Origin of the sequence: Acinetobacter tjernbergiae DSM 14971 = CIP 107465 (assembly GCF_000374425.1) — a bacterium.
Lineage (GTDB): Bacteria > Pseudomonadota > Gammaproteobacteria > Pseudomonadales > Moraxellaceae > Acinetobacter > Acinetobacter tjernbergiae.
Window position 1 is genome coordinate 1 of sequence record NZ_KB894380.1, and the last position, 57,003, is coordinate 57,003.

General features: G+C 38.6%; 48 protein-coding genes, 1 tRNA gene, 6 pseudogenes and 2 CRISPR repeat arrays. Of the genes and pseudogenes, 26 read left to right on the top strand and 29 right to left on the bottom strand.

The window, feature by feature from the left end; all coding sequences use genetic code 11:
* Positions 1 to 1,496 (bottom strand): alkyl hydroperoxide reductase subunit F (ahpF, locus tag C502_RS0116800; protein ID WP_018678011.1); only part of this gene is annotated, 1,496 nt, incomplete at its 3' end.
* Between the two features lie 232 nt (positions 1,497 to 1,728).
* Here ahpF and C502_RS0116805 point away from each other — a divergent pair.
* Positions 1,729 to 1,947 (top strand): DUF1653 domain-containing protein, encoded by a 219-nt coding sequence (locus tag C502_RS0116805; RefSeq protein ID WP_018679950.1) that lies wholly within the window; start codon positions 1,729 to 1,731, stop codon positions 1,945 to 1,947.
* A gap of 38 nt (positions 1,948 to 1,985) precedes the next feature.
* The gene (locus C502_RS0116810; protein WP_018679951.1) at positions 1,986 to 2,573 is read left to right on the top strand and encodes an O-methyltransferase; all 588 of its coding nucleotides are present in this window, start codon (positions 1,986 to 1,988) and stop codon (positions 2,571 to 2,573) included.
* Here C502_RS0116810 and C502_RS0116815 read toward each other — a convergent pair.
* Positions 2,550 to 3,599 carry a helix-turn-helix domain-containing protein gene (locus C502_RS0116815; protein ID WP_018679952.1) on the bottom strand — a complete coding sequence of 350 codons (1,050 nt, stop codon included), beginning with the start codon at positions 3,597 to 3,599 and terminating at the stop codon, positions 2,550 to 2,552. The genes C502_RS0116810 and C502_RS0116815 overlap by 24 nt on opposite strands.
* A 122-nt stretch (positions 3,600 to 3,721) precedes the next feature.
* On the opposite strand from C502_RS0116815, the gene C502_RS0116820 reads away from it, so the two are divergent.
* Positions 3,722 to 4,927: an alkane 1-monooxygenase gene (locus C502_RS0116820; RefSeq protein WP_018679953.1), complete on the top strand. Its 1,206-nt coding sequence runs from the start codon at positions 3,722 to 3,724 to the stop codon at positions 4,925 to 4,927.
* 46 nt (positions 4,928 to 4,973) lie between these two features.
* On the opposite strand, the gene C502_RS0116825 is transcribed toward C502_RS0116820, so the two are convergent.
* Complete coding sequence (locus C502_RS0116825) at positions 4,974 to 5,186, bottom strand: KTSC domain-containing protein (RefSeq protein ID WP_018679954.1); 213 nt, start codon at positions 5,184 to 5,186, stop codon at positions 4,974 to 4,976.
* Between the two features lie 259 nt (positions 5,187 to 5,445).
* Positions 5,446 to 6,009 (bottom strand): alkyl hydroperoxide reductase subunit C, encoded by a 564-nt coding sequence (gene ahpC / locus C502_RS0116830; RefSeq protein ID WP_004662563.1) that lies wholly within the window; start codon positions 6,007 to 6,009, stop codon positions 5,446 to 5,448.
* A 516-nt stretch (positions 6,010 to 6,525) separates the two neighbouring features.
* On the opposite strand from ahpC, the gene C502_RS0116835 reads away from it, so the two are divergent.
* The 3 genes from C502_RS0116835 (at position 6,526) to C502_RS0116845 (ending at position 12,807) form a co-directional block, all read left to right on the top strand.
* Positions 6,526 to 7,686, top strand: coding sequence for a sterol desaturase family protein (locus tag C502_RS0116835; protein WP_023274768.1), 1,161 nt, complete (start codon positions 6,526 to 6,528; stop codon positions 7,684 to 7,686).
* A 113-nt stretch (positions 7,687 to 7,799) separates the two neighbouring features.
* Positions 7,800 to 11,654 carry an ATP-dependent RNA helicase HrpA gene (gene hrpA / locus C502_RS0116840; RefSeq protein ID WP_018679956.1) on the top strand — a complete coding sequence of 1,285 codons (3,855 nt, stop codon included), beginning with the start codon at positions 7,800 to 7,802 and terminating at the stop codon, positions 11,652 to 11,654.
* 46 nt (positions 11,655 to 11,700) lie between these two features.
* Positions 11,701 to 12,807 (top strand): beta-ketoacyl-ACP synthase III, encoded by a 1,107-nt coding sequence (locus tag C502_RS0116845; protein WP_018679957.1) that lies wholly within the window; start codon positions 11,701 to 11,703, stop codon positions 12,805 to 12,807.
* A 70-nt stretch (positions 12,808 to 12,877) separates the two neighbouring features.
* On the opposite strand, the gene C502_RS0116850 is transcribed toward C502_RS0116845, so the two are convergent.
* Together C502_RS0116850 and lipA are read right to left on the bottom strand one after the other, a co-directional pair.
* On the bottom strand, positions 12,878 to 14,581 hold the full coding sequence (locus C502_RS0116850) for a DUF4394 domain-containing protein (protein ID WP_018679958.1): 1,704 nt from the start codon (positions 14,579 to 14,581) through the stop codon (positions 12,878 to 12,880).
* A gap of 390 nt (positions 14,582 to 14,971) precedes the next feature.
* Complete coding sequence (lipA, locus tag C502_RS0116855; protein WP_018679959.1) at positions 14,972 to 15,985, bottom strand: lipoyl synthase; 1,014 nt, start codon at positions 15,983 to 15,985, stop codon at positions 14,972 to 14,974.
* A gap of 190 nt (positions 15,986 to 16,175) precedes the next feature.
* Between lipA and sthA the strand changes: the two genes are divergently transcribed.
* Positions 16,176 to 17,591 (top strand): Si-specific NAD(P)(+) transhydrogenase, encoded by a 1,416-nt coding sequence (gene sthA, locus C502_RS0116860; RefSeq protein WP_018679960.1) that lies wholly within the window; start codon positions 16,176 to 16,178, stop codon positions 17,589 to 17,591.
* 80 nt (positions 17,592 to 17,671) lie between these two features.
* Positions 17,672 to 18,148, top strand: a complete 477-nt coding sequence (locus C502_RS0116865; RefSeq protein WP_018679961.1) for a DUF3465 domain-containing protein — start codon at positions 17,672 to 17,674, stop codon at positions 18,146 to 18,148.
* 40 nt (positions 18,149 to 18,188) lie between these two features.
* On the opposite strand, the gene C502_RS0116870 is transcribed toward C502_RS0116865, so the two are convergent.
* The 8 genes from C502_RS0116870 to C502_RS0116905 form a co-directional block, all read right to left on the bottom strand.
* The gene (locus C502_RS0116870; RefSeq protein ID WP_018679962.1) at positions 18,189 to 18,641 is read right to left on the bottom strand and encodes an Mpo1 family 2-hydroxy fatty acid dioxygenase; all 453 of its coding nucleotides are present in this window, start codon (positions 18,639 to 18,641) and stop codon (positions 18,189 to 18,191) included.
* A gap of 151 nt (positions 18,642 to 18,792) precedes the next feature.
* Positions 18,793 to 19,404, bottom strand: a complete 612-nt coding sequence (locus C502_RS0116875) for a septal ring lytic transglycosylase RlpA family protein (protein WP_018679963.1) — start codon at positions 19,402 to 19,404, stop codon at positions 18,793 to 18,795.
* A gap of 286 nt (positions 19,405 to 19,690) precedes the next feature.
* Entirely contained in the window at positions 19,691 to 20,692 is a 1,002-nt protein-coding gene (gene mltB / locus C502_RS0116880) for a lytic murein transglycosylase B (protein WP_018679964.1), read from the bottom strand.
* A gap of 19 nt (positions 20,693 to 20,711) precedes the next feature.
* Positions 20,712 to 21,854 carry a rod shape-determining protein RodA gene (rodA, locus tag C502_RS0116885; RefSeq protein WP_018679965.1) on the bottom strand — a complete coding sequence of 381 codons (1,143 nt, stop codon included), beginning with the start codon at positions 21,852 to 21,854 and terminating at the stop codon, positions 20,712 to 20,714.
* A gap of 203 nt (positions 21,855 to 22,057) precedes the next feature.
* Positions 22,058 to 22,717, bottom strand: coding sequence for a hypothetical protein (locus C502_RS0116890; protein ID WP_018679966.1), 660 nt, complete (start codon positions 22,715 to 22,717; stop codon positions 22,058 to 22,060).
* A gap of 33 nt (positions 22,718 to 22,750) precedes the next feature.
* Positions 22,751 to 23,566, bottom strand: coding sequence for an NADPH-dependent 7-cyano-7-deazaguanine reductase QueF (queF, locus tag C502_RS0116895; RefSeq protein WP_018679967.1), 816 nt, complete (start codon positions 23,564 to 23,566; stop codon positions 22,751 to 22,753).
* On the bottom strand, positions 23,563 to 24,336 hold the full coding sequence (locus C502_RS0116900; RefSeq protein WP_018679968.1) for an ABC transporter permease: 774 nt from the start codon (positions 24,334 to 24,336) through the stop codon (positions 23,563 to 23,565). The genes queF and C502_RS0116900 overlap by 4 nt, the downstream gene beginning before the upstream one ends.
* Positions 24,333 to 25,268, bottom strand: a complete 936-nt coding sequence (locus C502_RS0116905) for an ABC transporter ATP-binding protein (RefSeq protein ID WP_018679969.1) — start codon at positions 25,266 to 25,268, stop codon at positions 24,333 to 24,335. Before C502_RS0116905 ends, C502_RS0116900 begins: the two co-directional genes overlap by 4 nt.
* A gap of 990 nt (positions 25,269 to 26,258) precedes the next feature.
* Between C502_RS0116905 and C502_RS19780 the strand changes: the two genes are divergently transcribed.
* Positions 26,259 to 26,486: a TIGR02594 family protein gene (locus C502_RS19780; RefSeq protein ID WP_018679970.1), complete on the top strand. Its 228-nt coding sequence runs from the start codon at positions 26,259 to 26,261 to the stop codon at positions 26,484 to 26,486.
* Positions 26,487 to 26,637: 151 nt separating this feature from the next.
* Here the strand turns inward: C502_RS19780 and C502_RS18490 are convergent, their stop codons facing one another.
* From C502_RS18490 to C502_RS0116930, 5 genes and pseudogenes are all read right to left on the bottom strand, one after another.
* Complete coding sequence (locus C502_RS18490; RefSeq protein WP_035308790.1) at positions 26,638 to 26,919, bottom strand: hypothetical protein; 282 nt, start codon at positions 26,917 to 26,919, stop codon at positions 26,638 to 26,640.
* Positions 26,920 to 27,306: 387 nt separating this feature from the next.
* A tRNA-Arg gene (locus C502_RS0116920) sits at positions 27,307 to 27,382 on the bottom strand.
* A gap of 121 nt (positions 27,383 to 27,503) precedes the next feature.
* A pseudogene (locus C502_RS19785) lies at positions 27,504 to 27,749 on the bottom strand (hypothetical protein); the annotation flags it as partial.
* A 140-nt stretch (positions 27,750 to 27,889) separates the two neighbouring features.
* Positions 27,890 to 28,088, bottom strand: a pseudogene (locus C502_RS19790) (hypothetical protein); the annotation flags it as partial.
* Positions 28,089 to 28,226: 138 nt separating this feature from the next.
* The gene (locus tag C502_RS0116930) at positions 28,227 to 28,910 is read right to left on the bottom strand and encodes a 3'-5' exonuclease (protein WP_018679973.1); all 684 of its coding nucleotides are present in this window, start codon (positions 28,908 to 28,910) and stop codon (positions 28,227 to 28,229) included.
* 265 nt (positions 28,911 to 29,175) lie between these two features.
* Between C502_RS0116930 and C502_RS0116935 the strand changes: the two genes are divergently transcribed.
* A complete protein-coding gene (locus C502_RS0116935) occupies positions 29,176 to 30,453 on the top strand; it encodes an alpha/beta fold hydrolase (protein ID WP_018679974.1) in 1,278 nt (425 codons plus the stop codon).
* A 241-nt stretch (positions 30,454 to 30,694) separates the two neighbouring features.
* Positions 30,695 to 31,951 carry a serine hydroxymethyltransferase gene (gene glyA, locus C502_RS0116940; RefSeq protein WP_018679975.1) on the top strand — a complete coding sequence of 419 codons (1,257 nt, stop codon included), beginning with the start codon at positions 30,695 to 30,697 and terminating at the stop codon, positions 31,949 to 31,951.
* Between the two features lie 56 nt (positions 31,952 to 32,007).
* Here glyA and C502_RS0116945 read toward each other — a convergent pair whose 3' ends face one another.
* The 4 genes from C502_RS0116945 to yiaA all read right to left on the bottom strand — a co-directional run bounded on the left by C502_RS0116945 (position 32,008) and on the right by yiaA (position 34,891).
* Entirely contained in the window at positions 32,008 to 32,256 is a 249-nt protein-coding gene (locus C502_RS0116945; protein WP_018679976.1) for a YfhL family 4Fe-4S dicluster ferredoxin, read from the bottom strand.
* Between the two features lies 1 nt (position 32,257).
* Complete coding sequence (trhP, locus tag C502_RS0116950) at positions 32,258 to 33,622, bottom strand: prephenate-dependent tRNA uridine(34) hydroxylase TrhP (RefSeq protein WP_018679977.1); 1,365 nt, start codon at positions 33,620 to 33,622, stop codon at positions 32,258 to 32,260.
* A gap of 135 nt (positions 33,623 to 33,757) precedes the next feature.
* Complete coding sequence (locus C502_RS0116955; protein ID WP_018679978.1) at positions 33,758 to 34,186, bottom strand: hypothetical protein; 429 nt, start codon at positions 34,184 to 34,186, stop codon at positions 33,758 to 33,760.
* A gap of 264 nt (positions 34,187 to 34,450) precedes the next feature.
* Entirely contained in the window at positions 34,451 to 34,891 is a 441-nt protein-coding gene (gene yiaA, locus C502_RS0116960; RefSeq protein ID WP_018679979.1) for an inner membrane protein YiaA, read from the bottom strand.
* Between the two features lie 248 nt (positions 34,892 to 35,139).
* Here yiaA and prfA point away from each other — a divergent pair, with 248 nt between their 5' ends.
* Both prfA and prmC read left to right on the top strand, forming a co-directional pair.
* The gene (gene prfA / locus C502_RS0116965; protein ID WP_018679980.1) at positions 35,140 to 36,228 is read left to right on the top strand and encodes a peptide chain release factor 1; all 1,089 of its coding nucleotides are present in this window, start codon (positions 35,140 to 35,142) and stop codon (positions 36,226 to 36,228) included.
* A complete protein-coding gene (prmC, locus tag C502_RS0116970) occupies positions 36,228 to 37,046 on the top strand; it encodes a peptide chain release factor N(5)-glutamine methyltransferase (RefSeq protein ID WP_018679981.1) in 819 nt (272 codons plus the stop codon). The genes prfA and prmC overlap by 1 nt, the downstream gene beginning before the upstream one ends.
* On the opposite strand, the pseudogene C502_RS18495 reads toward prmC, so the two are convergent.
* A pseudogene (locus C502_RS18495) lies at positions 37,043 to 37,676 on the bottom strand (FMN-binding negative transcriptional regulator). The gene prmC and the pseudogene C502_RS18495 sit on opposite strands and share 4 nt — an antisense overlap.
* Before the next feature lie 162 nt (positions 37,677 to 37,838).
* Entirely contained in the window at positions 37,839 to 38,714 is an 876-nt protein-coding gene (locus tag C502_RS0116980; RefSeq protein WP_018679982.1) for an alpha/beta fold hydrolase, read from the bottom strand.
* 59 nt (positions 38,715 to 38,773) lie between these two features.
* On the opposite strand from C502_RS0116980, the gene C502_RS0116985 reads away from it, so the two are divergent.
* The gene (locus C502_RS0116985; RefSeq protein WP_018679983.1) at positions 38,774 to 39,415 is read left to right on the top strand and encodes a TetR/AcrR family transcriptional regulator; all 642 of its coding nucleotides are present in this window, start codon (positions 38,774 to 38,776) and stop codon (positions 39,413 to 39,415) included.
* A 23-nt stretch (positions 39,416 to 39,438) separates the two neighbouring features.
* Here C502_RS0116985 and C502_RS0116990 read toward each other — a convergent pair whose 3' ends face one another.
* Positions 39,439 to 40,491 (bottom strand): AraC family transcriptional regulator, encoded by a 1,053-nt coding sequence (locus C502_RS0116990; protein WP_018679984.1) that lies wholly within the window; start codon positions 40,489 to 40,491, stop codon positions 39,439 to 39,441.
* Between the two features lie 143 nt (positions 40,492 to 40,634).
* Between C502_RS0116990 and C502_RS0116995 the strand changes: the two genes are divergently transcribed.
* Entirely contained in the window at positions 40,635 to 41,405 is a 771-nt protein-coding gene (locus C502_RS0116995) for an SDR family NAD(P)-dependent oxidoreductase (RefSeq protein ID WP_018679985.1), read from the top strand.
* A 170-nt stretch (positions 41,406 to 41,575) separates the two neighbouring features.
* Complete coding sequence (locus C502_RS0117000; protein WP_018679986.1) at positions 41,576 to 42,148, top strand: hypothetical protein; 573 nt, start codon at positions 41,576 to 41,578, stop codon at positions 42,146 to 42,148.
* A gap of 40 nt (positions 42,149 to 42,188) precedes the next feature.
* Here the strand turns inward: C502_RS0117000 and C502_RS0117005 are convergent, their stop codons facing one another.
* Positions 42,189 to 42,767, bottom strand: coding sequence for a flavin reductase family protein (locus C502_RS0117005; RefSeq protein ID WP_018679987.1), 579 nt, complete (start codon positions 42,765 to 42,767; stop codon positions 42,189 to 42,191).
* A 57-nt stretch (positions 42,768 to 42,824) separates the two neighbouring features.
* On the bottom strand, positions 42,825 to 43,841 hold the full coding sequence (locus tag C502_RS0117010) for a helix-turn-helix domain-containing protein (RefSeq protein WP_018679988.1): 1,017 nt from the start codon (positions 43,839 to 43,841) through the stop codon (positions 42,825 to 42,827).
* Positions 43,842 to 44,118: 277 nt separating this feature from the next.
* On the opposite strand from C502_RS0117010, the gene C502_RS0117015 reads away from it, so the two are divergent.
* The 10 genes and pseudogenes from C502_RS0117015 (at position 44,119) to C502_RS0117050 (ending at position 56,854) form a co-directional block, all read left to right on the top strand.
* Complete coding sequence (locus C502_RS0117015; protein WP_018679989.1) at positions 44,119 to 45,135, top strand: lipase family alpha/beta hydrolase; 1,017 nt, start codon at positions 44,119 to 44,121, stop codon at positions 45,133 to 45,135.
* A 79-nt stretch (positions 45,136 to 45,214) separates the two neighbouring features.
* Positions 45,215 to 46,243 (top strand): lipase secretion chaperone, encoded by a 1,029-nt coding sequence (locus C502_RS0117020; protein WP_018679990.1) that lies wholly within the window; start codon positions 45,215 to 45,217, stop codon positions 46,241 to 46,243.
* Positions 46,244 to 46,393: 150 nt separating this feature from the next.
* Positions 46,394 to 47,176, top strand: coding sequence for an alpha/beta fold hydrolase (locus tag C502_RS0117025; RefSeq protein ID WP_228129350.1), 783 nt, complete (start codon positions 46,394 to 46,396; stop codon positions 47,174 to 47,176).
* 66 nt (positions 47,177 to 47,242) lie between these two features.
* A pseudogene (locus C502_RS19605) lies at positions 47,243 to 47,359 on the top strand (lipase secretion chaperone); the annotation flags it as partial.
* A gap of 90 nt (positions 47,360 to 47,449) precedes the next feature.
* A pseudogene (locus C502_RS19795) lies at positions 47,450 to 47,683 on the top strand (IS982 family transposase); the annotation flags it as partial.
* Positions 47,684 to 47,728: 45 nt separating this feature from the next.
* Positions 47,729 to 48,799: a CRISPR direct-repeat array (repeat unit 28 nt; unit sequence TTTCTAAGCTGCCTATACGGCAGTGAAC).
* A 93-nt stretch (positions 48,800 to 48,892) separates the two neighbouring features.
* A CRISPR array of direct repeats spans positions 48,893 to 53,062; the repeat unit is 28 nt; unit sequence TTTCTAAGCTGCCTATACGGCAGTGAAC.
* Positions 53,063 to 53,350: 288 nt separating this feature from the next.
* Entirely contained in the window at positions 53,351 to 54,079 is a 729-nt protein-coding gene (locus tag C502_RS0117030) for a HesA/MoeB/ThiF family protein (protein WP_162147139.1), read from the top strand.
* A gap of 57 nt (positions 54,080 to 54,136) precedes the next feature.
* A complete protein-coding gene (locus tag C502_RS0117035) occupies positions 54,137 to 55,435 on the top strand; it encodes an ABC1 kinase family protein (protein WP_018679993.1) in 1,299 nt (432 codons plus the stop codon).
* 26 nt (positions 55,436 to 55,461) lie between these two features.
* Entirely contained in the window at positions 55,462 to 55,842 is a 381-nt protein-coding gene (gene folB / locus C502_RS0117040; protein WP_018679994.1) for a dihydroneopterin aldolase, read from the top strand.
* Positions 55,799 to 56,233, top strand: a complete 435-nt coding sequence (locus C502_RS0117045) for a 2-amino-4-hydroxy-6-hydroxymethyldihydropteridine diphosphokinase (protein WP_018679995.1) — start codon at positions 55,799 to 55,801, stop codon at positions 56,231 to 56,233. Before folB ends, C502_RS0117045 begins: the two co-directional genes overlap by 44 nt.
* A 39-nt stretch (positions 56,234 to 56,272) precedes the next feature.
* Entirely contained in the window at positions 56,273 to 56,854 is a 582-nt protein-coding gene (locus C502_RS0117050) for a DUF2799 domain-containing protein (RefSeq protein WP_018679996.1), read from the top strand.
* On the opposite strand, the pseudogene C502_RS19800 reads toward C502_RS0117050, so the two are convergent.
* Positions 56,841 to 56,927 (bottom strand): annotated as a pseudogene (locus C502_RS19800) (IS1 family transposase); the annotation flags it as partial. The gene C502_RS0117050 and the pseudogene C502_RS19800 sit on opposite strands and share 14 nt — an antisense overlap.
* Positions 56,928 to 57,003 lie beyond the last annotated feature (76 nt).

A 57,003-nucleotide genomic window follows, 5' to 3' on the forward strand; every position in this document is an offset into this window, starting at 1 on the left:
ATGATTTGCTTGTACGGCACGGTGGTACAGTCACCTGCGGCAAATACACCTTTGACATTGGTTTCGTTACGATCATTAATCACAATCTCACCACGATTGCTGAGTTCAACGGCACTGTTTTTCAAGAAATCGGTGTTCGGTAATAAACCGATTTGTACAAAGATTCCGGCAAGTTCTACCGTATGTTCAACATCAGTGGCACGATCTTTATATTTCAACGCCGTTACTTGAGCACCATCACCCACCACTTCTGTACTGAGTGCATTCAAAATCACAGTGGTATTTGGCAAGCTATTTAACTTGTCTTGCAACACTTGATCTGCACGAAGCTTGGTATCAAACTCAACTAACGTCACATGCTCTACAATTCCTGCAAGGTCAATTGCTGCTTCTACACCTGAGTTACCCCCACCAATCACCGCAACACGCTTGCCTTTGAAGAGTGGGCCATCACAGTGTGGGCAGTACGCTACACCACGGGTACGGTATTCAGCTTCACCCGGTACATTCATTTCTCTCCAACGTGCACCTGTTGAAAGAATAATGGTTTTCGATTCAAGCTTAGCCCCATTTTCCAATTCAACTTCAACCAGACCATTGGCAGTTTGATCTGCACCTGTGATTTTACTCACGCGTTGCAAGTTCATAATGTCCACGCCATATTCACGTACATGCGCTTCCATATCTTGAGCAAACTTTGGACCTACGGTTTTTTGAACTGTGGTGAAGTTCTCAATGTCCATGGTATCCATGACCTGACCACCAAAGCGTTCAGCAACGATACCTGTTTTGATGCCTTTACGTGCTGCGTAGATCGCCGCTGTACCACCTGCAGGGCCACCACCGATCACCAATACATCAAAAGCATCTTTGGCATTGAGTGCTGTGGCATCTTTCTCAGCTGAGTTGGTATCTAACTTAGCAACAATTTCTTCCAAAGTCATACGACCTTGTCCAATATGTTCGTTGTCTTGGAACAGCATTGGCACAGCCAAGATTTTACGTTCTTCAACTTCATCTTGGAAGAAACCGCCATCAATCATGGTTGCAGTTGCATTTGGATTGTAGATGGCAATCAAGTTTAAGGCTTGAACCACATCTGGACAGTTATGGCAGCTCAATGAGACAAACACGTCAAAATTTGAGTTCAAGTTTAAGCCTTTGATTTGATTTAACACATCATCAGACACTTTAGGCGCATAACCTGACACTTGTAATAAAGCCAAGATCAAAGAAGTGAACTCATGTCCCATCGGTAAACCAGCAAAGAACACACGTGGTTGTTCGCCTGCTTTGGCTACACCGAAACTAGGACGGCGAGTATTTGAACCATCAAAACGTGCCGTGACTTGATCAGAAAGTTCTGCAATTTCAGTCACAAGTTCTTTGATCTTTGCGGCTTTGTCCGAGTCATCTAAAGCAGCGACCAACTCGATTGGACTTTCTAAACGTTCTAAATAAGCTTTTAATTGCGTTTTAATATTTTGATCTAACATGTATTTCTCCAAATTCTAAGCAGTTTAAATCAGCTAAATTCATTCAATGAAGCTATAGTACGCAAAATATATAAATAGGTAAAACAGTATGTTTTTATGAAAATAATCGGTTTTTTGAATTTTAAGCTGAATTTGTAAAACTTTTGCTTATTTCTCCGCATAAAAATGTGAATCGAATCGAACTTGTTATATAACTGCAATCATTTCATGGCATATATAAGGAGCAAATCACATGGTATTACAGCGTGGCATTTATCAGCACTATAAAGGGCAGCTTTATCAGGTCTTTAATGTCGCTCGACATAGTGAAACAGAAGAGCAACTCGTTGTATATCAATGCCTATATGGGGATTACTCGATGTGGGTACGTCCATTGGCAATGTTTATCGAAACAGTTCAACTTGAAGATGGGCAAATTATTCCACGTTTTAAGTTGGTACAAGCGACCTAAATTTGATACTTTGAGTTTAAGTATTACGGAGATGAGACATGACGAGCATCGTTTTTTTACAACGTATTGCTGATTTATATGATGAATTTAAGCAGCATGATGCTCGACAGTCTGATCGTTTAAGACGTTACCGAAATATTGAAGCTGAATCTGCTAAATTGCTCGCTATGTTGGTTCGTACACAACAATCCAAGCGGGTTTTAGAGATTGGAACGTCTACAGGTTATTCAACCTTATGGTTGGCTGAGGCTGTAAAAGCCATCGGTGGTCAGGTTCAAACCTTGGAAATCAATGCTTTTCGCAGTGCCCAAGCAAAGAAATATGCTGAAGAATTTGGTCTAGAAAATTTGATTGATTTTTGGGTAGGAGATGCTTCGGTCTATCTGCAGCAAGCACATGAGCCATTTGATCTAATTTTATTGGATGCTGAGCGTGGCAGTTATGTGAGTTATTGGAACGATTTAAAGAAATTATTACAGTCTTCAGGCAGTACCTTAATTGTGGATAATGTCATTTCACATTCCGCAGAAGTGAAAGATTTTCTTGAATTGATCAAAGCAGATGAAAACTATATGAGTACCATTTTGCCTGTTGGTGCTGGTCTATGTATGGTTGTCCTGAAGTAAGGGCATCTGATTTTGATGTTTTAGGCGATAGCTTTGTGGGCTACAACCAATAATTTTATTAAATGCACGGGTAAAGTTGGCAGGGTTCGAGTAGCCTAATTCATAAGCAATATGGGTGATGGTAAACTTGGAATTCTTTAATAAATCAATGGCCCGCTCGGTGCTAATCTGCTGCTTTAAATTTTGAAATTCAACGCCTTGTTGTTGCAAATAACGTTGTAGAGTCTTGGTGGAAATATTCAAAACTTTAGCGCATTCGGTTAATGTTGGAATCTGATTGGCTTGTCTTAACATCATACTGACCCACTCGACGATTTCTCCCTGATGATAAATTTTTTGAATTTGTTCCTGACAACGTTGTTCGACCACTTTTAAACTATGTGCATCCGCCAAAGGTAAGGGCAGTGCCAGTTGTTGTTGATCAATGACCACGCGTATACCTGATAGCCACGTATAATTAAAATGAAAACTTGCTTTCACCAGATGAAGATAGCGTTCGACATAAACAGGCTCAGGTACACTCAAATAAATCTGATAGCGTTGTAATTGTTGCCCCGCGAGTTCCAATAGACTGTAATAAAATCCAACTGCAATCGCTTCGATATGAAATGCCAGACATGGCTTATTCATTTGTAAGATGGGTTCAAGTAATAATTCAACTTTGTGTTGGTGGTTTGGAAATTGAATCGATAGTTTAAAGCTCGGCATAATTAGCCGAAAATATTGTGCGATGAGTCTCAGTGCATGTTCCAAATTCGGACTCGTCATCAGTGCATAGCCAACCAAACTATGCGAACTGAGTTTTAGATTTTTACCGAGTTCAAAAGCCAAATCTTCTGTATTTGGTAGGCTCAGGCCAAGTGCAATAAATTGTTCAATTTGTTGGATGGATAAAAGTTCAGTTTTAGAAAGCTCGCTATGAAATGCATTTAACAACTCATTATCGTACTGATGTGTACCAATCAAGATTTCGATCAGTCGCAAATAATAACGTGATGGAATCACAGGGATTTGCTGCTTTTGCACAATAAAAATCCAGTAAAGTCTTAAAATGATAATATCAAGTCTTAAAATGATAATATAGAGGGGGGCTAAAAGAACACAATCAATTCAAGCAGAACATTTTGTGTTGGATTGAGGAGTTTCTAATGAATATGCATACTCAACTGGATGTAGAGCAAGCAACAACAACTTTTAAAGATAAAAAACGTCATTTATGGTTATTGGGTTTGGCTGTACCAACGATTGCAATGGGGGGGTTAGCGGGTTATCAATTTGGCCCGAAAAAAACCAAAAAATTCTTTGCATCATTTGGTCCATTGTTTATTCATGGGGTGATTCCTACACTTGATAAATTAATTGGTGAAGACACAGAAAATCCACCACTTGATTCGATTGCAGCTTTAGAAGCTGATCCATATTATTCTCGAATTGTTAAACTTTTTATTCCATTACAATATGCAACCAATATTTACGGCACTTATTTGGCAAGCCGTAAAGGTACGTCGCTTGCAGATCAAGCTTTACTTGGTACGTTGGTGGGAATGGTCAATGGTATTGCGATTAATACGGCACACGAATTGAGCCATAAAGGTGGTCGACTTGAACATTATTTATCACATTTAGCATTAGCACCATCGGGTTATAACCATTTCCGTATTGAACATCCATATGGTCATCACCGTCGTGTTGCAACACCAGAAGATCCTGCGTCATCAAGACTTGGTGAAACCTTCTGGAAGTTTTTACCTCGTACTGTGATTGGTAGCTTTAAATCAGCAATTGAAATTGAAAAAAATCGTTTAGCGCGTAAAAAATTACCATTCTTCTGTAAAGAAAATGAGTTGATACATGGTTGGGCAATGTCTGCGGTGTACCATGCAGCCATGTTTAGCAAGTTTGGAGTACGTTCAGTACCGTTCCAAGTGACTCAGGCTGCTTATGCAATTACCTTGTTTGAATCAGTGAACTATATTGAGCACTATGGTCTGAAACGTGAAAAGAAAGCCAATGGTCAATATGAACGTACTTTGCCAGAGCATAGCTGGAATAATAATAATGTCGTGACCAATCTGTTCTTGTATCAATTACAGCGTCATTCAGATCATCATGCTAATCCAACCAGAAGTTTCCAAACCTTGCGTCATTTTGAAGATGCACCGCAATTACCCGCAGGTTATGGTGCGATGATTTTGCCAGCATTTATTCCTTCATGGTGGTCGAAAATCATGGATGATCGTGTTGTAGAACACTATAAGGGTGATCTAGATAAGATGAATGTTCATCCTGAAGCAAAAGAAAAGTTGCTAGAAAAATATGCAGCACATTATGCAAAAAAAGTAGATGTTGCTTGATCAAGCTTAAATATAAGAAATCAGCCGAATAGGCTGATTTTTTTGTTTATGAAGCTAAAAGACAAAGTCGCTTAAAATGAAGATCAAACTCAAGGTATTTATGAACAAATGCGCTCTTATCCGAGGTGCGTAGTAAATTATTATAAATAAACTCTGGAACAGGGTGATAAAGCTCAGCAGTGCCATTGCTATAGAAAATTTTTAAATAACGTGAAGAAACATCATATTTCCAAGAGGTTACAACAACAGTTTTTTCCATACATTTGCCCCCATTTTAGTTTGATCATTCAGTACATATAAAAAACTCTTTTGTTTCATAATTTGACATTACGCTATGTAATGCGAACTGACAATTGATAAATGAATTTTGCTTTAAATTTATAAGTATAAGAATTGTAAAAAAATTGCGATCACATGAGCGTTGATGAATTGGATATCGCTGGGAGATTTTCAAAATTAAAGATAAAAAAACCACTCTAAAAAGAGTGGTTCTTCACGACATTGTCAAATCTAAAGAATTAGATTTTACCAACTAAGTCGATTGATGGAGCAAGCGTTGCTTCACCTTCTTTCCATTTTGCTGGGCAAACTTCGCCTGGGTGGCTTGCTACGAATTGAGCAGCTTTAAGTTTACGTAAAGTTTCTGATACATCACGCGCAATTGCATTGTCATGAATTTCAGCAGTTTTAATTACGCCTTCAGGGTTGATGATGAACGTACCACGTAAAGCTAAACCAGCTTCTTCAATATGCACATCAAAAGCACGTGTTAATTGATGTGTAGGGTCGCCAACTAATGGGAATTGAGCTTTACCTACAGCAGGAGAAGTCTCGTGCCATACTTTATGAGAGAAGTGAGTGTCAGTTGTTACGATATAAACTTCTGCACCAGCTTTTTTGAATTCTTCATAGTTTTCAGCAGCATCTTCAACTTCAGTTGGGCAGTTAAAAGTAAATGCAGCTGGCATGAAAATAAGAACAGACCATTTGCCTTTAAGATCAGCATCAGTTACTTGAATGAATTCACCGTTACGGAATGCATCAGCTTTAAATGGTTTAACTTCAGTATTAATTAAGCTCATCATTGTCTCCATGATTGAGGTTTTATTGAGAGGCTAATGCCTTACTTGTTTACAAGGTCAAGAATAAAGAATTTTTGGTTATTGGGGAAATAGTATTTTTACATGACTAGAATCGGAAAATTGAATGTATAAAGATTTCACGATTTTCACCCAGAGATATTGGTCTATTTGACTCCAATGATATGAAGTAAAAATGACAAATATCCAGAACTAACTTGCATAACAACATGCAGTCTATGCTGTCAAAATTCAAGGGTAAAATTGAAAAAATCTAAAAATATATAAAAAACCAAGATATACGATTAAATGCTTTGCCATTTAGCTTTTGATGAGAAGATTTAAGGGGGTATTGGTCGGTGGAGGCATTTATTTTATTAACTTGTACTTGATTACATGATTGTTTTAGAATCAGCACAAACTCATTGAAATGCTCAACCGTATTTAATTTGAGAAAAATTATAAAGTTATAAGTGAGCTGTTTGACTTCTCACATACAGAGTGAAATTTATACAAACAATGACTGATCAATTAAGAGCAAAATTCGAAAACTTAGAACTTAATGCAGGCTTGGGAAAGATAAGTGCTTTCATTTCGATGTCCCTTGGACTGTTAAGCATATTTGGCGCGTTGTGCTTTATGTTTCCATCTGTATTGACCACGCCCGAACTACGTCCTGTTTATGCCAAGTATTATGATATTTTCTATTTTAGTTTAATGGCGGGTATCGCACTGAGTAGTGGTTTTGGGATTTTTAGCTCGCTTTTCCGACAAAATCGTTATGGCTTTTATGGGCTATGTTTTGCTTTGGTGGCGGCAGTTTTAGGTTGTGGTTTAATCAAGGCACCAATGCTTCCAAGCCTACCTTTTTATGCAGGCATTGATTATTTCATCTTAACACTTGTGATCTTGGCACTTATCTTTATTCCACTTGAGGGATTCTTCGCTAAAAATCCTGATCAAAAGATTTTAAGGGTGGGTTGGGTGACAGATATGAAATATTTCATGTTTAGTCATATCGGGATTCAGCTCTTTACTTTTCTGACTGTGATGCCGATTCAGTACTGGATTACCCATCTGCCGAATAATCCAATTGTACCTTATGTCCAAGCTCAGCCCATTTGGTTGCAGTTCATCGAGTTGTTGATTGTGGTGGATTTCACGACATATTGGTTGCATCGAGCTATGCATGAAATCAATTTTCTCTGGCGTTTTCATGCGATTCATCATTCCAGTGAATATATGGATTGGCTCGCATCTTCGCGTTTACACATTGTAGAAGTATTAATGACACGTTTTATCGCGACATTGCCTATTTTCCTACTTGGGTTTCATACTTCTGCGGTATTTGCTTATCTCATCTTTATTTCTTTCCACGCCATATTTATTCATTCAAATGTACGTTTTCGTTTTCCATATTTACGTTGGTTAATTGCGACCCCTGAGTTTCATCATTGGCATCATTCTTCAGAACAGCCTGCCATTGATAAAAATTATGCCGCATTTATTCCACTATATGACGTGATGTTCAAAAGTGTGTATATGCCAAATCATCTGGCGAGTGTGTATGGCACAGTGGGGTATAATATTCCAAATAGTTTTGTGAAACAATTTGCGTGGCCGTTTAAAAAGTATGTGAAACGTTTGCGTAAGCGCTTTGATCATTCATCTAAATCTTAAAAATATAGAGACAACTCCATCAATATCGCAAAGAGATTGATGGAGTTCCTTTGCATAGCAAGGCTTTAAGGCGTAAAATAGCCGATTATTTTGTTTTTCAGGAAAGCTGTTCAGTGCAGAGTCATTTAAATGTAGATCAATGGGTTATGGCACGTGACCGTCACCGTTTAAATCGACTGCGCAAAGATAAAAGAACAGAAACAGCAGAAATCGAAAAACTGATTGAACAATCAAATCATAAAGTTAGACAACGTTTAGCACGACTTCCCAAGATTAAACTCAATCAAGACTTACCTGTAACACAATATGCAGATCGTTTGATTACAGCGATTCAAGAGCATCAAGTGATTATTGTGGCAGGTGAAACGGGGTCGGGGAAAACCACCCAGCTTCCTCAAATCGCTATGTTGGCGGGTCGTGGTCTTACAGGCATGATTGGTCATACTCAGCCACGCCGTTTGGCTGCACGTAGCGTATCGCAACGTATTGCCGAAGAAGTGGGTGAAAAGCTCGGCGAGTCAATTGGTTTTAAAATCCGCTTCAATGAGCAGGGTTCGCAAGATTCCATCGTTCGTTTAATGACGGATGGTATTTTGTTGGCTGAATTGACCAATGACCGATTCCTTTCAAAATATGACACCATTATTATTGATGAGGCGCATGAACGTTCACTCAATATTGATTTTATTATGGGTTATTTAAAGCAGCTTTTGCCGAAACGCCCTGATTTAAAAGTGATCGTGACCTCAGCGACTTTAGATGTAAATCGTTTTAGTCAATATTTCTATAATGCACCTGTTTTTGAGGTTGAAGGGCGCAGCTTTCCTGTTGAACTGCGTTATCGCCCGATTTCAGAGTTAAGCATTGGGGGGAGTGATGATGATGAATTTGATGATTTTGAAGAAAACCTACCACGTGCAGTCGTAAAAGCAGTTGAAGAGTGTTTTGCCGATGCAGATGCCAAGGGTCATCCTGAACACGCTGATATTTTGATTTTTTCGAGTACTGAACAAGAGATTCGAGAGCTGCAAGAAACCTTACAAAAGCATGGTCCGCGGCATACTGAAATTTTGCCTTTATATGCACGCTTGGCACTGGCTGAACAGCAAAAGATTTTCAGTCCAAGTGGTAAAGGGCGACGCATTATTATTGCAACCAACGTTGCAGAGACAGCATTGACTGTACCGAACATTCGTTATGTGATTGATAGCGGTTTCGCTCGTCTCTCTCGCTATAACTATCGCTCACGGGTGCAGCGCTTACCGATCGAAGCGATTTCACAGGCGGCAGCAAATCAGCGTAAAGGGCGTTGTGGGCGTATTGCGGCAGGTGTTTGTATTCGCTTGTATAGCGAAGAAGATTTTCAAAGTCGTCCTGAGTTTACCGAACCAGAGATCAAACGAACCAACTTAGCTTCTGTCATCTTACAGATGCAAAGTTTGGGTTTAGGTAATTTAGAAGATTTTGATTTTATTGAGCCACCTGATTTCCGTTTAGTCAATGATGGACGTAAGCTCTTGGTTGAGTTGGGCGCATTAAATGAACGTAAGAATGATTTAACCAAAGTCGGTCAAATGATGGCACGTATGCCGATTGATCCACGACTAGCCCGAATGTTGATTGGTGGTGCGCACTTTGGGGTGTTGAAGGAAACCTTGATTATTGTCAGTGCCTTGGCGATTCAAGATCCGCGAGAACGACCTGCTGATAAACAGATGCAGGCCGATCAAAAGCATGCTTTATTCAAAGAAGCTGATTCAGACTTTTTATTCTATTTAAAACTTTGGAATACGCTACAAACCAGTCCTGATACGCAATCTGAAAACAAGCGTCGCCAATTTGCACGTCAGCACTTTTTAAGCTGGTTGCGCTTACGTGAATGGAAACAAACTCATCAGCAATTGGTTGAATTGGCTGAAGGCTTAAAGCTCAGTTTTAATGAAAAAGCAGCCAATTATGAAAATCTACATCGAGCTTTATTAACAGGTTTGCTTTCATTTATTGCCAATAAAACTGATGAACGTAATACCTTTATGGCGGTACGTCAGCAAAAAGCCAAAGTCTTTCCAGCCAGCACTTTGCATAAAACCAATACCGCTTGGATTATGGCATTTGAAATGGTGGAAACCTCGCAAGTCTATTTACGCACTTTAGCGAAAATTGATCCTGAATGGATTTTGTTGGCTGCACGTGACTTATTGAAATATCATTATTTTGAGCCACACTGGTCGAAAAAAGCTGGCATTGTGAATGCTTATGCGCAAATTTCATTGTTTGGTTTAATCATTGAACCGAAGCGAATGATCAACTTTGAAAAAGTGGATCAACCCGCAGCGCATGAAATCTTTTTACGTGATGCGCTGACCACGGGTAATTTAGGCACTACACCACCATTTTTAAAACACAATTTATTGAAACTGGAAGAAGTTGAGCGGGTAGAGGATAAGTTGCGTCGTCGTGACTTGGTGGTGGATGAAGAAACCATTTACCAGTTCTATGCTGAGAAAGTACCGACTGAAATTGCCAGTCGAAGTAGTTTTGAAGATTGGCGTGCCACAATTGAACCTGAACATCCACGTTATCTATTTGTTGACGATGATGCGTTATGGATGAATGATCGACCAACCACACAACAATTTCCCGATTTCTTACATAATGGGCAACTCCGCTTGGCTGCAAGTTATCGCTTTGACCCAAGCCATGATGAAGATGGTGCAACGGTTAAAATCCCTGTGCAGGCTTTGCCACAAGTGGATGAGAAATTATGGTCTTGGGGAATTCCAGGTTGGCGACAGGATTTAATCGAAGCTTTATTAAAGGCATTACCAAAAGATAAGCGCCGTAATTTAGTTCCGATCCCAGATACCACACGCAAGCTGATACAGGCAATTGATGCTGTACATTTATGTGAACATCTTTTCCAATATTTGGCTTTTGCTTTACGTGGCGAGCAAATTACTGAAAAAGACTTTTCTTTTGAACGCATTGATCAATATCTGATACCTTTCATTAAAGTGGTTGATGAAAAAGGTAAATTGATTGCACAAGGTCGTGACTTGGATGAACTCAAGGCGCGTTGTCGTGTTGAAACCCATCGTCCAGTCAAGCAACAAGCAGGTGAATTTCAAACTTTCCCTGAAAACTTTATTTTTGAAGCTTCACAGAAAGTGACAGGTGTTGTGGTCAAGCAATATCAGGCTTTAGTTCCAAACAAAGCCTTTGCTGATCTCGATGTAAAAGATGAATCAGGTGTAGTGATTCAAACCTTTAATGACCAAGATGAAGCGATTAGGCTACATCGAGATGGTATTATTCGTCTTGTGCATATGCAGTTGGGTGATTTAATTCGCCAGTTGAAAAAACAAATTTCTAAGCCTTTGGCTTTGGCATATTCGCCATTGGGTGATCGGGCGAAATTGGAACAGATGCTGGTGTATGCCACATTACAAGTTTCTATTAAAGAACTGCCTAAAAATGCCAATGAATTTGAGCAGCTTGTTACGGATGTTAAAAAACAGTTTTTAGCACATGGTCAACAGACCTTAGCTGATTTAACTGAGGTGTATACACAATGGCAACAAGTTCGCCGTGAACTTTTGCTGTTAGATCAAGCAATTTTTGGTCGAAGTGTTGATGACATTGAAGATCAACTTGATTTAATGTCATTAGCAAACTTTGTTTATCGTCGACCTGCTGAGATTTGGCAGGAATACCCACGTTATTTAAAGGCCTTGCTATTGCGTTTAGATCGTTTGCCAAATAATCTACAACGTGACCTTGCTGCAATTAATGATGTTGATCCGTGGATGGACAAAGTATTTAAATTTAAAAATGATTCTAAGATCAAAGAGATGTATTTGATGTTGGAAGAATTTAGGATTTCCTTGTTTTCTCAACCGATGAAAACAAAGCTGCCTATTTCACCAACTAGATTACAAAAACTATGGGATCGTTTAGCAATCGGTTAAACTGAGCAATGATGAAAGTTAGAACCATTCTTTACAGGAGTTTTACATGGGCATCCGTATAACAGGTACAGGTTTATTTCACCCGACCGAATCTATTTCCAATGCAGAGTTGGTTGAAAGCCTAAATGCTTATGTAGAACAATATAATCAAGACAATGCAGGTAGAATTTCGGCAGGTGAATTAGAGCCTTTACGTGGCTCAAGCCCTGAGTTTATTGAAAAAGCATCTGGTATCCAGCGCCGTTATGTGGTCGAAAAGTCAGGCATCCTTGATCCGACTCGTTTACGTCCACGTTTGCAAGAACGTAGCAATGATGAGCTTTCACTTCAAGCGGAGTGGGGTGTTATTGCGGCAAAACAAGCGATGGAAAATGCAGGCGTTACCGCAGCAGATATTGATGTTGTAATTTTGGCTTGTTCAAATATGCAGCGTGCTTATCCTGCAGTCGCGATTGAGATTCAATCTGCGCTTGGCATTCAAGGCTATGCCTATGATATGAATGTGGCATGTTCTGCTGCGACATTCGGTTTAAAGCAAGCTTATGATGCGGTGAAATGTGGCGCTCGCCGTGTATTATTGTTGAATGTCGAAATTACTTCTGGTCATTTAGACTATCGTACTCGTGATGCACATTTTATCTTTGGTGATGTGGCAACGGCTTCAATTATCGAAGAAACTGAAACTAAATCAGGTTACGAAATCTTAGATATTCATTTGTTTACTCAGTTCTCAAATAATATCCGTAACAACTTTGGTTTCTTAAACCGTAGTGAAGATGCGGTTGTGGATGATAAGTTGTTCCGTCAAGATGGTCGTAAAGTCTTTAAAGAAGTATGTCCATTGGTTGCAAAAATGATCACTGCACAATTAGAAAAGTTGCAATTGTCCGCTGAACAGATCAAACGTTTTTGGTTACATCAAGCCAATGCCAATATGAACGAATTAATTTTAAAACTCGTTGTGGGTAAAGATGCCGACTTAGAGCGCGCACCTATTATTTTAGATGAATTTGCCAATACGTCTTCTGCGGGTGTCATTATTGCGATGCATCGCACGGGAGAGCAAGTGGATAATGGTGAATATGCGGTGATCTCATCATTCGGTGCGGGTTATTCAGTGGGTTCGATTATTGTACAAAAACACATTGTATAAATTTTAGTTAAATATTTAATAAAAAACACCACATCATATAATGTGGTGTTTTTTTATTGGTTGAGTGGATTTATTTGAATAAAATAGCTAAATCAATAACTTGAGGTGTTGTGTTGTTTCCAATCGTGGATGCAGCTAAATTGGGTACACCATCGGCATTGATTGCCAATCTTGCACGTGGGGTTGTAATTGTAGTGTCGCTATTTAAATCAATGCGATAAAGAACAGATGCACCTGATTCACCTGAAATAGTTGCAAGGGCATAACCATTGTCTCCACCTGCAATATCAAAACCACTATCTGTTCCCAAATTAATGCCCAAATCTCCAATTAAATTTAGTGTGCCATTATTCGGTGGACTTTGTTTAGTCAGTGTTTTGTTACCTTGGTCTAAATCAAAAAGTTCCGTGGCTAGGGCCGCTACAGACGTTTTAAAACTATTGGTATAGGCTGCTGCTGTCACTTTTGCACCTGTCGCACCATTAATATCACCATCTTTAAGTGTATCGCCTGTATCAACATTGATTCTTAAATTTTGTCCTGTATTGCTGATCACACGTAAACGGTCAGCGCTTGGATTAAAATCAACCGCAAAGCTTGTCCCTTCTAGCGCAGTAAAACTGCTGCCTGTTGCAGGTTTTAATGCGGTGACTAAGCTAGCCAAACCAGTGTCTGTATTGATGGTATATAAGTTGGCTTTATTGGTAATTCCGTAAAGCTTTGCTGAATGCTCTGTTGAGGTTCTTAAGCGATAGTCAATGCCAATGAATCTCTCATCGACGAGTAAACCTGTTAAGGTTTTTTCAGTTACTGTATTTGGATTGTTTAACGCGAAATTTAATAACTTGTTATTTGCAGTTAGGCCAAAGCCTTGTGCTGTTGCATCGCTTGCTCTTTTTAGTGCAATTCCCCGAATACCCATTGAATTAAAGCTATTCGCCAAATCACTTGATGCATAAACGGTATCATTACTGCTACCAATATTTGCCAGGTTAAGCTGATAAAATTTATAGGCGCCTGAAGTGAGTTTGAGTGCAGCAAAGCCAACATTATTCACGGGATCAATATCAAAGCCGCCACCGCCATTGGTATTAATATCTGCACCTAGCGCCGCTGAAATTCCGAGTGTTCCTGCATTCGCATTTTGTAGATAAATTCGGTCAGAATTTTGATCAATGCTATATAGCTTGGTTGAGCCTGTACCAGCAAAAGCATTGGTATATGCTGCTGCAACCACTGCAGGATTAGCTTCAGTCAGCTTAATGCTACCATCGGTAATGGTTGCACCTGTGTCGACATTGATTCGAAGGTTTTGTCCTGTATCACTAATCACACGTAAACGGTCTGCGACAGGATTAAAGTTAACACTAATGAGATTGGGATTGCCAATGATCTGACTGAACGGGGTATTTCCATCAGTGGTATCTGCTGGATCTGCCATTAATTTTCTGACAAAGGTTGCAACGCCTGTTGTTGGATTGAGAGTATAAATATTTCCAAGTAAACCAACCGCATAAAGCTTGCTGTCTTTAGGTCGATAATCAATACCAACCAATTCATCACCAGATTGTAAGCCTGTGATTTTGAGATTGGATACGATTTTGTTGGGTGTCATTCGGTCAATAGAACTAATCATTCCATCATTGGTTAGAATTAAAGTATCTCCAGTGTTGTTATTGGATAATTCAGAGTCATCATTTGAATCACTATTACAACCTAATAATGCCAAACTACTGAGTGTTGCAACAGCTAGGGCAGTCATTTTTTTATTCATTTTTTCTAATCCTGATTGATATGTTTTTGTAAGAAGAAAGATATCCCATATCTTTTGAACTTCTTGTTGTTGGCGTAAGGACAATGTAAAAATTTTTGAACTGAAAAATTTGAGCGAATAATTTTCAGGTGGATGATTTCAAAAAAATTTATAAACTTTACTCAGGATATAAGTGTCTATATATGAAGTAAATTAATGTTTTTAAGTGATTTTTTTGTAATTAAGTTGTGAGTTGTAATTATTCACATGGGCTTCACAGCGCTTAATGAACATTTATTTTATGAACAGAATTGTTTTTAAAGATTCGAACTGAGGTTAATTAATTTTGGACATCTTTATTTAGAGAAGCGTAGATAAAGAGAATTCTAATTCTCTTTATCTACTAGAGGTTTATGCTTCAACCACCTGAACAGCAATTTTCTTAGCAGGATCGACTTTACGGCGTACTGCTGGAACAGGTTCACCATGATATTGGCGATCGGCAAAGTAGCTTGAGCGAACCATTGGTGCTGACCAAATATTTTTAAAACCAAGTTTACGACCATGCTCAGCATAACGCTCGAATTCTTCTGGTGTTACAAAGCGGTCGATTGGTGCATGTTGCTTAGATGGTTGTAGATATTGACCGATCGTCACGTAGTCCACATCATGTGCACGAAGATCATCTAATAAAGCAATCACTTCTTCTTCAGTTTCACCAATACCCACCATCAAACCACATTTGGTTGGGACATCAGGACAGTATTCTTTAAACATTTTTAACAGATTTAAAGAATGCTGATAATCAGAACCTGGACGCATCGCTTTATATAGGCGAGGTACGGTTTCAATATTGTGATTGAATACATCGGGTGGACATTCAGTCATGATGCGTAAAGCAATATCCATACGACCACGAAAGTCTGGTACTAAAATTTCTAACAACGTTTTTGGGCTAAGTGCACGAGCTTCTTTAATACAATCCACAAAATGCTGAGCGCCACCATCTAATAAGTCATCACGATCTACAGAGGTAATGACGGCATATTTAAGACCTAAATTAGAGATGGTTTCTGCCATATGGCGTGGTTCATCAGGGTCAAGGGCATTTGGACGACCATGTGCAACGTCACAGAACGGGCAACGGCGAGTACAAATATCACCCATGATCATAAAGGTTGCTGTACCACCACCAAAACATTCAGGCAGATTTGGACAGGCAGCTTCTTCACAAACAGTATGGAGTTTTTGCGAACGTAGAGTTGTTTTTATACGCTGAACCTCTTCAGGGGCAGCCATTTTGACGCGAATCCAGTCTGGTTTACGAGGCACTTCAACCGTAGGAATAACTTTTACAGGAATTCTTGCGACTTTTTCTGCGCCACGAAGTTTTATCCCCTGTTCTGGTTTACGGTGTTCAGACATGTATTTTCTACAACCTATTACTTGAGATATTCGATTATTATAGTCAAATTTATTGGTGTATAGGATGAAATAGGTATTCATTTTGAAAATGTAAATATATAAAAATATATAGTTGAGAAATACATTAATTCAACGCATAGTAGTTATCATCTATAAAGCAATAAATGGTTAAGAGTCAAAGGAGCTTTGAATGCCACGTAAGAAAGAGGTCGTTGGTGGGAATGTTGTTAAGTATGATGCAGTCATTCTCGGTTCTGGCCCAGCTGGCGAAGGCGCGGCAATGAAGCTTGCAAAAGCAGGTAAACGAGTTGCAATTGTTGATATTCGTGATCAACTCGGTGGAAACTGTGCACATGTAGGAACGATTCCAAGTAAAGCTTTACGTCAAACGGTTTCAAGTATTATTCGTTATCAACGTGATCCAATGTTTCAAAAAGTAGGTGAATGGAAACAATTCACCATGAAACAAGTCTTACGTAATGCACATAAAGTCATTCAGCAGCAAGTTGATACGCATACACGGTTTTATGACCGTAATAAAATTGAAGTTTTTCATGGTCGTGCTTATATCCAAGACAAAAATACAGTTTTGATTTTTGGACAGGATGGCACGAAAGATACAATCATTTGCAAGCAGATCGTGATTGCGACAGGTAGCCGTCCATATCAACCTCAAGGTTTAGATTTTAATCATCCGCGTGTATTTGATTCAGACAAGATTTTAGATCTTGATTATTCAATTCAAAAAATTATTATTTATGGCGCCGGTGTTATTGGCTGTGAATATGCATCGATCTTCATTGGTTTAGATCATAAAGTTGATTTGATCAATACTCAGCAAAAATTATTAAGTTATCTCGATGATGAAATTGCAGATGCGCTGTCTTATCATTTGCGTGAGCAAGGTGTCTTAATTCGTCACAATGAACAAATTGACCGTTTAGAAACGTTTGATGACCATGTTGTGTTGCACTTGCTGAGTGGTAAGAAGATCAAAGCTGATGCAATTTTATGGTGTAATGGTCGTTCAGGAAATACCGATGGTCTTGGCTTAGAAAATGTTGGTTTAACACCGAATAGTCGTGGTCAGTTGATGGTGAATGACCAATATCAAACTGAAGTTGACAATATTTATGCTGCGGGTGATGTGATTGGTTGGCCATCACTTGCTTCCGCTGCCTATGACCAAGGTCGTTGTGCAGGTGCAAATATGGTCGGTGAGAAAAATGTTAAACCGATTCGAGATGTGCCAACAGGGATTTACACGATTCCCGAAATTTCATCAATTGGTAAGACTGAACAGCAATTGACTGAAGAAAAAGTCCCTTATGAAGTAGGGCAAGCATCTTTCCGTCATTTGGCACGCGCACAAATCACGGGCGATACCGTGGGTGAATTAAAGGTTTTATTCCATCGTGACACTTTGGAAGTATTGGGAATCCATTGCTTTGGTAATAATGCAGCAGAGATTATTCATATTGGGCAAGTGGTGATGCATAGTCCAGACAATACTTTAAAGTATTTTGTTGAAACGACATTTAACTATCCAACTATGGCAGAAGCGTATCGTGTGGCTTCTTTAAATGGTATGAATCGTTTGTTCTAAGTCATCTAGATTTTGTATGATCTGAATGCCAATCAACTTGATTGGCATTTTACTATCTACGTCTAAATAAAAGGCTTGCTATGAAAGCTCAGAAAAATAATTTAATGATTGTTGTGGTTGTCGTTCTTCTTGCTGTGATCTATTGGGGCTTAGACTTCAAGCAGAAACAAAATACAACTCATGATGTAAGGGCACAGCCACGTTCAATAGAGGTTGTGATAGATGATCAACAACAGATCATGCAAGCCTACCAGCAGCAACGAAGCAATCTTCAAGTTCAAGCACAAGGAATTGTAAAAGCGGTTTTGCCTGATGACAATGAAGGCTCAAGGCATCAGAAAATGATTCTAAAACTGGAGAATGGTTTAACGGTTTTGATCGCGCATAATATTGATTTAGCACCAAGAATAGACGGGCTAAAAAAGGGCGATACAGTTGCATTTTTTGGAGAATATGAATACAACCCAAAAGGCGGAGTCATTCATTGGACGCACCATGATCCGCAAGGAAAACATAGTGATGGTTGGCTAAAATATAAGGGGAAAACATATCAATAATATTTTCCCGTTATCCCCAATTCTATTTATGTACTCTAAATCAGCTTGTAAGCGCCAATTTTTGACGAGATTTCCATTTAGGTAGTACTTTAGCTAAATAAGCGTCCATACACCATACAGGGCCAATCAGGAGGAATTGTAAGTCTTTAAAGAAAGAAGGCTTTTTACCTTCTACTTTATGCCCATAAAATTGCCCAATCCATGCAATCACAAAAATCCCGATATAGAATCCAACGCCTACAGGCAGGATCAAAATCAGCCATGCCATCACCACTAATAACGCTGCCATCGCTACTGCAAGCACGATGTCTAGGCGTGCATAAAAAACCAAAGTAAGTACCAGTAGTAATGCGGTGAGTAGGGTGCTGAAATGGGCAAGAATACCAATAATGGAAAAAAGAATCGCTGGGACACAGACCCAGTGAATTTTTTTATTGGTTTGGTTTTGATGGCTATCACTGTATTCATCAAACCATTCATCAATCGATTTCACAGCGCGCTCCTTGCAGTATTCATTTTTATTTACTCAATATACCGAAGAAAAGAATAAGGGTCAAAATGATTCAATAGACTCTAATATGCGCATGCTATAGAAAACACAAAAGCCACATGAAGTGGCTTTTGTTGGAGATAAATGAATGTACTTAAGAGCTAGGTCCATCCACTCGTTCAATGCTGACATTACCTGTACCTGAACCAGACATTCCTAGTTGCTTTGCAGCGCCATAAGATAAATCGAGAACACGGTTACCATGGAAAGGCCCACGATCGTTCACTTTGACAACAACACTTTTACCATTATCTTTGTTTGTTACACGGATATAACAGTTTAAAGGAAGGCTACGGTGTGCGGCGGTTAATCCATTCATATCGAATGTTTCACCGCTTGCGGTTTTACGACCATGAAATTGACGACCATACCATGATGCAACGCCATTTTGGCTGAATTTGCGAACGGTATTTGAAGCAACAGTATTCAGTTTTTCAATCACTGAAGGCTCGTCTTCAGGAATATCAATTTTTGCAGCAATCGTTTGGCGACGGATTTGGTCACCTGAACTCTCAGTGATTGAAAGACTATTAACATTAGAAAAGCGCGAATTAAAATTTTGAGCATCTTTGCTCAATACGCGGGCTGCTAAATTAGAACCATCGACATCATTATTGATTGATGTCGATTGTACCATTTCAGCATGTAACGGGCTTAAACTTAAGCCTGCTGTCAGCGCTATAATATATTTTAGCGAAAACTGCATTGTATAAACTCCTAGAGAACATGCTTTTCTATTTCAAAAACCACTTTGAAATATAGTGCACATGTCTAATTATTCACTTTTGCAATTACTTTACTTGAGTGGATAATATTCATCGCTTACGAAGTGTGTCTAGTCTTTAACGATAAATAATTACAAAAAGGGTGAAAACTTACAGTTTGTGGTTAAAAAATAATCAATATTGTAACAAAAGGTAACTTTTGCTGTGTATCTATACTTTTATAATAAAAAAATTATTGACTTTTCATAATGTTGTGAAAAAGCTAACCTAACGGCTAGCAACTTCAGTGCCCAATAACCATACAGCAGTGGCATACATACGGCTTTTATTATAGGTCGTAATCACTTGGAAATTAGGGTAAGTAATATAGTAAATTGGACCAAATTGGTCTTGTAATTGAATGACATTAACCAAGTCCAAGTCATCAATTTTTACTAAAGGGTCAATAGGGGAAATTCCTAACCTTTTCAACTCACCATAGGGGGTTGGCTGCGTTAAATCTTGAGCAATAATACTTTCTGGGTTGTTACCTAAGTAACGTGCAGGGAAGCCTATTGGGCGATCACGTTGCCAACCATGCTGAGCTAAATAGTTGGCGATAGAACCAATGGCATCAGTTGCTGAGTTTCTTAAATCAATATGACCATTACCATCATAATCCACCCCTAATTTTTGAATATTACTTGGCATAAACTGAGGGTAACCAATTGCACCAGCATAAGAACCTACAATACTATTGGTTGGATAGCCTTCTTTATATGTCCATGCGATCAGTGCCGCTAATTCATCACTAAAATAGTCAGCACGACGTGGATAGCCAAAGGCGAGGGTTGCAAGTGCATCTCGAGTAATGAAAGCCCCTTTATTCGCGCCATAACCTGTCTCTACACCCAAAATACCTAAAATGACTGCTTTGGGTACGCCAAATTGCTGCTCTGCGCGATTCAGTGCATCTTCGTACTGATTTTTAAAGTTAGCACCACGTTGAATGGTACCGTCAACCAAAAACATTGAGCGATAGTCATACCAAGGTTTGCTTTCACCTGGACGAGTCATAATAGTGAGAATATTAGGTAAGTTGCGTGCGCCACTCATAGCAGCATCAATTTGTTCGCTACTCAATCCATATGTGGTCATCGCTTTTTGTTTAAAAGCAACGTAATTAGGATGGGTATAAAAGTCATTCGCTTGTGCCCAATTGCTGCCTAAGAACAAACTAGCAGCTAAAGCAAGGAGTCTAAACGTTTTATTTAAATTAGGAAGAAACATGTGTTTATAAAATTCCTCATTATCGATGTGTATGAATAGACATAACCAGTCCAAAAGTTGACATCAGGGTAATAATTGCTGTTCCACCATAGCTCATGAAAGGCAAAGGCACACCGACTACAGGTAAAATACCACTGACCATCCCTGCATTTACAAATACATAAACAAAAAATGACAAACCAAATGCACCAGCGACTAAGCGACCATAGTTATGAAAGCTTTGTAAGCCGATTTGGAATGTTCTAAAAATAATCGCAGAATAAAGCAGAATAAGTAGAGTGACGCCAATAAGACCAAATTCTTCTGAATAAGCAGCAATAATAAAATCGGTATGACCTTCGGGTAAGAAATGCAGATGAGATTGAGTCCCTTCTAAAAAACCTTTACCTGAAAAACCACCTGAGCCAATTGCTGTTTTTGATTGAATAATATTCCAACCTGTACCCAATGCATCAGCTTCGGGGTCTAAAAGCGTGAGAACACGTTGACGTTGATAATCATGGAGTAAAAATTCCCATGCAATTGGAATAATAACCGCAGCAACACCTGCTGCTGCTGCAATAAGCCGCCAAGATAATCCACTTAAAAACAGCACAAAAATACCACTGGCAAGAACCAGTAAAGATGTACCTAAGTCGGGTTGTTCTGCAATCAGTAGAAAAGGTACAACAATGAGCATTAAAGACAAAACAACTTGTGAAAGGCTTGGTGGTAATGCTTTACGTGATAAAAACCAAGCAATCATCATTGGCATGCCAATTTTCATAAATTCACTGGGTTGCACACTTCCGAAACCAGGAATATCAATCCAGCGTTGTGCACCCATACGAACTTCACCAAAAATGACCACTGCAATCAGTGACAGTACGCCAAATATATAAAAGTAAGGTGAAAATGCTTGATAAACTTTTGGTGGAATTTGCGCCAAACTGAACATGACCACAAAGCCAATCCCAAAGCTAATCGCTTGTTTGCTGACAAGTCCAACATCTTGTGCCGAAGCACTATATAAGACCGTCAGCCCTAGCAAGGCATTTAAAATTAAAAACAGACAAAGCCAAGGATCGATATGCAGTTGTTGCCAACGGGAGAGATGTGTTGCTGTGCTCAAGCCATCACGAGGTGCTTGACGTAAGAATTTGTATTGTGAGCTTGGAGACATGCGATTCTAAATCTAGTAAATCAACGCTTCGCGAATGCTAACATAAACGTGAGCAAGACCAAAGCAACGCTTTGTTCTGTCATGCAACAGAGCGTGTTGAACGAGAAGTGAAGACATTTATTCTATTATATTTATCTAATGTGTTTCTTGTATGCATAAAAAAGCGACTATATTGTCATAGTCGCTTTTTGATTAACTAAGATTTATTTTTGAACCAATAACTGATCGAAATGCTTAGTAAATACATCTAATTCAGCTTGGCTTAAGCTCGGAATAAGCTTTTTAATTACAATATGAACCGCAGTCTCAACAGCACTTGTTGCAACACTTGCAACGCCACGTTTCACCATACCTAGACCGAGTGTTTTATTGTATTCAGTCATGAAATGGTGGGTTAGAACATCAGCAAAAGATTTAAATTGCTGAGTCAGCGCATCACGTTGTTCTTTACCGTTTCCAGCAGCAACTTCAGCAAAACTCTTTTTCATTTCAATCACAAGATTGTCAGGCAAAACAGCACCAATACGTTGTTTACCTTCATTGTCAGTAAACAAACTTTTTTCCATGAATGCCAATGATTCTAAAACTTGGTCATTCGAAGTTTTGCCTAACAATTGCTTCATTAATGTTGAAACGATGCTACGAATTTTTTGAGCAAGTTCTTCAGTGGTATCTCGTTTATCACTTGGTGGAAATTGTTGAACCAAATGAACCAACATGGTGTCAATTAACTCATCAGTAAGCTGTAGAGAAATTTTGTCACGTAAAGGGTATTGTGGCTCTTTACTGTCACGGTTGGCTTGAGCAAGTTGAATATCCTGACTCAACGTTGCTGATGGAAGAATACCGAAATAACTGGTCATTGAAGAACGTCCTCTATATCAAATTTATTCGTTTTATTGTCGCGCTAAGCGAATTGGCTCAGGCATCCATGACAAATCAGATACTCGACATGGGTTGATATCCAAGCCCCCTCGACGAGTATACGTTGCATAGACCATCAGCTTTTCTGGTTGAAGCAATTGCCAAAGATCAGCAAATATTTGCTCAACACATTGCTCATGGAAACCATTATGCTGACGGTACGAGATAATATAGGCTAATAGACTGCGATAACAAGGTTTTTTACCTTGAAAACGAATAAAAACAGTGCCCCAATCGGGTTGTCCTGTGACAGGGCAATTACTTCTGAGTAAATGAGAGTACAGCTCAATTTCGACATGCTCTGGATTCGTGGTATCAAATTGCAACAATGTCGCATCAGGATGCTCAGACAAACGCTCTGGAATTAGATCGTCAATACATATGCCTTGTGGTTTGGAGATATTTAAATCATCGACCTGAAATAGTTGCAGTTCAATCTTTGCACCAGCCGCTTTGGATAAATCTTGCTCAACAGTTTCAATGAAATTTTGCTTAGATTCAAATTGAGTGAAATTTAAGCTATTGAAGTAGAGTTTAAGCGATTTTGATTCAATCAAGTTTGGAGAATTGGCAGGCAAAGTTAAACGACCAATCGCAACTTGTGGTAAGCCGATCTGATTTAACCATGAAATTTCAAAAATATGCCACCAGTCTTTGCCTTGAGTAACGCCTTCAATATGCGCATATTGTTGGCGAGATTCAGCACGAGCGATGGGAAATAATACTTCTGGCTGATAGTGAGTTGGGTATTCGGTATCTTTACCCAATAAAGAAAATTCAACACTCATTCACGCATTCCTGAACCACGAGCTAATAAATGATAAGCAACTGCATACAGCGCAACACAACAGAGCGTAACGATACTTAAGGAGAAGGTCACATTCACATCGCTGTGCCCTAAAATGCCAAAACGGAAGGCATTGACCATGTATACAATTGGATTAATTAAAGATAAATTTTGCCAAAATGGACTGAGCGCACTAATCGCATAGAAAACACCACCTAAATAGGTGAGTGGCGTCAATACAAAAGTTGGGATAATTGAAATATCATCAAATGACTTTGCATAGACCGCATTGATGAAACCACCTAGCGAGAATAATAATGAAGTAATGATGACTGTATATATAGTCACAAATAAATTATAAATTTCTAAATGGGTAAAGAATAAACTCATGATCGTCACAATTAGACCAACCAAGACACCACGACTAACACCACCAATCACATAACCCCAAAGAATTAAATGTAATGGCACAGGACTCATGATCAATTCTTCGATGCTTTTTTGGAATTTCGCACTAAAAAAACTGGATGAAACGTTGGCATAGCTATTCGTAATGACGGCCATCATGATTAAACCAGGCACAATAAATTGCATGTAGCTAAAGCCGCCCATTTCACCAATACGAGAGCCAACTAAATTACCAAAAATCACAAAGTACAAGCTCATAGTGATGGCAGGCGGTAACAAAGTTTGTGGCCAAATTCGCATAAAACGACGAATTTCTTTAACAACCAAAGTCCAAAGTGCGGTTTTTAATTGACTGAAATTCATTGATTCGCTCCTGCAAGATTCTTCTCGACCATTTTCACGAACAATTCTTCCAAACGATTGGATTTATTACGCATACTGCTGACTTGGATATTTTTCGATTGTAGCAATAAGAACAGGTCATTCATGCTATGCGCTTTGTTCATGGTGATTTCTAAAGTCACTGGATCAATTAAATTAAATGTGAACCCAAGAATATCGAGTTGCAGTGTTTCAATCGGTTCAGCCAGATCACAAATGAAAGACTCTTCATGGAGTTGATTGAGGAAACCTTTCATGGTGGTATCTTCTTTAATCACACCACGATCAATAATCGCGATACGACGGCACAGCATTTCTGCTTCTTCTAAATAGTGAGTCGTTAGAATAATAGACGTACCGTTTTCATTCATTTCGGTGAGAAAATCCCACATTGAACGACGTAACTCAATGTCTACACCCGCAGTCGGCTCATCTAATATAAGCAACTTAGGTTCATGCATCATGGCACGTGCAATCATTAGGCGGCGTTTCATACCACCTGAAAGCATACGTGATTGAATATTACGCTTTTCCCATAAACCGAGTTTTTCTAAATAGAACTCAGCCCGTTGTTCTGCAAGTTTTTTAGGAATGCCGTAATAACCTGCTTGGGTCACTAGAATATCGAAGGTTTTTTCGAATTGTCCAAAGTTAAATTCTTGTGGAACAACACCAAGACATTGTTTTGCGTGGGATGGATGGGTATCTAAGTTATGCCCAAAAATCTCCACTGTACCCGATGTTTTTTTGGTTAAGGAGCTAATGATACTGATTGTTGTCGATTTACCTGCACCATTAGGGCCTAATAATGCGTAAAATTCACCTTCAGGTACGGTTAAATCAATACCTTTTAACGCCTGAAAACCATTACGATAAGTTTTGGACAAATCGCTCAACACCAAAGCATCAGTCATGAACGTCTCACGTTGTTAAATAGAATGGGTATTTTGAGCGATATGAAAAAATAAACCAAGTAGAAAAATAGGTTTATGGCGTATTAGAAATAGAACAATTAATTCAGAAAAGGTTGTAGAGTAACTTATTTTTTTAATTACTACTTGTGATAATTTTTTATTTAATATCAAAATCTTAAATTTTAATTATTGCATGGAAAAAAGGGGGCATTAGCAAAATAATCGTTAGTAATAGAGTATAGTTTCTAAGAATTTTGTTGTAAGTTTGAGATAGATCAATAACTTCATTTTGAAAAAGAAAAATGTTTATTAAGCAAGTCACTAAGTAAATGCAGCTAATTAAGAACAATAAAAAGCCAACGACTATACCTGTGGCCTATAATTTTCAAAGTGTTTCAGCACCTATCGTCGCACCTATTGATTAAAGAGGGTAATCGATTTAGCCGAACTGTGAATTTAAATCTCATTAGCCGAACTGCTCGGGATGCTCAAAAATTTCATAATTTATATACAGTCAAATGAAGGACATGAAATGTTAAATTTTGATCCTATTCCTATTAGTGGGCTAATCTATCAGTTGAATGAAGTCACTTAATGAGGCATTAAAAGTCGATGTAATTAATCATAAATTGAATGCGAAGCGCATAACGTCATTTCTAGCTCATGCTTTAGGTAATTCAGAATTACCATTACTTATGACAATACAAGAACGCTACTTTTTTTGGTAATTAAGTATGTTCAAAACCAAACCAATATTTTATTTTCAACAAATACAGATTTTTTGAATTGCTTTAAAGAACAGTCAAGTTAGATGGATGAAGTATCAGAATTCAGTGTAACCATACGGCAATAGGATGGAGCTGAAGCACAATTCGATGCGCTACGTTTACTTGTGAGTTTTGAAATACTTAAACATATTGGCTTAAAAGAAAATACCAGTAAATTTGTGCATGTACCTACAACTCTAGGGTAGTTAAAGGCACTTGGTGCATGGAAGATGAAAAACGGTGGTGTGCTACTTGTGTCGCTCACTGCCTGCAAACTGCTGGAGTCAAATTTCCTAAAGACTGGTTTTGTGCATTGGCTTACCTAAGTGGTGGGACTAAACTTGCAAAACCAACATATGGTTGTGTAGCAGTTAAAACTCGTATCGGTGATGGGCATATTTGCTTTGTCGTAGGGAAAGACAAAACATTGGGTAAATTTTATTTAGGTTGAAATCAATCAAAGATGGTTTGTTATGCGCTTTATAGTAAGTCAGATTTTGAAGTATTTATGTGGTATGGCCAGCAGAGTTGAGTTGCAAGTTACCTGTCAGAGGTTAATATCTTACAGAAAGCTCTGCTTATGAGCCTTTTAGTCCTCTAGCTTAATAGCCGCATATGGATTTTAGAGTGAAAAGGTTACCATCTATTTCGATTGGTTCTCCTTGAATTTCATTTATATCATTTATAGTTTCTCTAGCTCCAGTTAAATCAATATTGTCTTGAGAAAATCCTTTAAGAGTTTCTAATTTACCGAAGAATACACACATTGCCTCTACGGTTTTACGTCTATCTTTTTTTTCAGCAATATGCTCTAAATCAGTCATATTCTTGCTAATTATAATTAAGGAGTTTTTTAAAAAATTATCATATTCCTCTTGGGTCATTTTTATCGCATATTGTTTATAAAACGTTTTTTCATCATAAGGTATAGTTTCAGCATTAGATGGAAAAGTGATTAGAGTTAGTAAAGTTATTAGTATTCGTTTCATCTGTAAGCTTTTGTAAGTATTTTGATGATTTAGTATAGCATTTGCTAGTGGAATTACTAAATTCTTAAAACTTGAGTTAGGGCAGGGGAAAGAAATCACGCTGTGGGATATTGATACTATCGCTAAAGGTAATGAGTGTGAAACTCGGCATGAGGTAAAGCTCTCGAATGATTGTAAACACTTGGTTGTATCTAAGATTCTGAGCGTTTTCTTATTATGTGTATTTTTAGGATGTACAGCTTACTTAATCAATAGAAATGTTTTTGTCTTGATACTTATAAATGGTGCGCTCAGCGGGACTCGAACCCACGCCACAGGCTTCGGAGACCTGTACTCTATCCAGTTGAGCTATGAGCGCATGCGTGCCACATCATAGGCAAAAAAATCATGTAGGTAAATATATACCGTTAAACAAAGGTGTTTATTGTTTATTAAAAGATCAATTTAGACTTTTAGAGATAAATATGCTGCAAATAAGATTATAAATGTTGTACCGAATAATTAATTAATTTAAGTGTTTGATTAAGTTGTGCTGATGGGATTCGTGATTCTTGTAGAAAAGTAATCCATTGCATTTGGCACGCTTTTAATTGCTGCAAGTTTTTGATCATCTGTATTTTTTGTATTAAAGGTCGAGCCATCAAACCACAATAAGTTGTTAGCGTTTGAATCATAACTTGTTGAATTTCGACAAAAGGAAGCTTTTCTAGTACAAGAACTTCCGATTCAATACTTGGAGATGGCGTTGGTGTGACTTCAAAAACAGGTGCTTCTGGAATTAAAGGAGCTTTAGTTGAAGGAAATACATTGCTTTCAGGAGGCTGAATGACTTTTTGCACTTCTTCAGCTTCTATTGTTGCTAATGGTTGATGAGCTAATAAGCCCATATCAATCAGTTGTTGGACTAATTCAGTTGGTGCAATTCTTTCTTTGTAACCATGATCAAGTTCTTGAAAATCTTCATGATCAATTAAAAGTAATAAACGACGTTGGCGTGCAGTGAGTGCGTTGTCGCGTTGTTGCAAGGCATTTTGCCCGAGTTCTGTTTTAAAAAAATGAGACATGTCTTAATCTCCACCCAATTAATATTTGGAATGAAGATTAAGATAAAGTTAAAAAATGACAGTAATGTTAACAATTTATTAAATATCATTGCCTTGATTGAAATAAATGGGAAGCTTCAATGCAACGATTTATTTCACTCATTTTGTTTCTAAGGCTTTGCGCAAGTATAGATCGAGATCATCCTGACGCAATAGCCATTGAATATAGTCAGCAGGAAGATCTTGGATGGCTGTGCCTTTATGTTTACCAAAGGTGATACTTTTTGGAATGCGAGCTTCTTCAGAGGCAATATAAAGCTGTTCAATATTTTGAATATTCAATTGATGAATAATATGCATCAAGATATTGGCAGTAAGAATAATGTCTGCATCTGCTCGATGTGCACCTTTAAGCATGTCTCGTGCCTTATCACTACCTTTAGAAATTAAATAGATTAAGGCTGAAATATTATGTGCTTCAGCATTTTCCCAAACACGACGAGCAAGTGCTAACGTGCAAATCGGTTTTAATTTTGAGGTATCGACACCACATTTTTCGATCGCGGTAATATCATAATCAACATTATGTCCAATAATGTAAGTGGTTTGTTCAGGGAGTTGAAATTCATTATAAAAGGGTTGATCAATCAAATCTGATTCTAAAATATGATGGACTGCCATCGCAGCATAAGAGATAGGCTGTCCAACTTGATAGAGTTGATCAAAAATTTGTTTTTTATCTAGGCTTAATTTTCCATTTTCTATATGGATAGGTGCGTAGGCAATTTCAATTGGCAAACCATTCAAAGTATGGGTTTCTGTATCTAAGATAATGGCTTGCATAGCATGAATCCTAATAGCGTAGAGATAAGTTTGATGGTTGATTATCTTACAAGAAATTAACGATCAGCTGTGTTTAATCATCGTTAGAGAGGCTGGATTTTGAAGAATTCAGTCAAGCATTGGATAAATAAAATGCAAAAATAAAGGAATATAAAAAAATACTTGAAACAATTTTGTAATAGGCGTAATTCTTGTGAATGTAGTTGCCTTAGAAAAATAACATCTAAGGATAAAATGAAAAATAAAATAGTTAAGGAAAAACTATATGAATATGAAATTATTAACGGTTGCGATGCTGAGCTCAAGCCTATTGTTGACAGCTTGTGGTGGCGATGATAATGGAACTACAGTATTTGTTCCAAAACCTGAAATCCCTGAAAATAATATTAAGGATCCTGTGGTGGGGATGCCTAAAAACTATGAACTAGATGGTATGGCTGCTGCTTCATCTGATAGTGTTGTGATGACTTATAAGATGTTAGGTGTTAATAATAAAGAAGTACTAGCAACAGCACTTGTATTTACGCCACCTGCTTCAGTTCCTCAACCTGTAAATGGTTGGCCAATTGTGGTTTGGGCACATGGTACGACGGGTGTTGCTGATCAATGTGCCCCAAGTCGCCAAGGTTTGGGCGGTAATGAATTTTTATTGAAAGCGCTGTTAGCTTCTGGGTATGTCGTTGTTGCCCCTGATTATGAAGGACTAGGTGAACCAAGTGAGCAAGACGCTCATCCCTTCCTGAATGTCAAAAGTGAAGCGTATTCAATTACCGATGCCGTTGTCGCTACACGTGCGTATTTAACCAGTTTAAATAAAAAGACCAATGGGCAATGGCTTGCTGTTGGGCATTCTCAAGGTGGGCAAGCTGTACTTGGTGCTGCGCAATATGCAAGCCGCGCAAAATTAGACTATAAAGGTACGGTTGCCGTGGCACCTGCATCTAATCTTGCCTTAATTTTGGCTGGAGGGGAAAATCAAGCGAATAATGAACCGGATCCAATCAAGAAAATCAACATTTTAGCACCTCTTGATACATTTACAGCATTAATTACGGCGGGTTTACGAAATCAGTATCCAAATTTAAAGTTTACTGATGTATTTAATTCACCAACTGATTTAATTGCAGCAACAGCCGAGACTTCTTCACAAAACGCTGTATGTTATCAGGCACTGGGTCAAAATCTTGGTAATGCAATGGGGGCTTATTTAAATGCAAATAAAACATTGGAGGGCTACCCTCGTACTAAGACTAATTTTATGTCTATCCCAAGCATTAATAGCTTTTTAACTACCAGTTCTCAGCCGTTACAGAAAAAGGTAACAACACCAATTATTATTTATCAGGGTATTCTAGATCAAACTGTACCTAAACAAATTACAGATTTTCTAGTCAGTTCAGCTCAATCTGTTGGAACTGTAATCCCAAGTTCTAATTACAGAGTAGGAGAATGGGATCACACAACTGCTTATTCTTCAAATATTGGTAATATTGTTCAAGATGTCAATGTACTTATGCCATCAAACCAAATCGTTAAACAATAAGCAGTGAGATGTAGCCCAATTTCTATATTTTGGAGATTGGGCTTTGCAAGTCTCAGCGAAAAGTTTGGCGTTGTATAAAAATAATGGAGTGCTTTGGGATAAAAGAGCAACAGATATACCAGATGAACAAAATTCACGAATAATTAAATAAATATCAATCTCTGTAACAGTAAACTTCATGCTATAATTCGCACCAATCTTTAGCACGGCTTAAAAGCCCTAATTTATAGGACCCCCGCTAATGTTTGCCAATATTTCTATTGCTGAATTTGATCCAGAATTAGCTCAAGCGATTGTTTCAGAAGGCGATCGCCAAGAAGCACATATTGAGTTAATTGCTTCTGAAAACTATTGTTCACCAGCTGTAATGGAAGCACAAGGCTCAAAACTTACAAACAAATATGCAGAAGGCTATCCTGGCAAACGCTATTATGGCGGTTGTGAATATGTTGATGTTGTTGAGCAACTTGCAATTGACCGTGCAAAAGAGTTGTTTGGTGCAGATTATGCAAACGTACAACCACATGCGGGTTCACAAGCAAACTCTGCTGTTTATCTAGCGCTTCTTAACCCAGGCGATACTGTACTAGGTATGAGTTTGGCTCACGGTGGTCACTTGACTCACGGTGCTAAAGTTAGCTTCTCTGGTAAAACTTATAACGCAGTTCAGTACGGTTTAAACCCTGAAACGGGCGAAATTGATTACGAAGAAGTTGAACGTTTAGCTTTAGAACATAAGCCACGTATGATCGTTGCAGGTTTCTCTGCGTATAGCCGTGTTGTTGATTGGCAACGTTTCCGTGATATCGCTGACCAAGTAGGTGCTTACTTATTTGTTGATATGGCGCATGTTGCTGGTTTAGTTGCTGCTGGTGTTTATCCAAACCCAGTTCAAATTGCTGACGTAACGACAACAACGACTCATAAGACACTTCGTGGTCCACGTTCTGGTTTAATTCTTGCGAAAGCAAATGAAGAAATCGAGAAAAAGCTGCAATCAGCTGTTTTCCCTGGTAACCAAGGTGGTCCTTTAATGCATGCGATTGCTGCTAAAGCAATTTGCTTTAAAGAAGCAATGGCTCCTGAATATAAAGAATACCAACAACAAGTTGTTAAAAATGCACAAGCAATGGCAGAAGTGTTTCTTGCTCGTGGTTACGACGTTGTTTCTGGTGGTACAGACAACCATTTATTCTTATTGTCTTTAATTAAGCAAGAAGATGTTACTGGTAAAGATGCTGATGCATGGTTAGGCGCTGCTCATATTACAGTAAACAAAAATGCTGTTCCTAATGATCCACGTTCTCCATTTGTGACTTCTGGTATCCGTATCGGTACGCCTGCTGTGACCACTCGTGGTTTTGGTGAAGCTGAAGTGCGTGAGCTAGCAGGTTGGATTGCTGACATTATTGATAGCAAAGGTAATGAACAAGTTATCGCTGATGTGAAAGCTAAAGTTGCAACTGTTTGTGCAAAATTCCCAGTATATGCAAACTAATTTGTATATATAAAAAAGCGCCGTAAGGCGCTTTTTTTATACTTATAATTTTGTTTCTAAATAATTTTTAAGCTATTAAACTTTGCTAAGAGTTCCATTTGAGTTTCGGTATGTTGAGGATCAAGCTGAATACAGTCAATTGGGCAAACGGCTAAACAGGTTGGGGCATCGTAAAAGCCAATACATTCGGTACAACGTAATGGGTCAATTTCGTAAATCTTGGCACCTTCATAGATCGCTTGATTTGGACATTCAGCTAAGCACATATCACAATTGATACAGGCTGTTGTAATCAAGAGCGCCATATTAATCTGCCGAATATGCGAGAGTACCAGTTTTTAACTGTGCTTTTGCATGTGGAAGATTACGAATTAAAAGTGCATACCCAATGTCGATCTCTTGTGACAGTGGAATTTCCACAATATGCCCTGAGCCTTTTGCATTGTCGATTGGATGACCTTTTAGATCACGCATTTCAGTTAAAGTAAAAGTGAGATTACCTTTGGGTGTCATGAGTTCGAGTGAGTCACCAATCAAAAAGCGGTTTTTAACTTCGATACGTACGTAATCACCATTTCGCCCAATCACTTCGCCACAAAATTGCTGATAGTCAAAATGCGATGAGCCATCTTCATAAGTTTGATAATCACTATGTACATGTCGGCGTAAGAAGCCTTCGGTATAACCACGATTTGCTAAACCTTCTAGCTGATGTATTAAATTCGAGTCAAACGGTTGACCAGATAAGGCATCATCGATTGCCTTACGATAAATTTGCGCTGTTCTTGCACAATAAAAATAGGATTTTGTACGTCCCTCAATTTTAAGTGAGGCAATGCCCATATTTGTGAGTCGATCAACATGTTGAATAGCACGTAAGTCTTTTGAGTTCATGAAATAAGTACCATGTTCATCTTCTTCTGCTGCGAACATTTCCTCATCATTGCGTTGTACTAAGGCAGTTTGGATAGCATCCATTTTATCGCCGTCAGAACAGCATTTGTTTGATTCTTCTATCTGCTGAACAGGAACTACGTCGCCATTAGCATCTTCTTGTGCTTCGTGAATTTTATATTCCCAACGACAGGCATTGGTACATGCACCTTGATTGGCATCACGTTTATTCATATATCCAGAAAGTAGGCATCGACCTGAATATGCCATGCATAATGCGCCGTGTACAAAAACTTCGAGTTCAATTTCTGGTACATTCTTCTGGATTTCTTCAATTTCTTCTAATGCGAGTTCACGAGAAAGAATGACTCGGCTTAAACCATAATCTTTCCAGAACTTAACTGTTGCCCAATTAATTGCATTCGCTTGTACGGAGAGATGAATCTGCATCTGTGGAAAATGTTCGCGAACCATCATAATTAAGCCAGGGTCCGACATAATTAATGCATCAGGTTGCATTGCAATAATTGGCTCTATATCACGAATAAAATTTTTAAGTTTGCTGTTATGTGGTTGAATATTGGCAACGACATAAAATTTTTTACCTAAAGCGTGTGCTTCATCAATCCCGATTTTTAAGTTTTCATGATTAAATTCATTATTGCGCACACGTAGACTGTAACGAGGTTGCCCTGCATAGACGGCATCAGCACCATAAGCAAAGGCATAACGCATATTTTTAAGTGAGCCAGCAGGAGAGAGTAATTCAGTATTCATGATGCAAAGTAAAGGCATATAAAAAATATGGAATTATTTTAAAAATATAATTATCAGGATTCAACCTAGTATTTTGCTCGGGATTGTCGCTATTTATATTCAACATAAAAAAGCACCCGTAGGTGCTTTTTTGAATTAGTGATGACGATGCTTTCTTTTTTTCTTATACTTTTTCGATTGATAATTGTCATAGTCACGATCTTGACCAACTTTACGACCTAAAGCTGCACCGCCCGCTGCACCAGCTGCTGCTCCGATATATCCACCAGTCGTTCCACCTACATTTTTACCAACGGTATAGCCACCAACACCACCTAGACCACCACCAATTGCGGCTTCAGTACGAGTACGCTTGCTACTTGCAGCAGCTGCGCCACCCGCACCACCAACAGCAGAGCCAATCATCGCACCATTATTACCACCAATTTCTTTACCAATTGCTGTACCAACAACACTACCTAAAGCAGAAGTCGCTGCAACACGTGTTGCATTATCAGCATACACGCTGGTTGCTAAAGTTGAACTTGCTAAAATTGCGCTCAATAAGAAAATATTCGCTTTCATTTTGACTCCATGTTCCCAGTAATGGGACATCATTTTTAATGACTGCAAATGTAACAAAGTTTGAGAAAGAAAATGTGGAGATGGCGAGAGAAATTATTACTACTTAGTGAGAGGAATGTAGTGTTTTGTTAATATGGAATTAACAAAATGTGAAATAAATTTTAATAACTAATAAGATGGTATACCTCTTCACAAGAAAGAGGTTTGAATAATAAGCACGCTTTAATTGATTAAAATTCATCTAATTGAATTTTCTTACTTAATCTAGTCTTCTCGTTTATTTTGGCTAGAGTCTGCCTCTTGTTGAAGACGTAGATGATCTAAATCACGAATGTTTTTCTGAGTCGCTGTGACGCCAAATAAACTGAGTAAGAAGGACATAATGTAGTAACCTTTTTCACTCAAAGTAAGTGTAGCGTTGGTTAAACTAAATAGTAATAATCCAATGCAAATTCCGACTGATGCCCAACACAGTGCAACATAAATCATGGTGACTGGTATTTCTTCTAATTGATCTCGTAAAGTCTTTTGTAGTGAGATCGTAGAAAAGAGTCCATACAATAGAATGATCAAATAATAGCCTTTTTCATGTAGAGGCATTTCTGCATTCCACAATCCAATCATAAAACCAACAACACCAATAAAGACTGCAAGCCAGCTTGCTGCTGTGAAGGCGAGTGTAGGGCGATTTATTAAATTACTCATGATTTATCCTATTGTTTTATCATTCTAATTTATCTTTGATTATTTATATCGAAGCTCAGGTACGAGAACAACCCATACACACTAAAAAACGAAAAATTTGTGATGAAATAATAGGGGATTGGTAAGTTACCTAGTTTCTCTATGTCTTTTAAGCCTTAGAATCTGTAAACTATGCGCAATTTTTTGATTTTGCTCGTGCTTCATTATTTTGATCAGCACTGAGTCTTTAGTTTTGAGATATTCCGCCCATGAAAGCATCACTCCGTTTAAGACTGGATCAACTTTGTGATCGTCACGAAGAGCTGACCGCATTACTTGCTGATGTAGAAGTGATTTCGGACAATAAACGTTTTCGTAAATTGTCTCGTGAGCATAATGATTTAACTGAAATCACTGAGGTCTGGGGGAAATATCGTCAAGCAGAAGCAGATATCGAAACTGCTGAAACGATGAAATCAGACCCTGATTTCAAAGAGATGGCTGAGGAAGAAATCAAAGAAAATAAAGCACTTTTGGTTGCGCTTGAAGAGCAATTAAATGTGTTGATGATTCCTAAAGATCCAAATGATGCCAATGCAGCTTACCTTGAAATTCGTGCAGGTACAGGTGGTGATGAAGCCGCGATTTTCTCCGGTGATTTATTCCGTATGTATAGCAAATATGCTGAAACACAAAGTTGGCGTATTGAAGTACTGTCTGAGAATGAGGGTGAACATGGCGGTTATAAAGAAGTGATTTGCCGTGTAGATGGTGATGGTGTTTATGGTCGTTTGAAGTTTGAAAGTGGCGCACACCGTGTACAACGTGTGCCTGCAACAGAATCACAAGGTCGTGTTCATACTTCGGCTTGTACCGTCGCTATTTTGCCTGAAGTCGATGTAGATACCACAGTCGAAATTAATCCTGCCGATCTGCGTATTGATACCTATCGTGCATCAGGTGCAGGTGGTCAGCACATTAACAAAACCGATTCTGCGGTACGTATTACCCATATTCCATCGGGTGTGGTGGTGGAATGTCAGGAAGAACGTTCACAGCATAAGAACAAAGCCAAAGCGATGGCTTTGTTAGTGTCACGTTTAGAAAATGCGAAACGTGCTGCGGCTGATGCAGCAACTTCAGAAATGCGCCGTGATTTAGTCGGTTCAGGTGATCGTTCTGAACGTATTCGTACCTATAATTATCCGCAAGGTCGTATGACGGATCACCGTATCAACCTGACTTTATATAAGTTGGATGCGATTATGGAAGGTGATTTAACTGAATTGCTAGATAGTTTACATCGTGAATATCAAGCAGATCAGTTGGCGATGCTGGCACAGGAAAATGGCGGCTAATGAATATTGCTCAAGCATTAGAGATCAAAGGTGAAATTGATAGTTATGAACGTCAAGAAGCGGCATGGCTACTTGAACATCTTCTAGGTATCAATGCTTTAGAACTCAAATTAAGACTTGAGCAAGAGTTGACTCAAATACAGGAACAGGCTTTTTTAGAAGGGCTTGCGCGTATTGAACAGGGCGAACCATTGGCTTATGTCACTGGTTCACAACCGTTTTGGACGCTCGATTTAAAAGTGACACATGACACTTTAGTGCCACGTCCAGATACCGAAATTTTGGTAGAAACGGTGCTCAAACTGCCGCTCGATCAACACGCGAATATTGTGGATTTAGGCACAGGAACAGGCGCAATTGCTTTGGCGCTCGCAAGTGAGCGTCCGCAATGGCAAGTCACTGCAACTGATATATACGCACCAACTTTAGACGTGGCGCAGGACAATGCAGTTCGACACGGGCTGATGCAAGTGAAGTTCGCTTGTGGGGCTTGGTTTGAAGCTTTAGAGCAACAACAATTTGATCTGATTGTCTCGAATCCGCCGTATATTGATCCTGACGATGTACATATGCAAAAGCTCAAGTCTGAACCTGAGCGCGCATTGATTGCAGATAAGCAGGGGATGGCAGATATTGAAACCATTATTACTCAAGGGAAAGACTGGCTCAAACCAAATGGCTGGATTGTGCTTGAGCATGGTTATGATCAGGGGCAATTGGTACGTGAAATCTTTGAGCGGTTAGGTTTTGAACGGGTTCAAACCATCAAAGATTATGGTGGTAATGATCGTGTCAGCCTAGGGCAAAAGCGGGCTTAATCCTCAATATATTGCTCTACGGTATTGGCCAAACTGTGATTACCTTGTTGTTGCAGTCCGTCGACAACACCTAATGCATCTATTTTTTCTCGATTTTGGCTCAGTTTAAATTTGCCTGTAGTGTGTGAAATCTGAATTTCAATCCCGACGATGTTTTTTAGCTCTTGAGCAATGTATTCACTTGGTGCATCCGACATTTTCCATGGTGTTTCTTGTTTAGCTTCATGGGTGCGGGTGAGTTTAGCCAAAATGCCACGTAATGCTTTTTCATCTGTTAAGAAAGTAATCGTTCCTTTAACGTGAACCACTTGATAGTTCCATGTTGGTACATGCTGATGGTGTTGCTGTTTACTTGGATACCAGTTTGGTGAAATATAGCCTTGCTCACCCTGAAAGATAATTAAAACTTCTGCGCCGTCTTCAATTTGAGTATGCAGAGGATTATTCTTCGCAATATGGGCAACTAAAGTTGCGGTTTGATTGTTTTCATCAAATAATAAATGAAAGGGTAAATGATTGGCTTCCAAGCCTTCTGCACTATGACTAATCAAAGTTGCAAAGGGGGAGTCTTGAATCAGTTGGTATAATTTTTCAAGATTTTTTTTCTTCAAAAATTTCAGGTAAATACATGTATACGAACCTTTGAAAAGCAAATAGAACGCTGCCTCAATTTCGCAATCTAGGTAATACATCTCGATTATGGCAGCTGAGGTCATCATACGTTGATTAGAATCTGATGTCTTGCTTATTGAGCCACGGATAATAATTGGTATTATTGTTTGGCGAACACTTTTAAGCTGTAGTTGCTAAGAATCGTATGATTGATTCTTTCACAATGCTTGGTTGCTCCCAAGGCGTCCAATGCCCACAATTTTCTAATTCAATCACCTGTGGGTTTGGGATCAATTCTTTGTAGCGTATTGCCATATGCTGTCCTGAATTAGGATCATTTTTACCATTAATCAGTAACATCGGAATTGTGCTATTGATCATGGCATTAACCAACCGATCACGATGTTTAAATCGGTCAAAAATGGATTGATTTAAACTGACCATACATGTTTTGCCTTGTTTAAAGTTTAATTGCTCATACCATTGTTTCAATTCTTCAGCATTGGGTTGATGGTTTGCATCAAACATTTGTTGCATTGACTTTGAAAAAATACGGAATGAAATCATTGGAACAATCAAATGACCTAATGATGAAGCCATTAATTTCTGTATCAACCGAGGGCGATAGGCTTCGGCAAACAGGCTGCCATTCATAAAAATAGTGGATTGGATTGAAAACTTTAAATTGCTTTGCCGTTGTCGATCTAGCAGCTCTTGAATAACACCCACACCTAAATCGTGCCCAATCAGATGTACATATTCTAAATTTAAATATTCAATCAACGTAATACATTGATCAGCGTGGTCTTGAACAGAATATGGATAGGGTGCAGGTTTATCGGAAAAGCCTAAACCTAATAAATCAATCGCGACAAGTTGGTATCGCTCTGAAAGTGTATCCCAAATTTTTGACCAATCATAAGAACTGGTAGGATAGCCATGAATTAGAAAGATGGTTTCAGCTTCGGTTTTGCTTGAATGCCGGTAAAAAATATCAAAATTATGAAAAGAAAAATATTGTCCAGCCTTATGCCAACTTTGTAGAGTGTGATACATTTTTAATCTCTTTTTTATTAAACTTACACTGTAAGGTAAATTACAAGGTAATCAATTTTATGTCAAATACCACTCATCAGAAGGCAAAAACAAAGGGGAGTTTGTCTAAAGAATTAATCGTGCAAACATCAATGGCAATGATTGAAGAGATTGGAGTGGAAAAATTTAGTTTGCGTAAACTTGCTGAGAAACTTAATTGTGAGCCGATGAGTATTTATTATCATCTCAAAAATAAAGATCAAATTTTTGATGAAATTGTCGACTTTCTGATTTCATCGATTCAATTTGAGAGTGAACAATTACCGATTAAACAACAATTGATTTCGATCGCGCAGCAATGGCGGATGTTAGCAAAAACTTATTCCAATTTTTTTCCAGTATTGGCAGTTCATCAGTTAAATACCCATACAGGTAGCCAGTTTATGAACCAAGTCTTAGCTATTTTTCAGAATGCAGGATTACCAATTCAACAAGGCAGTTATTTTCTAAGAATTTTGAATTATTATTTAATTGGCGCTGGAATTGATGAGGCAAAAGGTTATCAACTGGGCAGTTCAGCAACGCAACCCATTAAAGCTGAAGAACTTGTTCATCAATATCCCTTGTTAGCACAAGCTTTACCGTATTGGACAACTGAACATTATGATGAAATTTTCAACTTAGGTTTAGAGATGCTTTTAGTTAGAATCCTTCCAAATTGATAAAATCTAGCAGTAGTTTGATTTTATAAAGAAGTATTGAGAGAGTGTTTTAACGTATTTGCGCGATAAGCACCTGGACTGACGCCTGTCCATTTTTTAAAAGCACGATGAAATGCACTCGGATCATGGAAATGCAAATCATCACTGATATTCTGAATTGAATCATTGCTTTTACTGAGCCGTTCAATCGCAATATCACAGCGAATATCATTTTTGAGTTGCTGATAACTGACGCCTTCTTGTTTGAGGCGGCGTTGAATCGTTGCCGTTGACATATTCAATTGCTGTGCAATTTCTTTGAGTTCATCCCACTCTGAGGGTGGCTGTAAAAGCAGTTGACGACGGATTTGCAAGCTTAAAGAATTTTCATTTTTAAAGCGAACGATTAGGTTATAAGGCGTTTGTCTGAGAAAGTCATTTAAAGCCTGTTTATCTTTTTTGATTTTGTGTTTGAGGTAATTTGCATCAAATTCAATGAGATTTTGATCAGCATTAAATTGAATATCTTCGCAAAAACGAACACGATAATCCTGTATTTCGGCAGGTTGATGACATTTAAAGGTCATTTTCTGAAAAGGAATGCGCTGGTCACTTAGCCAACACATTAAACTATGGACTAACATCAAATAGGTCGAATAGGTAAACATTCGTTTAGGATGTTCACGGTCATGCAGGACTAAGTATGCTTTTGAGTCCTGTTGAACCAATTCACCTTGAATGTCATCCAAGACTAAACTCAAAAATTTTAGAATCTCTTGAATGGCTTGTTCCAACGTTTCGGCACTGAATGCCAACTTTGCCAATAAGCTATAGCTCCCCCGACGCATTGGATGGCGATCCATCCCTAGAAACTCATCATTCATCTGTTCAGCCAGCTCAATCCACAATTGCGCACATTGCGTCACTGGAACACGGGCTTTAGTTGAGCTGAGAAGTTCGACTGAAATGCCCGCTTGATTGGCAATATTGACAATATCTAAGCCTCGACTTGCAGCAACACTCAATGCTTCACGAATCAAAGCATTTGAAATTGTATCTTTAGCGGAATTAAGATCGAGGTCGGTGCTTTTGCTCATACAGGAATGAAATATAGGAGAGTAAATAGGTTGAATGCTCAAAAGTCGCATCATTTTTGCTACTTTTAGGAATTGTATCGGAAAAAACTTGGCTTTACTCTCGCTTATAAAAATTTATATCTTTAATTTACGAGGAAATGTACATGAAAATTCAAGGAAAACATTTTGTTATTACTGGTGGTGGCTCTGGTTTAGGTGCTGCAACAGCGGAGGTTCTTATTAAACAAGGTGCGACGGTTAGCTTGGTTGATATGAACATTGAAGCGGGTGAACAACAGGCACAGGCATTAGGTGCGCAAGCTGAATTTGTAAAATTAGATGTAACTGATGAACAAGCTGCAGAGCAATTCTTTAAAGATGTTGTTGCAAAACATGGTGCAGTATATGGGCTAATCAACTGTGCAGGAATTGGACCTTCAGCAAAAGTTGTGGGCAAAGAGGGAGTACATGATTTAGCCATGTTCTCTAAAACCTTACATATCAACGTAACGGGTACATTTAATATGTTACGTTTCGCAGCAGATGCAATGAGTAAAAATATTGTTGCTGAAGGTGATGAAGACCGTGGTGTGATTGTAAATACCGCTTCTGTTGCCGCTTTTGATGGGCAAATCGGGCAAGCGGCTTATTCTGCATCAAAAGGTGCTGTAGTTGCGATGACACTTCCGATTGCACGTGAGTTAGCACGTCATCAAATTCGTGTTTTAACCATTGCACCAGGGATTATGGAAACCCCAATGTTGAAAGGCTTGCCGCAAAATGTACAAGATGCCTTAGGGCAAATGGTGCCTTATCCATCACGCTTAGGTCGCCCAGAAGAATTTGCTCGTTTGGTTGCCCATATTGCTGAAAATTCATATTTAAATGGTGAAGTGATCCGCTTAGATGGCGGTATTCGTATGGCTGCGAAATAAATTTATTTAAATCATTTATAGATTAATTTATAAAACAGTTGTGAATGAAAATTTACAACTGTTTTTGTTTTTATATGGTTTATTCATAAAATAAGTTTGAGTTTCAGTATTGCTGCTGGTTTCTGTGCAATTTTGCCAATCATTCATTCACTCAATAGAGGGTTGTATAGATGAAATATCCAATTTTGATCTGTTCTGCACTTAGCTTGTTTTTAAATGGTTGTGTTGGAAATATGAATCCAACAGGCGGCAACTCAAATCCTAATTATCCATACTATACGACCCAACACTTGATGACTGTGAAAAAAATAGTTGTGCCCGCAGGAACAACTTTAACTTACGAAAAATATTGGGGTAAAGAAGGTAAGCAGGAGCATTTGTTAACAGAAGATAAGTTAACTGAAATTCAACTACCAAAAGGTCAAACCCTAGATTGGGGTGGCGTACCCGTGACCATGATTGCTAAATTCTTTAATTCAAAAATGAAGGGTTTTTCTGTTTATGCTAGTTTTGATCAATTAGCAGAACATAAAAAAACGCGATTTTCTAGACAGTGGCAAAGTTGTGATGACGATTTGGGTATTACTGTAAAAGATACGACGGACTGGTCATTTAACAAAGCCAATATTGCGGATGTCGAAAGTTGTAGTGTGCTCTATCAACGTTATTTTAAAGATAATCCCCAACAACAGAAATTCTTAGATAGTTTATATACAGAGTTAATGAAAATTGAATCAAAATAAGAAACAATATTTATTAAAAATTGCTTCTTAAATTTTAGTTTTATAATTTTGCTTTAACTTCTTCCCCAATCAGATAGAAAGTACCACCTGCAATATAATGAAGACTACGTAATTCTTTGGCTGCATCTTCAAAATACCAATGTCCATCACGGAAGACTCTTGAATCTGCCCATGCAGCAATAACAGATCCTATAAATAAATCGTGAGTTTGCTGATTATGCGGCTCAGGAATGACTTTACACACAAGCCAAGCAATACTACCACTTACAAGAGGGACTTTAAGCTCATCTTGATAGAACAATTCAGTTTTACAATCTTCCAATTTATTTGGTTGATCAAACTGACTAATTGTACCGAGTTGATGCACCATATCAATTTGCGCATAGCAAGGTACTTGTAAAGCAAAATATCCGCTTTGTTCCACAAGCTGACGTGTTTTAGTACTTTTATCGAGTACTACAGTGACTTTAGCTGGTGTGAGTTCCAAAGCACATGCCCAAGCAGCAGCCATCACATCCTTATCATTTTCATGCTGTGCTGAGACTAAAACTGTAGGACCATGATTCAGTAAACGATAGGCTTTAGCAAGTTCAACGGCTATGATTTCTGGGCTGCTCATGTAATATCCACGATCTTGATTATAGATATTATTGTTGCATAAACTTTGAGGAAAAGATTAATCAATTTCCCAGCGTTTATATGCCCGATTAAAACTTGAAAGGGATGAATAACCGAGTTTTTTAGCAAGCTCATCTTTGGTAATAAAGGGATTGAGCATCAGTTTTTTTGCTTTTTGTTTGCGTACTTCATCATAAAGTATTTGAAAATTGATAGATTTTTCTTGCAACATGCGTTGTAAAGTTCGCTTAGTTAAATTTAACTTTTCAGCAACTTGTTCGATACCGAGTAAGCCTTCATTTGGATCATCAATCAGATATTTGACCCGATATAAGATATCTTGTGTTGCCGCAAGATCGTCTAATTCTTTTTGACAAATCAACTTAAATTTCTCTGCAGTTAATGGGTCAGCCATGCTTAAGGGCATATCTAAAAATTCAGCAGATGCAATTAATCGAGTGAAGGGTTGTTGATAGCGTATTTCTGTAAAAGAGGAAGTTAATACATCACTAAAGCGTGCAAAGTAATTTGGGCATTTACATTGTAAATCTAAGACCGGTTTAAAATTTGGAATAAACAATCTGGCAAGATGAACAAAGCCAATTAGAAAAAAGGTACAACTAAATTCATAGGCTTGAGCATCGATCTGATGATTAAAGTTAAGTAGTGATGGCTCATACGTAATATGATAATAAGCAAGATCATCTTTTATTTCGAAATTTAATTCGACAAATGAGCATTGTAAATTCACAAATTGATTAATGGTTGTGATTGCATCAAGTGCATTTTTAGATATCGCGGCAGTTAAACCTAATAAACCATGAGAACTAATCTTGAGTTGTGTGGCTGCATAGAATCCAATGCCATCTTCTTTTGTTAATTCGATTGTACGTGCAATCACTTTTTTAAAAGAACTTAAGCTGATTTTATAACTAAGATCTTGTAATTGATCAGTCTCTACACCAGTTCCCCAAAATAATTCTTCGGCGCTAATGTTCCATCGATATACGACATCGCTTAATACATGAACATAAGAGCTACTAATAAAATGTTGTTGGTGGCGGGGAATACTCATAGTTTTAAGCAAATTCCATTTTAAAACTGATCAAACTAAATCAAAAATAATCTAGCTGTTGTGATTTGAAAATGTACATTCATCGGAATTTTACGAATCAATCAAAATTTTGGCATGTATTGTTATGATTTTGGCATGCTTTGTTTTAGTCTAAAAATTATACAATTTCGCAAGGGAGTATAATTCTAAAAGTCTTTTGTATGCTTGGAATGAATCCGCATACAAAATTCAAGGACTCAATCGTTGTAATAAAAATGAAAAATGCTAGGAGCAAAATGTGAAGAAAAAATATTTAAATGCTATGGTGTTAATGACGGGTATGCTAGCAAGCAGTGGATCTGTTGTACATGCAGGTTTGTTTGATTTTCTAGCGCCAAAAGCATCATGGCAAAACTGTAACGTAAACAGTTGTACGGTTGGTGGAAGTACTAACGTTACATCTAGTTATGCTAAAACCAAGTATCCAATTTTACTCGCTCACGGGATGGCAGGTTTCTCTGCTGTAGGTCCATTGCAATATTGGAATGGAATTACAGAGGACCTCGTTGGTAATGGAGCTAATGTATTTGTCGCACAGCAAGCTTCTTTTAATTCATCAGAAGTACGTGGTGAACAGTTATTACTTCAAACCAAACAGGTGCTTGCGATTACAGGCGCTCAAAAAGTTAATTTAATCGGTCATAGTCATGGTTCACAATCAGTTCGTTATGTTGCAAGTTTATTGCCAGATAAAATTGCATCGGTGACGGCTGTTGGTGGCCCAACTAAAGGTTCAGAAGTTGCAGATGTCGTAGATTCAGTTGTTAAATCACCTGTTGGCCCGGCACTTGCACCTATTATCGCGGCGGGAGTAAATGCCTTTTTCTCATTAGTAGGAATTGGTTCTGGCCATTATTATGATCAGGATGCACTCGCGGGGTTAAACTCGTTAACGACACGTGGTTCTGCTAACTTTAATCAACGTTTTCCAGCAGCTGTTCCAACGACAGCTTGTGGCTCAGGTGCAGAATTGGTCAATGGTGTCCGTTACTATTCATGGAGTGGAACGAGCCCATTTACCAATGCGCTTGATCCATTAGATTATGCATTAACAGCGACATCTTTACTCATTCCTAGTGAAAATGATGGTTTAGTTCCACGTTGCTCGAGTCATCTCGGTACAGTTATTCGTGATAATTATGCATTCAATCACTTGGATGAAGTCAATCAAATATTAGGTTTGGTTGGCTTCTTACAAAACCCAGTTACCCCTTATCGTACTCAAGCAAATCGTTTGAAAAATCAGGGACTTTAATCTATAAATTAAGGGAGTAATGAGTTACTCCCAACCAACAGAAAGATTTAAAACGGAATAATAAATAGAGCAAGGAATTATGAACACTAAACTTTTGAATAATCGAATCATCTTCTTAGGTTTGATGGCATGTTTACTGCTCTCATTGGTCTTAATCTATTTTATATTTAAACCAGAAGCGCAAAAGCATGAGAATGACCTCAATCAACAAAATCAATTCTCATCTGAGAATAATAAGATTCAGAAAATCGACGATGCAAATCCTCAAGGAAAAATACCAAATCTTGCGCCGTCTTTACAGGGCACAGAAATAGATTGTCCAATTCAAGTTGATGCAAATGGAAAATTAATCTTAACCGTAGGTATTCGCAGTTGTTTTGACTATTTTTTTTCTAGTCTAGGTGAAAAAACAGAAACTGAACTGGTCTCTGATATTCGACAATATCTTAAAGTGACTTTACCTGACACTGCTTCAAATTATGCGAGTTATTTGCTAGATCAGTATGTTGCATATACCCATGCCTTAAAAAATTTAAAACCTACCAGTGATTTTAAAACGGGAGATGCTGAAGGTTTTCAAAAAGTACTTAATCAAATGTACAAAGTTCAGCAGCAGTTCTTTAATTCAGCAGAAATTAATGCGCTATTCGGAAATGAACGAAACTTGAATCAATTTAATATTGATCAAATGCGGATTCATGCGAATAAGAGTTTGAATGCTCAACAGAAAGCAACCGAGTTAGCAAGCTTGATTGACCAACTACCATCAACGTTGGCTGATGGTGTTCGAGTGTCTATGCAATTTGCTGAATTGCAGCAGCTTACTCAGGAAATTCAAGAAAAAGGAGGCTCAGCACAAGAGATTCGTAATATGCGTGAGAGTTTGTTGGGTGCCGAGGCGGCAGACCGATTAGAAAAAGTTGATCAAGAAGAAGCGGGATGGCAGAAACAAGTGAATAGCTATTTATCTGCGCGCGAACAAATCCTTAAAAGTAATGCCAGTGATTCCAGCAAACAGCAATCGATTGAACAACTTCGTAATAGTACATTTTCGACAAAAGAAGATTTATTACGGGCGCAGTCGTATGAAATTATACATGACCAGTAAAATGGTCACTCAATCGATATTGAGGAATGTTAGTTCAGTGACATATAAAATAGTTAATGCTTGTTTTGAGTCACTGACTTAAGTTGATGAATACTCTAATTTCTAAACGTTTAATGGATTAAATCAGTTAACAATAAAATAAGGTTGGAAATGATGTGGAATAGGTTGGATGTCGGGTCTGGACGACCATTGGTATTGCTACATGGTATTGGAATGTCACATAAAGCATGGAATCCTATTGTTCCTATACTGAGTCAATCGCGTCGAGTGATTGCCTTTGATGTTGCAGGGTTTGGAGATAGTCCAAAATTTGATTCAAATAAAGAGCCTACTATTCAAAATCTAGTTGAAGCATTGGCAGAACAACTTCGGGAAATGGGTATCCATGAACCTGTAGATATTGTTGGAAATTCAATGGGTGGGTGGATGGCTCTAGAAGCAGCCCGTACAGGTCTAGCGAGTTCTGTCGTTGCAATTTCTCCAGCGGGATTATGGCATGAGTCTCCAGCACATGTAAAAACGATTTTCTTTAGTATGAGACATGCAATAAAGCGTATGCCAACGTTCTCTAGACGATTAATGAAATTTGCTGTGTGTCGGGAATTACTGTTAGCTATTCCAATTGGTGTTGGTGGTCGAAACATTCCTGAATTAGATGCTGTAAGTTCTCTGAATGATTTTAATAACGCATCTGATTTCGAACGAACATTTTCAAATGCAGGTCGGTTCATTGATGGGCAGAATATAAAAATTCCGTTGACGATCGCTTTTGGTACAAAGGATTGGTTATTAACTCGGAACAATTGCCAAATGAAAAATGAGTTACCAACGAAACTGAAATGGGTGGAGCCGAGAGGTTGGGGGCATGTACCGATGTGGAAAGATCCACATGGTGTGGCAAATTTAATTCTTGAGAATATCTCAGCAGAATGATGTGATTGTGACTAACTTAGGCTGCCTATACGGCAGTGAACAGATTCTTAAAAGCACAATCCGAGTGATTCCAATAAACAGCAATCAATTGAACAACTTCGTAATAGTGCATTTTCGACAAAAGAAGATTTACTCCGAGCACAATCTTATGAAATCATGAATGATCAGAAGGAGCTTAACTAACCCGAATCTCGGATAAGAAATTGACTTGAAAAATAAGAGGACTAGAGCCATCAGTTGAGTTACCACACCAAACTTAAAGCTCTAGTCCTAATGTTCAATAGTACCGAATTATTCTGTGTAATCGATGATTTCTTTCTTAAATTTGAAGCAACTTATTGGAAATTTCTTAAACAAAGTCGTCACTCTATAAGAATTCGACCAGCCCAATTGAGCCTCTCAGAAATCAATTTTATCGCCATTTGGTATAAGTGTTCTCATATCAACAATTTCAAAGCATTCTTTTCATGGTTGAAACAGGATAAAAATCATTTATTTGAAAGCTTATACGGCAGTGAACAACCATTGATCTCATACCCGATTTCCTAATGTTTTCTAAGCTGCCTATACGGCAGTGAACTTTGTAATGTTTTTGGAACTGTTACTCCTACTTTTCTAAGCTGCCTATACGGCAGTGAACTTTGGTTATGGCAGAAGCCTGGTGCGCCTGCATTTCTAAGCTGCCTATACGGCAGTGAACCATGTAATCTAAAGTTGGCTGAACCATTGATTTTTCTAAGCTGCCTATACGGCAGTGAACACATAGAACAAATAAGAGCCAATGCTCCACACTTTCTAAGCTGCCTATACGGCAGTGAACTCGCAGGCTTCCAAAGATCAGGAGCAATCTGATTTCTAAGCTGCCTATACGGCAGTGAACGTATCAACATCAAAAGGCTTTGTTGGATTATATTTCTAAGCTGCCTATACGGCAGTGAACAAAGTGCGTCAAGCTGTTCAGATTTTTGCAGCTTTCTAAGCTGCCTATACGGCAGTGAACATGGATTACAATATTTTTGTCTACCGCCTTCTTTTCTAAGCTGCCTATACGGCAGTGAACCAACCATGTGAAAAGAATATGTACAAGTTTGATTTCTAAGCTGCCTATACGGCAGTGAACTAAAAGACCATTGAAAAGTTATCATCATGCGCTTTCTAAGCTGCCTAGTCCAGTTTTCTAAGCTGCCTATACGGCAGTGAACCAGCAAATGCTGTGCGTGAGCAAAAAGTCATGTTTCTAAGCTGCCTATACGGCAGTGAACATTTTGGAATATTGACTTGGACTTGCGTATTATTTCTAAGCTGCCTATACGGCAGTGAACGAAATGACACTGTGAGAGGTGGTTTGGCGCAATTTCTAAGCTGCCTATACGGCAGTGAACCGCGGGCTTTGTCAGGACCTTGTTGATTGCTCTTTCTAAGCTGCCTATACGGCAGTGAACAACAAGGTGCAGCTTCGGCAACTGGTTACAAATTTCTAAGCTGCCTATACGGCAGTGAACAAATTGATAGTGCCGTGGGGCGTCAAGGTGCTTTTCTAAGCTGCCTATACGGCAGTGAACACAACCAAGTCTATGATTCTCAATATCTGGATTTTCTAAGCTGCCTATACGGCAGTGAACGGTTATTTAGAACGCTACGAACCGTTCGAATTTTTCTAAGCTGCCTATATACGGCAGTGAACGTGATATTCATCATTGCTCATGTCAGAAATTATTTCTAAGCTGCCTATACGGCAGTGAACCGAAAATTTGGCTTGAATTGGTCGTTTCCTAATTTCTAAGCTGCCTATACGGCAGTGAACAGCTAAAGCTGAAATCAATAGTTATTTTGTAGGTTTCTAAGCTGCCTATACGGCAGTGAACACAGATTCAACTTGTTTCGGTTGCTCTAATGCTTTCTAAGCTGCCTATACGGCAGTGAACATTATCAATGAATTAATCTTTTTATTCTATAATTTCTAAGCTGCCTATACGGCAGTGAACGAATTATTCAGCCAAGCTTTAAACTTTGAATTTTTCTAAGCTGCCTATACGGCAGTGAACAATTTCAACGAAAAGACTAAAAAGCTATCTAATTTCTAAGCTGCCTATACGGCAGTGAACCTAGGTCAGGCACGGTTCACAAGGATTTCTAATTTCTAAGCTGCCTATACGGCAGTGAACTCAAGTACAATATTGCCTAGTGATTTCATAGATTTCTAAGCTGCCTATACGGCAGTGAACAAGTTATTTACACTTAGGAACTAATCAAAGTGTTTCTAAGCTGCCTATACGGCAGTGAACATACTGATTGACACTAATAGACTAGTGTGCTATTTCTAAGCTGCCTATACGGCAGTGAACTGTTTTGGACTCACCTTAAAAACTCACTGAATTTTCTAAGCTGCCTATACGGCAGTGAACAGAAATAAATAATTTAGAATTGTGCTTGACATATTTCTAAGCTGCCTATACGGCAGTGAACCAACTGGTTACTACGGTGCAGCTTCGGCAACTTTCTAAGCTGCCTATACGGCAGTGAACAAATTACATAACTTTTTACCTACCAATGCTGTTTTCTAAGCTGCCTATACGGCAGTGAACTGGACAGAATAGAAGTATTAAATGCCCTACAATTTCTAAGCTGCCTATACGGCAGTGAACAAGATTCAAATTACTTGATCGTAACAAAAGATTTTCTAAGCTGCCTATACGGCAGTGAACTTTACAAAGGAAAGTGCTTTACAAAGTAAAGTTTTCTAAGCTGCCTATACGGCAGTGAACCAAGAGAGACGCAGAAGCACAAACCAGCAAGCTTTCTAAGCTGCCTATACGGCAGTGAACTTTGTCAAACGACACTAACAAAGACTCAAGATTTTCTAAGCTGCCTATACGGCAGTGAACCTTCAGGTGGTGAATACATGGTTGACTCAGATTTTCTAAGCTGCCTATACGGCAGTGAACAAACACCAAATGGGAAATTACGCCATCTCGCATTTCTAAGCTGCCTATACGGCAGTGAACTAAGACGAACAACCTGACCAATTGACTGTTCATTTCTAAGCTGCCTATACGGCAGTGAACATTGAATGCCTGCCTCTGCTAATAGTTGATTCTTTCTAAGCTGCCTATACGGCAGTGAACGTTGCTGCCATTCGCTTTACGCATACCAAGCTTTTCTAAGCTGCCTATACGGCAGTGAACAACCAATGAAACTTAAAACGACAGAAGTAAATTTTCTAAGCTGCCTATACGGCAGTGAACTTACAGACTTTGCTGGCAACACATGAATCATTTTTCTAAGCTGCCTATACGGCAGTGAACGCAAGGTTTAAAAGGGCTTGGCGGACTAATATTTTCTAAGCTGCCTATACGGCAGTGAACCGCGAAACATCGCTTTAATGTACATCATCAAATTTCTAAGCTGCCTATACGGCAGTGAACGTCTGCACGGCGGGAATGCAGGAGCGCCAGCATTTCTAAGCTGCCTATACGGCAGTGAACCATCCCTTTGGGCAGCAGTGAATAAGGTTGATTTTCTAAGCTGCCTATACGGCAGTGAACAAGAAGTCGGCTTTGATGCTGCTCAGGCAGTATTTCTAAGCTGCCTATACGGCAGTGAACTCTATGAGGGATTAACCATAAAAGCCGTTCAGTTTCTAAGCTGCCTATACGGCAGTGAACGTGTTAGCCCTTTAGACTGCTGACCGCCGTTATTTCTAAGCTGCCTATACGGCAGTGAACGTTATGACAACAGTGTAATCCAATTGACAACATTTCTAAGCTGCCTATACGGCAGTGAACAAAACGTATAACAGAGACAGGATTGTTAATTTTTTCTAAGCTGCCTATACGGCAGTGAACATTTCCATGTAAACGTGTGGCTAGATGAGCGGTTTCTAAGCTGCCTATACGGCAGTGAACGTCGATGTATCTGCGGGTACTGCTGTTATTGCTTTCTAAGCTGCCTATACGGCAGTGAACCTGGTAAAATAAACTGCTGCCCATTCATCATTTTTCTAAGCTGCCTATACGGCAGTGAACCCTATAAGTTGGCAGAACTTTTTAACTTTATGTTTCTAAGCTGCCTATACGGCAGTGAACGTATGGTTTTGCAGCCTGTCACGGATCTCCTTTTTCTAAGCTGCCTATACGGCAGTGAACAAGATGACTTTGAATATTTGTATTTGTACAAATTTCTAAGCTGCCTATACGGCAGTGAACTAAGTATAAAATTTAAAACTGTGAACCCACCTTTTCTAAGCTGCCTATACGGCAGTGAACCATAGCCGTCTTTCACATCAACGATTTGCAAATTTCTAAGCTGCCTATACGGCAGTGAACACAAGGTGGCGTGAATGTCATCTCTACACCAATTTCTAAGCTGCCTATACGGCAGTGAACCTTCAACGTCCCCTGAAAATTCGATAAGTGATTTTCTAAGCTGCCTATACGGCAGTGAACATGTCGTGTGAGATTATTTGAGCGTCTTACAGTTTCTAAGCTGCCTATACGGCAGTGAACCGCAGAATGACCGTTTTCTAGCTTTGCGGCATATTTCTAAGCTGCCTATACGGCAGTGAACCAGAACGCGGTAAACATTCACCGCCTTTTCCTTTTCTAAGCTGCCTATACGGCAGTGAACACCGTTCCAAGAATCAGAGCAATGACTATTCATTTCTAAGCTGCCTATACGGCAGTGAACAATGAAGAAAGCGAAGAACCCATGCTGCGTGATTTCTAAGCTGCCTATACGGCAGTGAACCGTTTAGTGAAGATCCAAGCTTTGAGCCTGACTTTCTAAGCTGCCTATACGGCAGTGAACAATATTTGCCATATACACAATGCGATGATGATTTTCTAAGCTGCCTATACGGCAGTGAACTTAAGCCGCTGATTGCTGCAAACATATCCACTTTTCTAAGCTGCCTATACGGCAGTGAACAGAAAGCGTATTACTCTTGTGAAAAGGTTTGGTTTCTAAGCTGCCTATACGGCAGTGAACTTCTACAACTTTAAACTCAAAGTCAGCTTGTATTTCTAAGCTGCCTATACGGCAGTGAACGCTGCAATTGAAAGCGCCCCTTTGCTTGAATTTTTCTAAGCTGCCTATACGGCAGTGAACGGCAGTGTTATTTGTAGCATAGCGATCTACTCTTTCTAAGCTGCCTATACGGCAGTGAACTTCTTGTCCATCGCAGTCTGTGAAAGCGTATTTTTCTAAGCTGCCTATACGGCAGTGAACCAACAAAGTCATCTTTATTGAATCGCCCCACATTTCTAAGCTGCCTATACGGCAGTGAACAAGAAGTAACCAACCCACCACGATCGTTCTTATTTCTAAGCTGCCTATACGGCAGTGAACCGCGTCTTAAAGTACTTGGTATTTGTGGCAGTTTTCTAAGCTGCCTATACGGCAGTGAACGTGGTGCCGCAATACTTGGCGCTTGAATATTGTTTCTAAGCTGCCTATACGGCAGTGAACTCATTAAGCCGAATGGCGCAATCGTTTTGTTTTTTCTAAGCTGCCTATACGGCAGTGAACTCTAATAATTAAAGGGTGGTAGATTTCATCATTTTCTAAGCTGCCTATACGGCAGTGAACATTTTAAAGCCAAGTTTGTCGCACCTTATGCATTTCTAAGCTGCCTATACGGCAGTGAACCCCGAAGGAGGTTTATTCACATTATGCATGTATTTCTAAGCTGCCTATACGGCAGTGAACATTTTAAAGCCAAGTTTGTCGCACCTTATGCATTTCTAAGCTGCCTATACGGCAGTGAACCTACCATCCGTCCACCTACGTCCACCTAAATATTTCTAAGCTGCCTATACGGCAGTGAACTGACCGCCGCGACACTTAGCGGGTTCGGACTATTTCTAAGCTGCCTATACGGCAGTGAACAGTAAAATAGAGTCAATAATACAAGCTAAAACATAGGTTTATCAAGAAACTTGAGTAAATACCCAAAGTTTTTGACCAAGTGGTAACTTATTGATTTTATTAAGCTGTTAATGAGTGTATAAAATATTGGGGTAAAAAAAGGGGATTGTCAAAGCTAAATCAACTTAAATAATAGAATTTCCTTTCCTAATCACATCCACATCCATAAAATCTAATACTGTTAAAACAATTTAGAGAACCAATGTGTCAAATCATTCAGAAAACGAATTTGAACTAAGTAATGAGGAAATGCATCTCTATAGTCGTCAGATTTTATTAGATGGTTGGGACATAGATGCACAAGAACGATTAAAACTTGCGAATGTTTTAATTATTGGTGCAGGGGGAATAGGTTGTACGAGTGGCGAGCTACTCGCGCGAGCTGGTGTGGGTAAAATTACAATTATTGATGCGGACACGATTGAAATAAGTAATCTGCAAAGACAAATTGCGTTTACTGGGAATGATCTTGGGCGATATAAGGCTGAAATATTAGCCAAACATTTACAAGAGATTAACCCTCATATACATGTTAGTTATCAAAATAGTCGTTTTGACGAGACCAATGCTGATGATTTAGTACAGCATCAAGATGTTGTTTTAGATGGCTGTGATAATTTTACAACACGCTATTTAGTCAATATGGTCTGTAAAAAATATCAAGTCCCTTTGATCAGTGCATCAGCAATTGGCTTTGAAGGACAGTTATTCATGGCTGATTCAGATTCTGCATGTTACGAATGTCTATTTCCTAAGGAAGAGCATGCAAACGAAGGGTTACGATGTGCTGAGTCTGGTGTACTTGCAACCACACCTGTTATTATGGCGTCATTACAAGCACATCACACATTACTATTCTTAGGGCTAGGTTCAACGCCACTTAAACAAAAACTCTTAGTTTGGAATGGTTTAAATCTGTCTCAGCGTATTCTCCAATTTGAAAAAGATGCAAATTGTCCAGTTTGTCAGGCAACTTAATCGGTAAAATGAACAAAATTTGCTACACTACTGCCATCTGTGAGGCAATGAAAGATTATGAAAAGAAATATTTTATTCGATGGATTACGTTCTGTTGCACGTATTGGTGAAACAGTTATTGTTGCAGCACAAGCGGGTGTAAAATATGCAACTGAGAAACCAAGTAATGCAAAACTAATGCGTGAGACATTTGAGTCATTGGGTTCTACTTATATTAAATTAGGGCAATTCATCGCGAGTACGCCGTCTTTATTTCCACGTGAATATGTTCAAGAATTCCAAGGCTGTTTGGATCAAACACCGAGTTTACCATTTAGCTATATTCAGCAGGTTTTGGCTGATGAGTTTGAAGGTAAAAATCTCAATGAAATTTTTAGTTTTATTGATGAAAAACCACTAGGCTCGGCTTCAATTGCACAAGTACATGCTGCTCGATTGGTGACTGGCGAAGATGTGGTGTTAAAAGTACAGAAGCCTGGTGTTGAAACTATTTTATATACCGACTTAAATGTGGTGCATTGGGCAACCAAACTTTTAGAAAAAGCCGTTCCGAAAATTAAATTTGCATCACTTTCTGATATTGTGGATGAGATCAAAACACGTATGGTACGTGAGGTTGATTTTATTGAAGAAGCACAGAATTTGGATGATTTTATTCAATATTTGAATGTTTCTGGCAATCAGGCAGCAACTGCACCAAAAGTTTATCACCAATTTTCGACACGCCGTGTGTTGACCATGCAACGTTTGTACGGTGTGTCATTAACTGACTTTGATGTTGTTAAAAAATATGCCAAAGATCCAACACAAGTTCTCATTACTGCAATGAACACTTGGTTTGGTAGTCTCATGTTATGTAAGAGTTTCCATGCTGATTTACACGCTGGAAATCTGATGTTACTTGAAGATGGTCGTATTGGTTTTATTGATTTCGGGATTGTCGGGCAATTGAATCCTGAAGTTTGGACAGCATGTATGGCATTTATGGATGCATTACAGCATACCAATTACACTGCAATGGCTGAGAACATGCTCAAGATGGGGATGACCCATCAGAAAATTGATACACAAGTGCTTGCTGATGATTTGGAGCGTTTGTTTAGTGGGGTTTTATTGGCAGATCCTCAAGAAATTCTGAGTTCTAATCCTGCTGATCTCAATGATATCATGATGGATATGATTGGCGTGGGTGAACGTCATGGCATTAAATTCCCACGTGACTTCGCATTATTATTTAAGCAAATGTTATATTTTGATCGTTTCATGCGTGTTCTTGCACCATATACTGATATTTATGCTGACCAACGTTTGAAAATGGTTCACAATATTGAACCTGCTTCATTCTTAAAGCATTAATTTATTTATTGGTATATTAGGTCATTATGGATGCCATCATTATTGAAGGGTTAAAAGTTGATACGGTAATTGGTTGTTTCAACTGGGAACGCCAAATTATTCAACCTTTAATGCTAGATCTTACCATTCATAATGATCTGACACAGGCTGCAAATTCAGATGAGTTAGATGATACGCTCAACTATGCGCAAATCTGCGAAATTGCAGCCCAAGTCATTCAAGTAGCACAACCGAAATTGATTGAACATGCTGCCCAACTCGTTCTTGAGAGTCTATTTACCACTTTTCTTTCAATTGAGTCGATTAGTATCACGATTCGAAAACCAGCCATCATTGCACAAGCTAATGCAGTAGGAATTCGCCTTGAACGCAACAGAAACAATTTTTGCGCTCGCACTGGCGAGTAATACTCAGCAGCAACAAAATTTTACGTTTGCTTATGCACAAATTTTAGCTTTAGGGACAGTGGAGTTTTCACAAATTTATCAAATTCCATGTCGAGATGGGATTGGTGCTGATTATTGGAATTCTGCATGTTTGTTAAGAAGCCATCATACTGTTGATGAGGTTTTTGCAATATTAAAACAGTTGGAACAGCAGTCGGGGCGTATTCGCCCATCACATCATATTAGTTTAGATATTGATGTGATTGCTTGGGGAGCCTCTTTAGAGCATATGCAATTTAATCCAAAAAAGTTACCATTGGCTTTGGATGTAAAAATTCCTTTATATGATGTTTGGCAGCAACCTGATTTAAATGATGATCAAAGCACTCAGTATCCTGTCATTACAATGTAATGTATTTATAAGTAATACAAGAATAATAGGAAGAATTTTATGAAAGCGATTTTACTGTTATCGATTTTATCCGCTTTACTTTCTGGTTGTGCAGCAATGAATGTTGAACAATGTAAAACTGCAAATTGGTTGAGTGTGGGTGAAAAAGATGGTGCTGCTGGACAAGAGTCTCGTTTAGATAAATATTATGCATCGTGTCAAAAAGCGAATGTAGTCCCAAATCAAAGCCTATATGAAAAAGGCTATCAACAAGGTTTAGGTTATTATTGCCAACCAGCGAGCATCTTTAATGAAGCTTTAGAAGGTCGTGGAGACTTTCGAGTTTGCCCTTTAGATAAACGAGAGTCTTTAAGAAGTTACTATCAAGTTGCCAATAATTATTATCAGGCAAATTCAGAGTTCAACCGTTCACAAAGTGATATTAACTATTATTTGAAAGAACTAGAGCGTAAGGATCTCGCAGTTAAAGATCGAGATGATTATAAAAAGCGTTTGGTAGTGCTCAAATATGACGTGTTAGCCATTTCTTTTTCATGTCTTGATTGTATTTTAATAAAAACATATGCAAGACAGCTTCATGATTTTCTTTCTTCTTCGAAAAGCTTAAAGTTTTCCGTGTAAAACGTCCCAAGCGATTCCTTAATGTCGCATTGAATCGCTCAACATGGTTAGTTAAGCCTGTATGTTTACCCACAGAGCGATGAGTATCAGGGTTAAATACCTCAGCATAACTTGACCAATAATCACTACATGTTGCTAAATTAAAATAG

Bases quoted from the DNA above. Each gene is read 5' to 3' on its own strand.
- C502_RS0116805 (WP_018679950.1), top strand. From the start codon at position 1,729: ATGGTATTACAGCGTGGCATTTATCAGCACTATAAAGGGCAGCTTTAT.
- C502_RS0116810 (WP_018679951.1), top strand. From the start codon at position 1,986: ATGACGAGCATCGTTTTTTTACAACGTATTGCTGATTTATATGATGAA.
- C502_RS0116820 (WP_018679953.1), top strand. From the start codon at position 3,722: ATGAATATGCATACTCAACTGGATGTAGAGCAAGCAACAACAACTTTT.
- C502_RS0116825 (WP_018679954.1), bottom strand. From the start codon at position 5,186: ATGGAAAAAACTGTTGTTGTAACCTCTTGGAAATATGATGTTTCTTCA.
- ahpC (WP_004662563.1), bottom strand. From the start codon at position 6,009: ATGAGCTTAATTAATACTGAAGTTAAACCATTTAAAGCTGATGCATTC.
- C502_RS0116835 (WP_023274768.1), top strand. From the start codon at position 6,526: ATGACTGATCAATTAAGAGCAAAATTCGAAAACTTAGAACTTAATGCA.
- C502_RS0116845 (WP_018679957.1), top strand. From the start codon at position 11,701: ATGGGCATCCGTATAACAGGTACAGGTTTATTTCACCCGACCGAATCT.
- C502_RS0116850 (WP_018679958.1), bottom strand. From the start codon at position 14,581: ATGAATAAAAAAATGACTGCCCTAGCTGTTGCAACACTCAGTAGTTTG.
- lipA (WP_018679959.1), bottom strand. From the start codon at position 15,985: ATGTCTGAACACCGTAAACCAGAACAGGGGATAAAACTTCGTGGCGCA.
- sthA (WP_018679960.1), top strand. From the start codon at position 16,176: ATGCCACGTAAGAAAGAGGTCGTTGGTGGGAATGTTGTTAAGTATGAT.
- C502_RS0116865 (WP_018679961.1), top strand. From the start codon at position 17,672: ATGAAAGCTCAGAAAAATAATTTAATGATTGTTGTGGTTGTCGTTCTT.
- C502_RS0116875 (WP_018679963.1), bottom strand. From the start codon at position 19,404: ATGCAGTTTTCGCTAAAATATATTATAGCGCTGACAGCAGGCTTAAGT.
- mltB (WP_018679964.1), bottom strand. From the start codon at position 20,692: ATGTTTCTTCCTAATTTAAATAAAACGTTTAGACTCCTTGCTTTAGCT.
- rodA (WP_018679965.1), bottom strand. From the start codon at position 21,854: ATGTCTCCAAGCTCACAATACAAATTCTTACGTCAAGCACCTCGTGAT.
- C502_RS0116890 (WP_018679966.1), bottom strand. From the start codon at position 22,717: ATGACCAGTTATTTCGGTATTCTTCCATCAGCAACGTTGAGTCAGGAT.
- queF (WP_018679967.1), bottom strand. From the start codon at position 23,566: ATGAGTGTTGAATTTTCTTTATTGGGTAAAGATACCGAATACCCAACT.
- C502_RS0116900 (WP_018679968.1), bottom strand. From the start codon at position 24,336: ATGAATTTCAGTCAATTAAAAACCGCACTTTGGACTTTGGTTGTTAAA.
- C502_RS0116905 (WP_018679969.1), bottom strand. From the start codon at position 25,268: ATGACTGATGCTTTGGTGTTGAGCGATTTGTCCAAAACTTATCGTAAT.
- C502_RS19780 (WP_018679970.1), top strand. From the start codon at position 26,259: ATGGAAGATGAAAAACGGTGGTGTGCTACTTGTGTCGCTCACTGCCTG.
- C502_RS18490 (WP_035308790.1), bottom strand. From the start codon at position 26,919: ATGACCCAAGAGGAATATGATAATTTTTTAAAAAACTCCTTAATTATA.
- C502_RS0116930 (WP_018679973.1), bottom strand. From the start codon at position 28,910: ATGCAAGCCATTATCTTAGATACAGAAACCCATACTTTGAATGGTTTG.
- C502_RS0116935 (WP_018679974.1), top strand. From the start codon at position 29,176: ATGAATATGAAATTATTAACGGTTGCGATGCTGAGCTCAAGCCTATTG.
- glyA (WP_018679975.1), top strand. From the start codon at position 30,695: ATGTTTGCCAATATTTCTATTGCTGAATTTGATCCAGAATTAGCTCAA.
- C502_RS0116945 (WP_018679976.1), bottom strand. From the start codon at position 32,256: ATGGCGCTCTTGATTACAACAGCCTGTATCAATTGTGATATGTGCTTA.
- trhP (WP_018679977.1), bottom strand. From the start codon at position 33,622: ATGAATACTGAATTACTCTCTCCTGCTGGCTCACTTAAAAATATGCGT.
- C502_RS0116955 (WP_018679978.1), bottom strand. From the start codon at position 34,186: ATGAAAGCGAATATTTTCTTATTGAGCGCAATTTTAGCAAGTTCAACT.
- yiaA (WP_018679979.1), bottom strand. From the start codon at position 34,891: ATGAGTAATTTAATAAATCGCCCTACACTCGCCTTCACAGCAGCAAGC.
- prfA (WP_018679980.1), top strand. From the start codon at position 35,140: ATGAAAGCATCACTCCGTTTAAGACTGGATCAACTTTGTGATCGTCAC.
- prmC (WP_018679981.1), top strand. From the start codon at position 36,228: ATGAATATTGCTCAAGCATTAGAGATCAAAGGTGAAATTGATAGTTAT.
- C502_RS0116980 (WP_018679982.1), bottom strand. From the start codon at position 38,714: ATGTATCACACTCTACAAAGTTGGCATAAGGCTGGACAATATTTTTCT.
- C502_RS0116985 (WP_018679983.1), top strand. From the start codon at position 38,774: ATGTCAAATACCACTCATCAGAAGGCAAAAACAAAGGGGAGTTTGTCT.
- C502_RS0116990 (WP_018679984.1), bottom strand. From the start codon at position 40,491: ATGAGCAAAAGCACCGACCTCGATCTTAATTCCGCTAAAGATACAATT.
- C502_RS0116995 (WP_018679985.1), top strand. From the start codon at position 40,635: ATGAAAATTCAAGGAAAACATTTTGTTATTACTGGTGGTGGCTCTGGT.
- C502_RS0117000 (WP_018679986.1), top strand. From the start codon at position 41,576: ATGAAATATCCAATTTTGATCTGTTCTGCACTTAGCTTGTTTTTAAAT.
- C502_RS0117005 (WP_018679987.1), bottom strand. From the start codon at position 42,767: ATGAGCAGCCCAGAAATCATAGCCGTTGAACTTGCTAAAGCCTATCGT.
- C502_RS0117010 (WP_018679988.1), bottom strand. From the start codon at position 43,841: ATGAGTATTCCCCGCCACCAACAACATTTTATTAGTAGCTCTTATGTT.
- C502_RS0117020 (WP_018679990.1), top strand. From the start codon at position 45,215: ATGAACACTAAACTTTTGAATAATCGAATCATCTTCTTAGGTTTGATG.
- C502_RS0117025 (WP_228129350.1), top strand. From the start codon at position 46,394: ATGATGTGGAATAGGTTGGATGTCGGGTCTGGACGACCATTGGTATTG.
- C502_RS0117030 (WP_162147139.1), top strand. From the start codon at position 53,351: ATGCATCTCTATAGTCGTCAGATTTTATTAGATGGTTGGGACATAGAT.
- C502_RS0117035 (WP_018679993.1), top strand. From the start codon at position 54,137: ATGAAAAGAAATATTTTATTCGATGGATTACGTTCTGTTGCACGTATT.
- folB (WP_018679994.1), top strand. From the start codon at position 55,462: ATGGATGCCATCATTATTGAAGGGTTAAAAGTTGATACGGTAATTGGT.
- C502_RS0117050 (WP_018679996.1), top strand. From the start codon at position 56,273: ATGAAAGCGATTTTACTGTTATCGATTTTATCCGCTTTACTTTCTGGT.